Origin of the sequence: Cryobacterium cheniae (genome assembly GCF_004403395.1) — a bacterium.
GTDB classification, from domain to species: Bacteria; Actinomycetota; Actinomycetes; order Actinomycetales; family Microbacteriaceae; genus Cryobacterium; species Cryobacterium cheniae.
In genome coordinates, this window is sequence record NZ_SOGN01000044.1 from 225636 (window position 1) to 283306 (window position 57671).

A 57671-nucleotide genomic window follows, 5' to 3' on the forward strand; every position below is an offset into this window, starting at 1 on the left:
TCCCGCAGTGCACCATCTGCCATCAGCGGGCGGTAGACCGGCGCGCTCGCATCCGCGTTGAAATCACCGGTCACGACGATGGCGGCCTCGGGCTCGGCCTCTCGGGCGGCCCCGACGAGGTCCAGGATGAAGCTCGCCGATTCGCGCCTCGACCGCCCCGAGAGGTGGTCGAAATGGGTATTGAAGGCGAGCAGCCGTCCCCCGGTGGCGGTGTCCGTGAAGTCGGCTGACACGACCACACGCTGCGCCAGGTTGCCCCATGATCGGGACCCGGCCTGGTGTGGCGTCGCGGACAGCGCTCGTTGCTGCCAATCGGTCAGTTCCAGCCGCCGCGAGTCGTAGAAGATCGTGCAGCTCTCGTCGCCGCCGGAGGCGCTGCGGCCACGGCCGACCCAGCGGTAGTGCGATCCGAGCGTGTCCGCGACGAAGCCGACCTGGTCGGCCAGGGCCTCCTGCACGCCGAGGAGCGTGGGCAGCTCGGCGGCGATGAGGCGTCGCACGAGATGCTTCCGGGTGCTCCAATGATCGGGACTCCGCGGCCGCATCGGGGGAAAGCGGCGACGGATGTTGTACGTCATCACGTGCAGGTCAGGTGCGGTCACCGGCCCGATCAGGGCGTCATCCGTCATGCCGCACAGGATACGCTCGCCTCAGGAATGCGTCAGTACTCCAGTCGCCCCGCGTGCACGGCCTCCCTCACACTGTGACCAGGGCGCTGAGGCCCTCGAAGGTCTTCTCGCCGATGCCGGTGACATTGCGCAGGTCCTCCACGGTGGTGAACGGCCCGTTGGCATCACGGAAGTCCAGGATGCGCTGCGCCATCGCCGGTCCGATGCGCGGCAGGGTATCGAGGTCCGCCAGCGTTGCCGTGTTGAGGTTGACCAGGGGTGCCGTGCCACCGCCCGAACCGGATGCGCCGGACGCACCCGTGCCGGTGCCCGGCGGCGGTCCCGCGGGGACTTCGCCGAGCTGCGGCAGATACAGCTGCTCGCCGTCGTTGAGCTTCCGCGCGAGATTTGTGCCGGCCGGATCGGCGGTCTCGGTCAGCCCGCCGGCGGCGGCCACGGCATCCATCACCCGGGCGCCGGTGGAGAGTTCGAAGAGTCCCGGACGCCGCACGGCGCCGAGCACGTGCACGAAGATGAGGGCACCGGATGCCGCGGCTGCCCCCGAGGAGCCCGGGGCCGGGACCGCGTCGGCGCCACCGGAAGCCGAACCGGAAGCCGAACCGACGGCCGGCTCCGCCGGGGACACCACCTGGTGCCCGGCCTGTTGCCCGACCATGGACACGACCACTGCGGTGGCCAACGCCGCGATGAGCAGCACGACGGCAGCGCCCACCCCGATGCGCACCCGCGCCGGAGCACGCCCCTGCGCGCTCGGGGCCAAACGGTCGAGCGCCGCGACTACCGGGTCAGACTCCATCCCGGCAGGCTAGGCCGGCGAGTGCAGGTCTCCCGACACTCAGGCGCACCCTGTGGGCGGCACAGCGAGGTGCCGCCCTGGGGAGGCGAGGGAAGCGAGGCTACTGGCCGCGGGTGACGATGCTCACCAGTTTCGGCGCGCGCACGATCACGTTCATGATCTCGCGGTCGCCGATCCGGCGGATGACCTCGGGCGAGGTCCGCGCGAGGCGTTCCAGGTCGTCGCCGGAGATCTTCGGGGACACGTCGATGCGGTCGCGCACCTTGCCGTCGACCTGCACGACGGCGGTGACCGACTCCTCCACGAGCAGAGTTCGGTCGGCCTTGCGCCACTGCACGAGGGCGACGCAGGGCTCGTAGCCGAGGTGCTGCCACATGTCCTCGGCCGCGTACGGCGCGAACAGGTTCAGCGCCATGGCGGTGACCTCCGCGGCCTCGCGCACCGCGGCATCCGCGGCGCCGGCGCCCGTGTCGATCACCTTACGGGTGGCGTTGACGAGCTCCATCAGGCGCGCGACGACCACGTTGAACTTGAACGACTCGACCAGGCCGGGGGCGTCGGCCAGGAACCGGTGCGTGACGCGGCGGAGCCCGGCGTCGCCGTTCTTCCACTCGACGCCGGGCACACTCGTGACGTCACGGGCGACCCGCCAGGCACGCGCCAGGAACTTGGCGGAGCCGACCGGCGAGACATCCGCCCAGTCGATGTCGTCTTCCGGCGGTCCGGCGAACGCCATGGTGAGCCGCACCGCGTCGACGCCGAACCGGTCGACCTCCTCGGTGAAGTAGACCAGGTTGCCCTTGCTCTTGGACATCTTGGCGCCGTCGAGGATGACCATGCCCTGGTTCAACAGGGCCGTGAACGGCTCGGTGAAGCTGACGTAGCCGAGGTCGAAGAGCACCTTGGTCATGAACCGCGCATAGAGCAGGTGCAGGATGGCGTGCTCGACGCCTCCGACGTACTGATCGACGGGCGCCCACTTCTCGGCTTCCTTCGGGTCGAACGCCTTTGTGTCGTCGGTCGGGTTCAGGAAGCGCAGGAAGTACCAGGAGCTGTCAACGAAGGTGTCCATGGTGTCAGCATCGCGGCGGGCCGGGGTGCCGTCGATCGGGTTGGGCACGTTGACCCAGTCGGTCGCGCCGCCCAGCGGCGATGTGCCCTTGGGCTTGAGGTCGAGGCCATCGGTGGGCGGCAGCAGCACGGGCAGCTGGTCTTCCGGCACCGGGATCTCGGCGCCGTCCTGGCCGTGGATGATCGGGATCGGCGTGCCCCAGTAGCGCTGGCGGGAGATGAGCCAGTCGCGCAGCCGGTAGTTCTTGGCAGCCCGGCCGGTACCGTCGGCGGTCAGCTGCTCGATCATACGCTTGACCGCGATGTTCTTGCTGAGGCCGTTGAGCGCGTCCGAGTTGATCAGGCGACCTTCCCCGGTCAATGCGACGCCCGTTCGGGCCGGGTCGAGCGAAGGGAGTTCCTCGGTGCCGTCGATCATGTCCGGCGTGATCACGGGAATCATTCCGGTGACCGGCGCGGTCGTGTCGACGACCACGATCACGGGCAGGTCGAAGCGGCGGGCGAAGTCGAGGTCGCGCTGGTCGTGGGCGGGCACCGCCATCACGGCGCCGTGGCCGTAGTCGGCGAGTACGTAGTCCGCGGCCCAGATCGGCAGGCGTTCGCCGTTGGCCGGGTTGATCGCGTAACGCTCGAGGAACACGCCGGTCTTCTCCCGGTCGGTGGCCTGGCGTTCGATCTCGGTACTGTTCTGAACCTGCACCAGGTAGTCCTGGAACCGTTCCTTGACGGCGGGCGAGGCATCCGCGACCAGCTCGGCGGCGAGGTCCGCGTCGGGGGCGACGACCATGAAGGTTGCGCCGTAGAGCGTGTCGGGACGGGTGGTGAAGACGCTGATGCGCTCCTCGCGGCCCTCGATCACGAAGTCCACGTCGGCGCCGATGGAGCGGCCGATCCAGTTGCGCTGCATGTTCAGCACCTTGGCGGGCCAGGTGCCCTCGAGCTGGTTCAGGTCGTCGAGCAGGCGGTCGGCGTAGTCGGTGATCTTGAAGTACCACTGGGTGAGCTTCTTCTTGACCACTACGGCGCCGCTGCGCTCCGAGGTGCCGTCGGCGAGCACCTGCTCGTTGGCGAGCACGGTCTGGTCGACCGGGTCCCAGTTGACCCAGCTGTCCTTACGGTAGGCCAGGCCCTTCTTGTAGAGCTGCAGGAACAGCCACTGGTTCCACTTGTAGTATTCGGGGTCGCTGGTGTGCAGCTCCCGGGACCAGTCGAAGGATGCCGCGTAGAGCTTCATGCTCTTCTTCTGCTGAGCGATGTTGTCGTAGGTCCAGCCGCGCGGATCGATGCCGCGCTTGATCGCGGCGTTCTCCGCGGGCAGCCCGAAGGAGTCCCAGCCGATCGGGTGCAGCACGTTGAAGCCCTGCTGGCGCCAGTACCGGGCGACGATGTCGCCCAGCGCGTAGACCTCGGCGTGACCCATGTGCAGGTCGCCGGAGGGATACGGGAACATGTCGAGCACGTACTTGCGCGGGCGCTTGTCGCCGGGATCGTTCGTGCGGAAGGGGTCGAGCTCTTCCCAGATCGGCTGCCACTTCGCCTGGATGGCGGCGAAATCGTAGACTTCTTCCTCGCTGTCCTGGCCGGTGCGGGTGCGGTCGTACTCGTGTGCCACGTGACTCTCTTCGTTGCAGTGGGGATTGCGCCAGCAGGCACAGGGCCGCGCGGCGGCGGCGTCCAAGCTCTTAGGTTACTAAACCTGGCCCTGGCCCGTGGCGGTGCCGAGTGGGTGACCACCGAGGACGGCCAGGAGCGCGGCCGCTTTCAGCCGGGTTTCCTCGATCTCCTCGAGCGGATCGGACAGCGCCGTGATGCCGCCGCCCGTGCCGATGGATGCCCCGTCCGGGCTGAGCACGATGCTGCGGATGACCATGGCCAGGTCGACGGCCCCGTTCTGCCCGAGATAGCCGAAGGCACCGGCATAGAGCCCGCGCGGACCGCCCTCGAGCGCGTCGAGAATGGTCATCGCGCTGATCTTGGGTGCGCCGGTCATGGATCCGGCGGGAAAGCAGGACGCCACGGCATCGACCGCGCTCACCCCCGCGGCCAGGCGCGCCTCGACCGTGCTGACCAGCTGGTGCACGTGCGCGTAGCTCTCCACGGCCAGCAGGTTCGTGACCTGCACGCTGCCGAGCTCGGCGATCCGGCCGAGGTCGTTGCGCATCAGGTCGACGATCATCAGGTTCTCGGCGCGTTCCTTGTCGCTTCCCTCGAGCGCGTCGCGGAGCTCGCGGTCCCGGTCGGCGATCCGGGAGCGAGCCCGGGTGCCCTTGATCGGTTTCGTGGTGATCAGGCCGTCCGGGGTCACGGCCAGGAACTGTTCCGGGGAGGAGCTGAGCAGGGCAGTGTCGCCGAAGCGCAGGAGCCCCCCGTGGTGGCTGGGGCTGCCGGCGCGCAGGATCAGGTAGGCGTCGACCGGGTCCGGTCGCACGTCGACCTGGATCTCGTTGGTCAGGCAGAGCTGATAGGCGTCGCCGGCCCGGATGAAGGCCTGGCATTCTGCGATCAGCTCCGCGTAACGGTGCGCGTCGTGCCGCCACCGGGCAGTGCCGGCTTCGGCCTCGACACCGAGGGCAGGCTGCGCGGGCGGAAGGGAAACGGATGCCGCGAGCCGCGGCTTGGACCCCGCGAGAGCCTGAAGCACTGAGTCCACCCACGCCTGCGGGGCATCCGTCGGGTCGCCGGGAGCGCGGCGGGCGAGCGCGGTGACCGTCCGCGCGGCATGGTCGAACACGAGCACCCGGTGTACCTCGAGCAGGGCGGCATCCGGGTAGCGCGAGGTGTGCACGGGCGTGCCGACGGTCTGGGCGCCGAGTTCGTAGCCGAACCAGCCCACCCAGCCCAACCGGAAGCCGCCGGTATCCACGTGGACATCCACGCCGGTGCCGGCGTCGGTGCCGGCATCCGAATCGTCGTCGGAGCCGGTCTGGTCCGCGCGCAGGAGCTCGTCCGCGCGCAGGAATTCGAAGATCGACCCGGGCACGTTCCGCCCGGGCACCGACGGGTTCTCGGCGACAGCGACCGTCACGGTGCCCGCCGGCACCGAGGCGGTCACGAACCGGGACCCGGGAGACGCAGCCCCGAGGTAGCTGAGACCGGTGTCGGCATGGTCCCCCGCATCCAGCCAGAACACGTACGGGCTGTCGCGGTACAGGGTGTCGAAGACGGAGGCCGGTTCCCACCACTCGGGCAGGAGGATGCTCTGAATCGGCCCGGTCACGCTCCCAGCCTAGGTGCCGTGATTCCACCCCGCGTTCGGCCGTCGCCCTCCCCGGCCGTCAGCGACTCGCCGAACCGTGAGTATCGCCCCTTTTCTTCCGATTTTGAGGGGCGATACTCACGGCTCGGCGGGTGGAGAGGGGAGCTTGGGAGCGGCGCGGACGAAGGGGGCGACGGGTCCCAGGGTCCGCTGGGCGGGCGGGCCTAGGCTGTGAGACGTGAACGACATCCTCAGCTGGATCCTCGATACCGTTTCCAGCGTGGACCCGGTGCTGCGCACCCTGCTGGCCGGACTCGGCATGCTGCTGGAGACATCCGTTCTCGTCGGCCTGGTCGTGCCGGGCGATTCCATCGTGATCGTGGCGAGCACGGCGGTGGGCAACGCGGCCGAGTTTCTGGGACTCGTCGTCGCGGTGATCGTCGGAGCACTGATCGGCGAAAGCATCGGCTTCGCCCTTGGCCGCCACTTCGGGCCGTGGATCAGGATGAGCCGCCTCGGGCGCCGCCTCGGGGAGCGCCACTGGGCCCGGGCCGAGATCTATCTGGCCCGACGCGGCGGCATCGCCGTGTTCCTCTCCCGGTTCCTGCCCGTGCTGCACTCGCTGATCCCCCTCACTGTGGGGATGAGCCCGATGCCGTACCGCACCTTCATGAAGTGGACCGTGCCGGCCTGCGTGATCTGGGCGGTCGCCTACGTCTCGATCGGATCGGCCGCCGCCGAGGGCTACCGTGAACTCTCCGACCGGCTCCACTTCGCCGGGTACCTCTTCGTCGCCGCGATCGCCCTCTTCGTGCTGCTCGTCTTCCTGGTCAAACGCTGGCTGCACCGGCGCGAGGAGCGGCACATGGAACAGCCGACGACTCCGGTCGTCTGACCACCGCTGACCGCCGGCTGCGGTGGGGCGTGCCGGTTCAGCTGGCCGGATCAGCTGGCCGGATCACCGGGCCGGGCACGACGACACGGGCGGTGATCAGGTCGTCCGGCACGGGCGTGTGCGAGATCAGCAGCACCGCGCGGCCGTCCTGGCGGGCCGTGACCAGGATGTCCCGCACGAGTCGCTCTCCCTGCGCCTCGTCGACGTTGGCGGTGGGTTCGTCGACGATCAGCACCGGGAAGTCCGCCAGCAGGGCGCGCGCCAGCGCGATCCGCTGCGCCTGCCCGCCGGAGACCAGGGCACCCCGCTCACCGACGCGGGCGTCGAGGCCGCCGCGCTGGGCGGCCCACTCCCCCAGTCCGACCCGGTCGAGCACCGCCAGCAGGTCGCCGTCGGTGGCGGTCTCGCGGGCGAAGAGCAGATTCTGACGGATGCTGTCGTCGAAGAGCCAGGGACGCTGCTCGCACAGCCCAACCCGGCCGCGTACCTCGGCCGGCGCCAGCGTCCGCGCCTCGACGCCGTCGAGCCGGTACGAGCCCGTGTAATCGAGGAAGCGCACCAGGGTCTGGGCCAACGTGGTCTTGCCGGCACCGCTCGGACCGGCCAGGTGCACGCGGTCCCCCGGCGCCAGGCGCAGGGTCACGCCGGACACCGCCAGGGCCCGGGAACCGGGCCAGCGGGCGCCGACGTTCGTGAGTTCAAGCACCGGGCGGGCGCTGAGTGCGGATGTCACGCTTATCCCTGCCTCGGCCGGCTCGACCGGAATCTCGACCGGAACCACGGTCGGTACGGCCGAGGCCACCCGCGCGGCGCTGGAGCGCACCTGGCGCCAGACGCCGAGTGCGAGCGGGATCATGCCGAACACCTCGAACACCGCCATCGGCACGAGCACCACCACGGCAAAGCCCGGTCCGCTGATGCCGACCGGCCCGGAAAGGGCCGGAATGCCGACCCAGAGCGCGCCGACGGTCGCCAAACCGGCGAACAGCGACAGCACGGCTCCCTGCACGCCCACGCCCAGCGACCGGCGCAGCGCGGCCCGGCGCAGCCGGTCGTCGGCGGTGGCGAGACCGGCGAGGCGGGCGTCGAGGGCACCGAAGGCGGTCAGCACGTCGAGGTTCTCCACCACCTCGAGCACCTCGCCGGCGAGGGTGCCGCGGAGCGGCGCGAGCCGGCGCTCCGACCGGGCGGACAGAACGGTGGAGGCGAGCGCGGCGAGCAGGCCGCCGGCCAGGAGCGACAGCGCCAGCGTCAGGCCCGCGGCGGGGAGCACCAGCCAGACCCCGAACACGCTCAGGGTGGCGAGGATCCCCGCTGTGGCCAGCGGCTGCACCACCCGAAGCGGGAAGTCCTGCAGGTCGTCGACGTCACGCACGAGGCGGCTGAGCAGGTCGCCGCGGCTCGTACCGCCGAGGCCGGCCGGGGCGAGCGGCAGGATGCGGGCGAACACGCCCAGACGCAGGTCCGCCAGCTGACGGAACGCGGCGTCGTGGCCGGCCAGTCGCTCGAGGTAGCGGAACGCGGATCGGCCGAGCGCGAACGCGCGCACCCCGACGACAGCCATCGAGAGGAACATGATCGGCGGCTGCTCGGCGGCGCGGGTGATCAACCAGGCCGACGAAGCCAGCAGGGCCACCGCGAAGAGCGCGCTCAGCACGCCCGCGGCCAGGCCGGGGGCGAACCGGCGGACCGGCGGCTGGGCCAGGCGCAGCACGGCGCGCACCTCGGCCGGGTCGGCGGTCGTGTCCGCGGTCGGGTCGGCGGTCGGGTCGCTGCTCGCGTTCACCCGGGGATCAGACATGGGCCACCTCGCTCAGGGCGACGATCTGGTCGGCGGCGTCCCGCAACGCGGGCCGGTGGCTGACCACGATCACGATCCGCCCGCGCGTGGCGAGCCGGTGCAGCCCGGCGACGAGGGTCCCCTCCGCCGCCTCGTCCAACGCCGAACTGGGCTCGTCGAGAACGACCACGGCGCAGTCGTGCGTCTCGGCGCGGTAGAGGGCGCGCGCGGCGGCCACCCGCTGGGCCTGCCCGCCCGAAAGTCCCTCCCCGGCGACACCGAGCATCGTGGCCGGATCGAGATCGTCGGCTCCGGCGCACTCCAGCGACCGCGTCACGGTGCCTCGGTCGACGGATGCGTCGCCGAGTGCCAGGTTGTCGGCGATCGTTCCCTGGAACAGTCCCGGCCGTTGCCCGGCCCAGGCCAGCCACGGGCGCGGTGTGCCCGGGGTCTGCTCGACGCCGTTCAGCAGGATCCTTCCGTCGAAGGGGATGAATCCCTGCAGGGCGGCCACCAGCGTGGATTTTCCGGCGCCGCTCGGGCCCACGACCACGGTGAGTTCGCCGGGGCGGAAGACGGCGCTGAAGTCGTGCACGGGGGCATCCGTGCCGCGACGGATGCTGACGTGCTCGAACCGGAGCGCGCCGGCATCCGCGTGGCCCCGCCCGGCCGGCGCGGCGGCCGGTGTCGAGGCGGCTCGGGGCTCCGCGGGCGCGGCCCCGGTCGCAGTCTCGGTCTCGGTCTCGGTCTCGGTCTCGGTCTCGGTCTCGGTCTCGTCGAGAATGGCGAAGACCTCTTCGGCGGCCGCGAGTCCGTCGGCCGCGGCATGGAACTGGGCGCCGACCTGCCGCACGGGGAGGAAGGCCTCCGGAGCGAGCAGGAGCACGAAGAGCCCCACGCCGAGGGCGAGGCTGCCGTCGACCAGGCGCAGGCCGATGGAGACGGCGACGAGGGCCACCGACAGGCTGGCGACCAGTTCGAGCACGAACCCGCTGAGGAAGGAGACCCGCAGCACCTTCATGGTGCGGGCGCGGTAGTCCTCGGTGATGGTGCGCACCCGGGCGAACTGGCGACGGTCCCGGCCGTAGATCTTGAGGGTGCCGAGCCCGCCGACGAGGTCGAGGAAGCCCGTCGACAATCGCTGCAGGGACTCCCACTGCCGGCGTTGCACGGACTGGGTGGCCTGGCCGATCAGCACCATGAAGACGGGGATGAACGGCAGCACCACGATGACCGTGATGCCGCTGGGCAGGTCCTGCCAGAGCATCACCAGGATCAGCAGGGGCGTGCTGATCCCCGCCAGCAGGAGCTGGGGCAGGTAGCGGGCGAAGTAGTTGTCGAGCGCGTCGAGACCCTGGGTGACCAGGGTGGAGACGCCGGCGCTGGCCCGGATGCTGAGCCAGTCCGGGCCGCGCTCGGAGACCCGCTCGAGCACCTGGCGGCGCAGCTGGCTCTTGACCTGGGCCGCCCCGCGGGTGGCGGCCACCTCGAGCAGCCAGACCAGCGCGGCCCGCACCACGACCACGCCCGCGAGGGCTGCCGTGGTGGAGGCCAGATCGGTCTGCGACGCCCCGGTCACCGCGAGGGTGATGCTCTGGCTCAGCAGCCAGGAGAACGCGATCACGATGACGGTCTGCGCCAGTCCGAGCAGGGCACCCACCGACAGGAACCACCGGGCGGCGGACGCATAGCGGAGAAGCCGAGGATCGAAAGGGCGCATTTCGTTTAGTGTACGGCCGTCTCCACGGTCGTCTCCACGGCGGCCGAGACGGTCGTGCGGCTGACCCGCTGGCGCAGCACCCAGTAGGTCCAGCCCTGGTAGAGGAAGATGACCGGCATGGCGAACAGGGCGGTCCAGCTCATCACCTGCAGGGTGTACGGCGTCGAGGAGGCGTTCTCGATGGTCAGGCTGTTCGCCGCGTCGTTGCTCGCCGGCATCACGTCGGGGAACAGGGACGCGAAAAGCGCCAGGACGGCGAGGGCGATGGTCGCGGCCATCAGCGTGAACGCCCAGCCTTCGGACCCGCGCAGGTTCGCGAGGAACGAGACGATCAGACTGACCGCCGCGCCGGCGGCGAAGAGAGCGGTGGGGAGGCTGCCGAAGGCCAGGGTGGTCCAGAGCAGGAATGTGGCGGCCACGACGATGGTGACGATCCCGGCCTTCACGGCGAGCTTCTGAGCCCGCTGACGGATGTCCCCCTCGGTTTTGAGGGAGATGAAGACCACGCCGTGGGTGAAGAACAGGAGCAACGTGGTGAGCCCGCCGAGCAGCGCGTAGGGGTTGAGCAGGTCGAAGAAGGAACCGGTGTAGTTGTGGCCGGCGTCCAGCTGCACGCCCTGCACGATGTTGGCGAAGGCGACGCCCCAGAGCAGGGCGGGAACCGCGGACCCGATCACGATCATGAGGTCGAAGCGCTTCTTCCACGCCGCTTCCGGGCGCTGGTGCCGGTATTCGAACGACACCCCGCGCAGGATGAGGGCGAGCAGGATCACCAGCAGGGCCAGGTAGAACCCGCTGAACAGGGTGGCGTACCACTCCGGGAACGCCGCGAAGAGTGCCGCACCGGCCACGATCAGCCAGGTTTCGTTGAGGTCCCAGACCGGCCCGATGGTGTTGATGATGACCCGGCGGTCGAGGTCGTCCCTGCCCAGGAAGGGCAGCGACATGCCGACGCCGAAGTCGAAACCGTCGAGGACGAAGTAGCCGATGAAGAGCGCACCGATGATCCAGAACCAAAGAATGTTGAGTTCCATCATGCGCTCCTAGTAGACCGTGACCTGTGGCTTGATCTTGCCGGACACCGGGTCGGGTTCCGCCAGCGGGGCAGGTCCCTTCCGCACGGCCTGCAGGATCAACTTGAATTCGACGACGGCGAGGGCGCCGTAGATCAGCGTGAACGCGATCAGCGAGATCAGGATCTCGACGCCGCTGACATTGGGTGACACGCCGTCCTGGGTGCGCAGCAGGCCGAAGACGAGCCAGGGCTGCCGGCCCATCTCGGTGAAGACCCAGCCGACGCTCATGGCGAGCAGTGAGAACGGGAAGCTCCAGATCGCGATCTTCCAGACCCAGGGTGCCGTCGGGGTGCGACCATTGCGGGTCAGCCAGAGGCCGACGACGGCGACCAGAATGTGCGCGATGCCGAGGCCGATCATCCAGCGGAAGGCCCAATAGGTGATCCAGATGGTCGGCGTGTAGTCGCCGGGGCCGTACAGGGTCACGTACTGCGCCTGCAGGTTGTCGATGCCTTCGACGGTGCCGGTGAAGGTGTGGGTCGACAGGAACGACAACAGGTAGGGGATGCGGATTGAGAAGAGTTCGCTCACGCCGTCCGGGGTGCCGAGGGTGAAGATCGAGAAGGATGCGTCGGCACCCGTCGCGGTCTTGTACATCGCCTCGGCCGCGGCCATCTTCATGGGCTGGGCCGCGGTCATGGCCAGGCTCAGCGAGTCGCCGAAGAAGGTGGTGATCGCCCCGGAGACGACCATCATCCACATTCCCAGCTTGAGCGCGGGCCGCATGGTGTCCTCGTTCTGCTTGCGCAGCAGGTGCCAGGCGGCGACCGAGATGATGAGGCCCGAGGACACCATGAAACAGGCGAAGATCGTGTGCGGGAAGGAGGCCAGGGCGATCGGGTTGGTCAGAAGCTCGCCGATGCTGGTCAGCTCGGCCCGGCCGCGCTCCTCGTTGATGCGGAAGGCGATCGGGTTCTGCATGAACGCGTTCGCCGCGAGGATGAAGTAGGCCGAGGCGATCGAGCCGGCCGTCGTCAGCCAGATGGTGGCCAGGTGCAGGCCGCGGGGCAGCTTGTCCCAGCCGAAGATCCACAGGCCGACGAAGGTGGCCTCCAGGAAGAACGCGATGATCCCCTCGAAGGCGAGCGGGGCGCCGAACACGTCCCCGACGAAGCGGGAGTAGTCGGACCAGTTCATCCCGAACTGGAACTCCTGCACGATTCCGGTGACCACGCCCATGGCGAAGTTGATCAGGAAGATCTTGCCGAAGAAATGGGTCAGCTGCAGGTACTTGGCCTTGTCCGTGCGCACCCAGGCGGTCTGGAACAGCGCGACCGTGAACGCCAGCCCGATCGTGAGCGGCACGAAGAGGAAGTGATACACGGTGGTCAGACCGAATTGCCATCTCGACAGGAGTAACGGGTCCAGCCACTCGTTCATGCGCCCTCCAGCGTCTTCCGGTTTTCTACACTGTGTAGAACATTACTCTTCTACGACGCGTAGAAGTGTGCGAAGGCGCGCACTAGACTCCCCCCTATGGGGAGTTTGGGCGTACTCGAGAGACTGCTGATGGATGTGCTGTGGGACACCACGGAGCCTCTGGCCGCCACCGACCTCCGGGACCGGTTGCTCACCCCGGCGGTCGCCGGAGCACGGCGCAAACCGCTCGCCACCACGACCGTGCTGACGGTGCTCTCCCGTCTCGAGACCAAGGGCTTCGTCAGCCGCGACCGGGAGAGGCGGCCGCACCGCTACCGGGCCGTGTCGACCCGGGCCGAACACACCGCCGAACTGATGCACGAGGTGCTCGGATCCGCTCCCGACCGATCGGCGGCCCTGGCCCGGTTCATCGGCGACGTCACCCCGCAGGAGGCCAACGCCCTGCGCCTGCTCCTCGGCACCGCGCCGCTCGTTCGCGAGTGACCGTCACGGCCGGAGCGCTCCTGATCGTCGCCGTGCTGCTCGCCGGTCCCGTTCCGATCTGGCTCTCCACCGCCGACTGGCCGGCCCGCTCCCCCGCCGTCGCCCTGGTCCTGTGGCAGTCCATCGCCCTGGCGGGCGGACTCTCCATGATCGGCTCACTGCTCAGCTTCGGGTTGCTCCCGTTCGGGGAGAACCTGTTCGACGGCATCCGTTCCCTGGTCGGCCACCTGTTCACCGGAACGTTGCCGCCCGATACGTCGTTCGGCGCCGTGCTCATGCTGGGCGCGGCGCTGATCCTCGGCAGCCATCTGCTGCTCAACCTCGCCGCGACCTTCTCCCGAGCGGAACGCCAGCACCGCCGGCACCGGCACCTGATCGGACTGCTCAGCGAGCCTCTGCCGCACCACGCCGGCACCCGTGTGATCGAGCACGACTCCCCGGTCGCCTATTGCCTGCCCGGCGCGAGCCGGTCGGCGACGGTGCTTTCACGGGGTCTGCTGCGGCTGCTGGATGCGGACCAGCTGCGCGCGGTGATCGCGCACGAGCGCGCGCACCTGTTGCAGCGGCACCACCTCGTGCTGCTCGCCTTCAAGTCATGGAACAGCGCGCTGCCGTGGTTCCCGATCGCCAACCGTGCCGAGAACGCGGTCGCCCTGCTGGTCGAGATGCTCGCCGACGACCAGGCCAGGCGGGTCGTCGACGACCGCACGCTGGCCACGGCGATCGCACTCGTCGGGTCGGCACACCAGGTGGACCCGCGGGGGACGGATGTCGAACTCGCCGACGGCCCGGATCATCCGTTCGACCTGGTGACACCCCGCGTTCGCCGGCTGATCAGCCCGCCGGTGCCGCTGCCGCGTTCCGCCGCGCTGGTCGTCGCGGCGTCGGCAGCAGCACTGCTGCTGCTGCCGACGCTGCTCCTGTCCCTCGCCTGAGCGGCGGGGACGTGCTCTAGAAGAGCTTCGCCTGCTCGAGCCAGGCGGTCGCGATCTTCTCGGCGGAGAGCTGGTCGTTCACGCTCTCCGAGTTCAGGCTGACCAGGTCCTCGGCGGTCAGGGCGGCACTGACGGCGTTGAGCACGTCGGCGGCCTTCTCGTTGACTTTGGCGGAGACGACGGGCACGACGTTGTCCGCGAAGAACAGGCCGTCGGGGTCGTCGAGGGCGACCAGGTTGTCCGTCTTGATGTTCGGGCTGGCCGTGTAGACGTTCGTGATCTGGATGTCGTTGTCGACGAGGGCCTTGATCGTGAGCGGGCCGCCACCATCCTCAATGGGCGTGAAGCCGGCGATGGGGATGCCGTACTTCTCCGTCAGCGTCGTCGGTCCGTACGGGCGGGTCTGAAGTTCGGACGGTCCGCCGACGGTGATCGGCTCGGTGACGTCGGCGAGCGACGCGATGTCGGTCAGGCTGTACTTGTCGGCGAACGACTGCGTGACGGTCCAGGAGTTCTGGTCCGTGGCCGGGGCCATCTCCAGCACGCTCAGCCCGTCGGGCAGCGCCTCCTGCAGCTGCGCGAAGATTTCCTCGGCGGTGCCGCCGGCGGCATCCTTGTTGAGGGCCTGCAGCAGGCTGCCGGTGTACTCGGGGAAGACGTCGATGGAGCCGGATTCGATCTCCGGCAGGTAAACCTCGCGCTGGCCGATCTTGAACTGGCGGTCGACCGTGAAGCCGTTCTCCTCCAGCGCCTGGGCGTAGATCTCGGCGATGATCTCGTTCGAGTAGTAGTCCTGCGAACCGACGACGAGGGTTGCCGAATCATCGCCCGCGTTACTTCCGCTGTCCAGGGGGTCACCGGACGCACACCCTGCAAGGGCTACGACGGCCCCAACCGCGACCGCGGCGACCGCCGCGAGCCGGCCTCTTTTAGCTGTGAACATTAGTGGGTTCCTTTCGTGATGGCGGGTTCCATCCCCGGGTCAGGTCGGGCTGACCTGGCACGGTCGACTGGGGGACGTCCGGACGCGACGCCTCTGGGAATGACAAGACGCTGGCCCAGCGCGAATATTCCCTCGAGAACGAGGGCGAGCAGGATCACCAGCAGCGACCCGCCCAGCATCTCCGCATAGTCGCGGGTTTTCAATCCGGCGAACAGGAACCGGCCGAGACCGATATCCGCGACGTACGCGGCCAGGGTCGCCGTGGCGACGACCTGCAGGGTCGCCGAACGGATGCCCGCGATCAGCAGCGGCATCCCCAGCGGAACCTCGACCGTGCGCACGATCTGGCTCTCCGACATCCCGACCGACCGGGCGGAATCGATGATGGATCGGTCGATGGCCTCGAAGCCGGCGTAGGCGCCCGCGAGGATCGGCGGGATCGCGAGGACCGTGAGCGCCACAAACGGCGCACTGAGTCCGATGCCCACCCAGAGCGCGACCAGGGTCAGCAGGCCGAGGGTCGGAATGGCCCGTAGCCCGCCGGAGGCGGCCACCGCCAGGCTGCGTCCCCGACCCGTGTGCCCGATCAGGAAGCCGACCGGAATCGCGACCAGCGAGGCCATCAGAACCGTCACGACCGTGAACACCAGGTGCTCGACCAGCCGCACCGGGATGCCGCCCGGCCCGGCGTAATTGGCCGGGTCGAGGATCCAGTTCAGAGCGTCCCCGAACAGGTTCATGCGGACACCTCCCCGAGCTGGGCGGCCCGGAGTGCCCGCCGGCTCGTCGTTGCCGGGCGGGTCCAGGGCAGCAGGAGGCGTCCGAGCACCACGAGAGCACCGTCCAGCAGCAGTGCCAGGGCGACGGTCAGCACGATCCCGGCGATGATCTCGGCCTGGATGCCGCGCTGGAAGCCGTCCGTGAACAGGCTGCCGAGGCTCTGCGCGCCGATCACGGCCCCCACCGTGGCGAGGCTGACCGTGCTGACGGCCACGACCCGCAGACCGGCCAGGAGCACCGGTCCGGCCAGCGGCAGCTCAACCTGCCAGAAGATGCTCCAGCCGGAATACCCCACGGCGACGGCGGACTGTCGCACATCCGTGTCCACGGATGCCAGTCCGTCGGCCACCACGCGCACCATCAGTGCGATGCCGTAAATCGTCAGGGCGATGACCAGGTTGAGCGGCGAGCGGAGGCTGGTGCCGACGATGGCCGGGATCACGAAGAACAGCGGCAGCGACGGAATGGCATAGAGCAGGCCGCTGGCCGTCAGGATCACGCCGCGACCGGCCCGGTACCGGTTTGCGAGCCAGCCCAGCGGCACGGCGATCAGGAAGCCGAGAATGATCGGCGGCACGCTGAGGACCAGGTGATCGAGAGTGCGATCCCAGAGCAGGTCGAGATTCGACCAGATCCAGGTCACCGGTCCGCCCGGGCATCCGTCGCCGTCGGTCCCTGCTGCACGAGCACGCCGGCCAGGCGTCCCGCGCTGTCGAGGAGGAGGTCGGAGTCGCCACGGCGTTCGAGATGCAAGGCACGCTTGCCGCGATCCGCGCCGATGAAACTGGCCACGAAATCGTCGGCCGGGTTCGCCAGGATGTCGGCCGGGGCCCCCACCTGGGCGATCCGTCCGCCGTCGCGCAGGATGACGACCTGGTCGCCCAGCAGGAACGCCTCCTCGATGTCGTGGGTGACGAACACGACCGTCTTGCCCAGTTCGCTCTGCAGCCGGATCAGTTCCTGCTGGAGCTCGGCCCGCACGATCGGGTCGACGGCCCCGAACGGTTCGTCCATCAGCAGGATGTTCGGGTTGACCGCGAGCCCGCGCGCCACCCCCACCCGCTGTTGCTGACCGCCGGAAAGCTGGCTCGGGTACCGGTCGGCGAGAGTCTGGTCCAGGCCCACCGTGCCGAGCAGGGCGAGGGCGTCGGCCCGGGCCTTCTTCCTGGGCACCCCGCGCAGCAGCGGCACGGTCGCCACGTTGTCGATCACCGTGCGGTGCGGGAGCAGGCCGGAATTCTGCATCACATAGCCGATGCTGCGCCGAAGCGGCACCGGCTCGAGCCGGGCGATGTCGGCCCCGTCGATCTCGATCGTGCCGCTGCTGGGGTCGACCATCCGGTTGATCATGCGCAGCAGGGTGGTTTTACCCGAGCCGGAGGATCCGACGAGCACCGTCGTCCGGTGCGACGGGAAGGCCAGGCTGAAATCGTCGACGGCGACCGTGCCATCCGGGAACTTCTTGCTCACCGAGCGGAACTCGATCATGGGAGTGGCTCATTTCTCGACCGAAGTCGACAGAACACGGGCGGCAGGTACCCCACCCAATCATCACTCGGGGCCTTGAGCCGACCGGATCGCGGTATTCCTAGCGAACGCTCGGCCCGTAGTATCCGGCGAGGTAGTCATGCGTGACCGCGCGGCACTCCTCGATGAACCGCTCATCGCCCTGCGGGTCGGAACGGAACGCCCGCGACAGGATCGAGTCGCCCATCTCCACGGCGACCTCGAGCCGGAAACTCAGTTCGTCGCCGCCGTGGAGACCGAACGCCTCGACCATCATGCCGGCCACCCGGCGGGCGAAGTATCCCGTGTCGGGGTCTTCGGCGACCGGTACACCCTGGCGGTCACTGAAATGCATGATGCGAAACCCCGGCTCGGACCGGTACAGGTCGACGAATGCGGTGATGGCCACGTCGACGGCCTCCGACCAGTGCTTCGGGGCGCTCGTCTTGAGCTGCTCCGCAAACCGGTTCCGGAACCGCAGCACTGTGCGCTCACGCAGAGCCTGCAACACCGCGACGCGATCGGGATAGTAGCGGTACACGGTTCCGATCGACGCGCCGGCGCGCTCGGCCACCATCGCCGTCGTGATGCGGTCGAAGCCGACCTCGTCCACGACTATGGCGGCGGCGTCGAGCAGTCCCGACAGTCGTGCCGTGCTGCGCTGCTGGATCGGCTCGATGCGGGCCTGCTGGGCCGGCACAAAAGGATCCCCATCGAAAAGGTCACTGAGTGACACTTGTCCTCCTTGAGACTAAGTCACTAATACTAGGCGGCAATCTGCCCCTCTTCGTGCCGTGGCGGCGTGTCTCGCCCCGCGTTACGGAATTGACCGTCAGATGGCCGGGCAACGCGGTTTCGATGCCGGGATGCGGCATCGCCGTGCGAGACTGGTGATGTGCCGACGTATCCTCGAATCCCGCCCACGAGCACGCCAGCGAAGTTGATGCATCGCGCAGCCCGCATCGAGGACTGGCTGCATTTCAAACGCGAACACTCCGCCCGTAAGCGTGGTTACCTGCCCACTGTCATCCCCTATGCCGGCTACGGCTCGACCGAGTGGGTGCGCATTCTGTGCCGGGTGCTCCTGGCCAAGCCGGTCAAACCCGGTTCCTCGCTGGCCCGCCGGCACCGTGGGGCCGACCGCCGCGAGACTGGAATTCGCGGCTGGCGCAGCTTCACGAGCGTTCCGGTCAACGATGTGACGGTCACCATCGAGATCAACGGCTCCCTGCACCGGGTGCAGGCCGACCGCGGTGGCGTGGTCGACACGGTCGTTCCGGTCACGCTCACACCGGGTTGGCACACGGCCAAGTTGCACACGGACGACACCGTTGATCCGGTCGAGGCTCCGATCTTCATTGTGGCCCCGTCGGTGCGCCGGGGAATCATCTCCGACGTCGACGACACGGTCATGGTGACCACCCTCCCCCGCCCGCTGCTCGCGGCCTGGAACACCTTCGTGCTCGACGAACACGCCCGGGTTCCCACGCCGGGCATGGCGGTGTTCCTGGACCGGCTCGCAGCGGAAAACGAGGGCGCCCCGGTGATCTACCTGTCTACCGGGGCTTGGAACGTCGCCCCGACCCTGACCCGGTTCCTGAACCGCAACCTGTACCCGTCGGGGGCGCTCCTGCTCACCGACTGGGGTCCCACCCACGACCGGTGGTTCCGCAGCGGCCAGGACCACAAGAGGGCGAACCTGCGCCGTCTGGCCCTGGAGTTCCCGGACATCCGCTGGATTCTGATCGGCGACGACGGACAGCACGACGAGGCCATTTACGGCGAGTTCCAGCGGGAGTTCCCCGGGAGCGTCGAGGCAGTCGCGATCCGCCAGCTCTCCCCCAGTGAGGCCGTGCTGGCCGGGCGCCTGGCCAAGGATTCCACAGCCGCACCACCCGATCCCCGCTGGGTATACGGGCCGGACGGGTCGGCCCTGGCTCGGCATCTTGCGGAGCACGGCCTGATCTTCTAGGCTCGACGCCCCGAGGTCAGTCCCTCGGGGCGTGCGGGGCGAGGATGCGGTCGAGGCCGCGGTTGATCTGGCGGGCCCAGAGCGGTCCTCGGTAGAGGAAACCGGTGTAGCCCTGCACCAGAGTCGCGCCGGCGGCGAGGCGTTCGGCCACGTGTTCCGCGGTCTCCACGCCGCCGACCGAGATGACACAGAGGTCACCGGGAACGGACTCCCGGATCACGCGCAGCACGGCCAGGGAACGGGCTCGGAGCGGGGCACCGGAGAGACCTCCGGTGCCGGCGGCCTCGACGGTTGCGGCATCCGTTTTCAGTCCGGCGCGGGAAATCGTGGTGTTCGTGGCGATGATGCCGTCCAGACCCAACTCCACGACGAGTTCGGCGATCCGGGTCACTTCCGTATCGGCAAGGTCAGGGGCGATTTTCACCAGCAGGGGCGTGGCGCCGGCCTCGGCCTTGACCGCCCTGAGCAGCGGAGCGAGCTGGTCGAGTTCCTGCAGTCCGCGTAGCCCGGGCGTGTTGGGCGAGCTGACGTTGACGACGAGGTAGTCGGCCAGGGGGGCGAGCAGGGCGGCGCTGATGAGGTAGTCGGCGGTGGCGTCCTCGACGGCGGTGACGCGGCTCTTGCCGATGTTGATGCCCAGGATCGGGCGAGAGGAAACGGAGCGAACCCGCGCGAGGCGCACCCGGGCGGCACGGGCGCCGAAGTTATTGAAGCCCATCCGGTTGACGACCGCACGGTCGGGGATCAGGCGGAACAGTCGCGGCGTGGGGTTGCCGGGCTGTGGGACCGCGGTGATGGTGCCGACCTCCACGTGCCCGAACCCGAGCTGGCCGAGCCCGATGACGGCTTCGCCGTCCTTGTCGAAGCCGGCGGCCAGTCCGAACGGCGACGGGAAGCGCAGGCCCAAGGCGTCGACACCGAGGTCGGTGCGCGGGCGGGTGAAGCGGTGCACGACCCGGCCAATGCCGAGCGTGGGCAGCGCCCGGATCACGCTGAAGGCCAGGTGGTGAGCTCGTTCGGGGTCGAGACGGGCCAGGACGAGCGAGAAGATCAGCGGATACACGGGGTCGCCTAGGACTCGGCCGGGCGGTCGGCGCCCGCGGCAGTGTCGGTGCCGGTGCCGGTGCCGGTGCCGTGCTCGGTACGGGACCCGTGCTCGGTGCGCAGCCGGGCGATCGCCGCCTCGAAGTCCTCGAGCGAATCGAACGCCTGGTAGACACTCGCGAACCGCAGGTAGGCCACCTCGTCGAGTTCGCGCAGCGGCGGAAGGATCGCGAGGCCGACCTCGTTCGCCTTCACCTGCGACGCACCGGTCTGCCGGATGGTCTCCTCCACCCGCTGGGCGAGCATGGCCAGGTCGGAATCCGTCACCGGACGACCCTGGCAGGCCTTGCGCACGCCGGTCACGATCTTGTCCCGGCTGAACGGTTCGACGACTCCGCTGCGCTTGACGATGTTCAGGCTGGCGGTCTCGGTGGTGCTGAACCGTCGCCCGCATTCGGGGCACTGTCTGCGTCGGCGGATGGAAAGCCCGTCGTCACTCGTGCGCGAGTCGATGACTCGGGAGTCCGGGTGGCGGCAGAACGGGCAGAACATCGTGGGGCCAGCCTACAGGCCGGGAGCGAAGCGGGCCGTGACGGCGTCGCCGTGCGCGGGCAGCGCCTCGGCCGTGGAGAGGGCCGCGATGTGGTCGGCGACCTCGCGCAGGGCCTCCCGACTGTACGTGACGACCTGCTGGGGGCGCAGGAAGGTGTAGGCGCCGAGTCCGGAGGAGAACCGGGCCTGGCCGCCGGTGGGCAGCACATGGTTCGAGCCGGCCACGTAGTCGCCGAGGCTCACGGGCGAATGCGGGCCGAGGAAGATGGCGCCGGCGTTCTCGATCAGCGTGAGCACGGCATCCGGGTCGCTCGTTTGGATCTCGAGGTGCTCGGGGCCGAACGCGTTGCTGAACGCGGCCGCGGCGGTCAGGTCGTCCACGAGCACGATCCCCGACTGGCGTCCGTTCAGGGACGCGGTGACCCGGGTGCTGTGGGTCGTGCTCTGCATCAGGTCGGCCAGGTGCAGAGCGACCGCATCGGCCAGCTCCACCGAATCGGTGACGAGCATGGCGGCGGCCAGTTCGTCGTGCTCGGCCTGGCTGACCAGGTCGGCCGCGACGAGACGGGGGTCGGCGGACGCATCCGCGATGACCAGGATGTCGGTCGGGCCGGCCTCGGAGTCGATGCCGGTCACCCCGCGCACGAGGCGCTTGGCGGCGGCCACATAGACGTTGCCGGGGCCGGTGACGAGCTGAACCGGGTCGAGGCCCAGCCCGGGAACGCCGTAGGCGAAGGCGCCGACCGCGCCGGCACCGCCCATGGCGTAGATCTCGTCGATGCCGAGCAGTCCCGCCACCGCGAGGATGGTGGGGTGCACGCGGCCGTCGCAGTCGCTCTGCGGCGGCGACGCCAGCGCGATCGAGGACACGCCGGCGATCTGGGCGGGTACCACGTTCATCACGACGCTCGAGGGGTAGACGGCCTTGCCGCCGGGCACGTACAGGCCGACCCGGTTGATCGGCTGCCAGCGCTGCGTGATCGTGGCGCCGTCGGCGATCGTGGTGGTCACCTGAGGCGGAACCTGGGCTGCGCTGGCGATGCGCACCCGGCGGATGGTTTCCTCGATGGCCGTGCGCACGGCGGGATCGAGCCCGGCCAGCGCCTCGGCGACGTGGGACGCGGGAACGCGCAGATGGGACGGACGCACCCGGTCGAGGCGTTCCGCCTGGTCGAGGAGGGCGTCCTCGCCTCGGGCCCGCACATCGTCGATCAATTCGGCTGCGACGTCGCTGGCGGCGGTCACATCGGTGAGCGCGCGCGGGACGGCTGCAAGCAATTCCGCCGGAGTGGGCCGGGTCCCTCGGAGGTCAATAGTCTGGATCATCGCGTTCCAGCCTAGCCATCAACTCCCACCCACCGGGAATAGGCTGAACGCCGAGGAGATTGATTCAGTCACATGAGCGACACCGAAGCACCCCCGCCCGCCACCGCACCTCTGGTCGAGGACCCCAGAGCACCGCTGGATCTGGCCGCCTTCAAGCACGCGTTTCGGCGTCACGCCGCCGGCGTCGCCGTGATCACCGCGCTGCGACCGGACGGCACCCCGGTGGGCTTCACGGCCACGTCGCTGGCGTCGCTGTCGTCGGTTCCGCCGCTGGCCACGTTCAACATGGCGCGATCGGCCAGCACCTGGCCGGCCATCGCCGAGAGCGACCGAGTCGTCATCCACATCCTCGGGGCGCGCGGCCGGGCCGTCGCCGAGGTGATGTCGGGTCCCGCGGACCAGCGCTTCATCGGCGACCACTGGCAGCCAGGACCTCACGGCCTTCCCGTGCTGACGTGCGTCACCTCGTGGATGGTCGGGCGCGTCATCGAGCGCACGCTGGTGCACAACAGTGCCGTCGTGGTCGTGAAGATCGAGGAAGGCGGCCTGGGCGAGAACGACGAGGCCCTGCTGTACTACGAGCGCACCTACCGCGTGCCCGGCGCCGAAGCCTAGCCCCGGGTATCGGCCGCCCTCGCCTCGTCGCGGAGCCGGCGCCGCTCCGCCTCGGCCACGGCGGCCTCCTCCGGCGTGGGCGCGGTGCCACCCAGGTGGCGCGGCTGCCACCACTGGCCGGCACCGTCCACCGGGTAGGCCTTCTGCAGGCCGTCGACGAGGCCCTGCAGGTTATCGTGGAGGGCCAGCGTCATGGACTGCGTGTCCTCCCCCGCGGCGACCGGGAACGGCTCGCCGACGGCGAAACGGACGGGCACGCCGAAAACCTCGCGCAGGACCGGCTTGTGGTTCTTGGTGAGCACCCGGTGCCCGCCCCACACCGCGATCGGGATCACCGGAACCCCGGCCTCGGCCGCCATCCGGATGGCACCCGACTTCAGCTCGCGCACGGTGAAGGAGGTGTTCACGCCGCCTTCCGGGAACACGCCGAGCAGTTCGCCCGCCCGCAGAGCGGTCACCGCCTGACCGTAGGCCTCCGCTCCGGCCTTCATGTCGACCGAGATGTGCCGCATGCCGCGCAGCAGCACGCCGACGAGCTTCTGGTCGAACGCGCCCTTCTTGGCCATGAAACGGATGTGACGGCGGTTCTTGTGCCACAGCATCCACTCGACCAGGGCGAAGTCCATGTAGCCGAAGTGGGTGATCGCCAGCACCGCTCCCCCGGCGTCCGGCAGATTTTTCAGACCGGTCACCGATGGCTTCAGCCGCAGCAGGCCGAACACGGCCCGCCCGGCCAGAATCGCCGTGGTGTACAGAGGTTCGCGCGTGCCTGTGCTCATACCTCAAGGCTACGACCTGCATGGGGGAATTCGCTCTCAACGCGGCGCTTACCCCAGGCATAAACTCCACTGACACTGGATTCATCGACGACGGCACCGGCCACCAGAGGGAGACACGATGAGCACGGACCCGAGCAGCGCCACAAGCACCCCAGAGCCGAACGTCGCCGACAGCCACGACCGAATCCGCGTGCAGGGCGCGCGCGTGAACAACCTCAGGGACATCAGCCTCGACCTGCCGAAGCGGCGCCTGACGGTGTTCACCGGCGTCTCCGGCTCGGGCAAGAGCTCACTGGTGTTCGGCACGATCGCCGCGGAGTCCCAGCGGCTGATCAACGAGACCTACAGCGCCTTCGTCCAGGGCTTCATGCCGACCCTCGGCCGGCCCGACGTCGACGTGCTGGACGGGCTGACCACGGCCATCATCGTCGACCAGGAGCGGATGGGTGCCAACTCCCGTTCCACGGTCGGCACCGCCACCGACGCCAACGCGATGCTCCGCATCCTCTTCAGCCGGCTCGGGCAGCCACAGGTCGGATCGCCCCAGGCGTTCTCGTTCAACGTCGCCTCGATCAGCGGAGCCGGAGCGGTCACGCTCGAGCGCGCCGGCAAGACCGTGAAGGAGCGGCGCAGCTTCAGCATCACCGGCGGCATGTGCCCGCGCTGCGAGGGCATGGGCACCGTCAACGATATCGACCGCTCCGCGCTGTACGACGAGTCCAAGTCGCTCAACGAGGGCGCGCTCACGATCCCCGGTTACACCATGGAGGGCTGGTACGGCCGCATCTTCCGCGGCTGCGGCTGGTTCGACCCGGACAAGCCGATCGGCCGGTACAGCACGAAAGAACTGGATGACCTGCTCTACATGGAGCCGACGAAGATCAAGGTCGACGGGATCAATCTGACCTACCTCGGCCTCGTCCCGCAGATTCAGAAGTCGTTCCTGTCCAAGGATGTCGCCGCGCTCCAACCCCACATCCGAGCCTTCGTCCAGCGTGCGGTCACCTTCGCACCCTGCCCCGAGTGCGCCGGCACCCGTCTCAGCGAGGCGGCCCGCTCGTCGAAGATCGCGGGGGTCAGCATCGCCGACGCCTGCTCCCAGCAGATCAGCGACCTGGCCGGTTGGGTTCGCGGGCTCGACGACCCGTCGGTGGCCCCGTTGACGCAGGCGCTCCGCCAGATTCTCGACTCGTTCGTGGAGATCGGGCTGGGCTACCTCTCGCTCGACCGGCCGGCCGGCACTCTGTCGGGCGGCGAGGCCCAGCGCACCAAGATGATCCGGCATCTGGGTTCCTCGCTCACCGACGTCACCTACGTCTTCGACGAGCCCACCATCGGGCTGCATCCCCATGACATCGAGCGGATGAACAGGCTGCTGCTGCAGCTGCGGGACAAGGGCAACACCGTGCTCGTCGTGGAGCACAAGCCGGAGGCGATCGTGATCGCCGACCACGTCGTCGACCTCGGCCCGGGAGCCGGTACGGCCGGCGGCACGGTCTGCTTCGAGGGAACAGTGGCGGGGCTCCGCACCAGCGGCACCCTCACCGGCCGCCACTTCGACTACCGGGCGGCGCTCAAGCCTGCGGTGCGCACGCCCACGAGCACGCTGCAGATTCGCGGCGCGACCAAGAACAACCTGAAGGATGTGGACGTCGATATCCCGCTCGGGGTGCTGGTTGTGATCACGGGCGTCGCCGGCTCCGGAAAGAGTTCCCTCGTGCACGGGTCGATCCCCACCGGGGCGGGCGTGGTGTCGGTCGACCAGGGCGGCATCCGCGGTTCCCGACGAAGCAACCCGGCAACGTACACGGGAATGCTCGACCCGATCCGCAAGGCCTTCGCGAAGGCCAACGGAGTAAAGCCGGCCCTGTTCAGTTCCAACTCAGAAGGCGCCTGCCCCAACTGCAACGGCGCCGGGGTCGTCTACACCGACCTGGGCATGATGGCGGGCGTCGCAACCACCTGCGAGGTCTGCGAGGGGAAGCGGTTCGAGGCATCCGTGCTGGACTACCGGCTCGGCGGCCGCGACATCAGTGAGGTGCTCGCGATGTCGGTGCGCGATGCCAGGGAATTCTTCGGCACCGGCGAAGCGCGCACGCCGGCCGCCCACACGATCCTGGGCGGGCTCGTCGACGTCGGGCTCGGCTACCTGAGCCTCGGCCAGCCGCTCACGACGCTGTCGGGAGGCGAGCGCCAGCGTCTCAAACTGGCCACCCACCTGTCCGAGAAGGGCGGCGTCTACGTGCTCGACGAGCCGACCACCGGACTCCACCTCGCCGACGTCGAGCAGCTCCTCGGCCTGCTCGACCGGCTGGTCGACGCCGGCAAGTCGGTCATCGTCGTCGAGCACCACCAGGCGGTCATGGCTCATGCCGACTGGATCATCGACCTTGGTCCCGGCGCCGGCCACGACGGGGGCCGGATCGTCTTCGAGGGCTCACCGGAGGACCTCGTCCTCGAGCGCTCCACCCTCACCGGCCGGCACCTCGCGGCCTACATCGGCCGGCCCTGACGGCGGCGGCTCGCTCCGAACGAATTCGACGGAGATTTTGGCCGTATCGCCCTTGAACAGGTCCGAAAGGCCGATTTTCGACAAGATCTCCGTCGAATTGGTTCACTCACTCGGCTAGGTCAGGCAGTTGGGCCCGAGCAGACTCTTGAGTTCCCCGAACAGGTCGGCGCTGATCTTCACCTGGTGGGGCAGTTCGAACACCCGGGCCGTGTGGCCCTTCACCAGCTTGAGCCGTACCTCGGAGGTGCCGATGTGGCGGGTGATGACCTCGCCCAGCGCCGTCACGGTGTCGGTCGTCGCCCGGGATTCCGCCAGCGTGACGGTCAGCGTGCCGGTGTCGGAGGCCTGGCCGAGCTCGGGCGCGAAGATGCTGTACGCGTGCAGGTTCATCCCGTCGTCGCGCAGGCTCACCCGGCCCCGCACGACCACGACGGAGTCGCTGATCAGGTCCGGCGAGAACTCTTGATAGGCCTTGCCCATGAACATCACGGCGATCTCCCCGCCGAAGTCCTCGACCTGGATGATGCCGTACTGGTTGCCTGACTTCTTCGCGATCCGGTGCTGCACGCTGGTGATCAGTCCGGCGATGGTGACGGTGTCGGCATCCTGGGTCTGCTCGGACCCCACCAGGTCCACGATGGTCGTGCTGGCGTGCTTGGCCAGCGGGATCTCGAGCCCGGCCAGCGGATGGTCGGAGACGTAGAGCCCGAGCATGTCCCGTTCGAGGGCGAGCTTCTCCTTCTTGCTCCATTCGGGACGGTCGGGAACCTGCTCGGTCTCCTGCGGGTCGTCGAAGAGGCTGTCGAAGTCGAAGCCGACCATGCCGTGCTGTTCGTCACGTTTGATCTTGACGGCGGATTCGACCGCGGCCTCGTGGATCTCGAACATGGCCCGGCGGGTCGCGCCGAGGGAGTCGAAGGCGCCGGCCTTGATCAAGGATTCCACAGTGCGTTTGTTGGCCACCGGGATCGGCACCTTGCGCAGGAAGTCGTGGAACGACTCGAACGCGCCCTTCTCCGTGCGGGCCGCGCGGATGGCGTCGACAACGTTGAAGCCAACATTGCGCACCGCGCCGAGGCCGAAACGGATGTCCGTGCCCACGGCGGCGAAGTAGCCGATCGATTCGTTCACGTCGGGCGGCAGAACCTGGATGCCCATCCGGCGGCACTCGTTCAGGTACAGTGCGAGCTTGTCGCGGGAGTCGCCGACGCTGGTCAGGAGCGCGGCCATGTATTCGGCCGGGTATTTAGCCTTGAGGTAGGCGGTCCAGTACGAGAGCACCCCGTAGGCGGCCGAGTGCGCCTTGTTGAAGGCGTAGTCGGAGAACGGCAGGAGAATGTCCCAGACGGTCTTCACCGCCTCCATGGAGTACCCGTTGGCGACCATTCCGCCGGAGAAGCCCTCGAACTGCTTGTCCAGTTCCGACTTCTTCTTCTTGCCCATCGCGCGGCGCAGCAGGTCGGCCTGGCCGAGGGAGAACCCGGCCAGCTTCTGCGCGATCGACATGACCTGCTCCTGGTACACGATCAGGCCGTAGGTGGTGCCGATGACGTCGGCGAGGGCCTCTTCGAGCTCCGGGTGGATCGGGATGATCTCCTGCTGGCCGGTCTTCCGCAGCGCGTAGTTGGTGTGCGAGTTGGCGCCCATCGGGCCGGGCCGGTACAGCGCGATGACGGCCGAGATGTCTTCGAAGTTGTCGGGCTTCATCAGGCGCAGCAGCGACCGCATGGGCCCGCCGTCGAGCTGGAACACCCCGAGCGTGTCGCCGCGGGCGAGCAGCTCGTAGGCGGCCGGGTCCTCGAGGCCGAGCTCCTCGAGCACGGGACGGTGGCCACGGTTCACGGCGATGTTATCGAGGGTGTCGTCGATGATGGTGAGGTTGCGCAACCCCAGGAAGTCCATCTTGATCAGGCCGAGGGCCTCGGAGGCCGGGTAGTCGAACTGCGTGACGACCTGGCCGTCCGCTTCGCGCTTCATGATCGGGATGATGTCGATCAACGGGTCGGAACTCATGATCACGCCGGCGGCGTGCACGCCCCACTGGCGCTTGAGGTTCTCCAGGCCGAGGGCGGTGTCGAAGACGGTGCGGGCCTCGGGGTCGGACTCGATCACGGCGCGGAAGTCGGCGGCCTCGCGGTAGCGCGGGTGGTCCTTGTCGAACATGCCGGTCAGCGGCACGTCCTTGCCCATGATCGCCGGCGGCATGGCCTTGGTGAGCTTGTCGCCCATGCCGAAGGGGAAGCCGAGCACCCGGGACGCGTCTTTCAGCGCCTGCTTCGCCTTGATCGTGCCGTAGGTGACGATTTGGGCGACGCGTTCCTCGCCGTATTTCTCGGTCACGTAGTGGATGACCTCGCCGCGGCGGCGCTCGTCGAAGTCCACGTCGAAGTCCGGCATGGAGACGCGGTCGGGGTTCAGGAACCGTTCGAAGATCAGCCCGTGCACGAGCGGGTCGAGGTCGGTGATGCCCATGGCGTAGGCGACCATCGAGCCGGCGCCCGAGCCGCGGCCGGGACCCACCCGGATCCCCTGCTGCCTGGCCCACATGATGAAGTCGGCAACCACGAGGAAGTAGCCGGGGAAGCCCATTTGGATGATGATGCCGATCTCGTAGTCGGCACGCTTTCGTACGTCCGCCGGGATGCCGTTCGGGTAGCGCCTGGCCAGCCCGATCTCGTTCTCCTTGACGAACCAGCTTTCTTCGTTCTCCCCCTCCGGGCAGGGGAACCGGGGCATGTAGTTGGCCTTGGTGTTGAACTCCACCTGGCAGCGCTCGGCGATCAGCAGCGTGTTGTCGCAGGATTCCGGGTGGTCGCGGAAGAGGTGCCGCATCTGCGCGGCGGTCTTCAGGTAGAACTCGTTCGAGTCGAACTTGAACCGGTTCGGGTCGTCGAGGGTCGACGCCGACTGCACGCAGAGCAGCGCCGCATGCGCGGTCGCGTCGTGGGCGTGGGTGTAGTGCAGGTCGTTGCTGGCCACCAGCGGGAGCTTCAGCTCGCCGGCCAGTTTGAGCAGGTCCGTCATGGTTCGGCGCTCGATGTCGATGCCGTGGTCCATGATCTCGCAGAAGAAGTTTTCCTTGCCGAAGATGTCCTGGAATTCCCCGGCGGCCTTCTTCGCCTCGTCGTACTGTCCGAGCCGCAGGCGGGTCTGCACCTCGCCACCCACGCACCCGGTGGTGCCGATCAGCCCGCCGGAGAATTCGGCGAGCAGTTCCCGGTCCATCCGGGGCTTGAAGTAGTACCCCTCCAGGCTGGCCTTGGACGAGAGCCGGAACAGGTTGTGCATGCCGGCGGTGGTCTCGGACAGCAACGTCATGTGGGTGTACGAACCGGCTCCACCGACGTCGTCGCGGTTCTGGCCGCTGGTGCCCCATCGCACCCGGGTCTTGTCCCGCCGGTTGGTTCCGGGCGTGATGTAGGCCTCGGTGCCGATGATCGGCTTGATGCCGGCCTCGGTGGCGGTGCGCCAGAAATCGAACGCGCCGAACACATTGCCGTGGTCGGTGATGGCGACCGCCGGCATCCCCTGTTCGATGGCCGCGTTGATCAGCGGCTTGACGCGCGCGGCGCCGTCGAGCATCGAGTACTCGCTGTGCACGTGCAGGTGCACGAAGGAATCCTTCGATCCACCCGACTGATTCTGAGAGGACAAAACGTCTCCGAGGTGTTGGAATTGGGCGCTACAGGTCAGAGATCACGCAGCACGTCGAGGGCGTGTGAGAGGTCGGCCGGGTAGTCGGTGGTGAACGTGACCCATTCCCGGGTGTCCGGGTGGTGGAATGCCAGTTGCTTCGCGTGCAGCCATTGCCGGGTCAGGCCGAGGCGCGCCGTGATCGAGGGATCGGCGCCGTACATGGCGTCGCCGACGCACGGATGCCGCTGGGCGGCCATGTGCACCCGGATCTGGTGGGTGCGCCCCGTCTCCAGGTGCACCTCCAGCAGCGACGCCGACGGGAACGCCTCGAGGGTCTCGTAGTGGGTGACGGAATCCTTGCCGCCCGCGATCACCGCGAACTTCCAGTCGGACCGCGGATGGCGGCCGATCGGGGCGTCGATCGTGCCCGTGCTCGGGTCTGGATGGCCCTGCACCACGGAATGGTAGATCTTCTCGACCTCACGGTCGTGGAAGGCCCGCTTGAGCGCCGTGTAGGCGGTCTCCGACTTCGCGACGACCATCAGGCCGCTGGTGCCCGCGTCGAGGCGGTGCACGATCCCGGCCCGCTCGCTCGCCCCGGAGGTCGCGATGCGGTAGCCCGCCGCGGAGAGCGCGCCGACCACCGTGGGACCGGTCCAGCCCACACTCGGATGCGCGGCGACCCCGGACGGCTTGTTGATGACCACGATGCTCTCATCGTCGTGCACGATCGTGAGATCCGGCACGGGGATGGGCACGATCGCCAAGGCCTCCTTGGGCTGCCAGGAGACCTCCAGCCACGCTCCGCCGTGCAGCCGGTCGGATTTGCCGACCACGACCCCGTTCAGGGTGACCCCGCCGGCCTCGCAGACCTCGGCCGCGAAACTGCGCGAGAAGCCGAGGAGCTTGGCGATGCCGGCGTCGACGCGGACTCCGGCGAGTCCGTCCGGCAGGGGAAGGGAGCGTGTTTCCATGGCGAGAATCAGGGTGCTATCTGGGTGGGGGTGGACTCGGACGGGTCCGAGGCGTCGGCGCGCTGGCCATCGAGGCCGATCCCGCGGATGGTCAGGTACATGAAGATGACCATGCTCGACACGATCGCCATGTCGGCAACGTTGTAGATGGCGGGGATCAACCACGGCGTGGAGATGAAGTCGATCACGTGGCCGAGGCCGAAGGACGGCTCCCGCAGCAGGCGGTCGGTGAGATTGCCGAGCACGCCACCGAGCAGGAGCCCGAAGACCACAGACCAGGCCAGCGAACGGATGCGGCCGGCGAACCAGACGATGAGGACCACCACGGCCACGGCGATGATGGAGAAGATCCACGTCATGCCGGCTGCCATCGAAAAAGCAGCGCCCGGGTTCCGGACGAAGTGCATTTGCAGCACGTCACCCAGAACCCGGACGATGTCACCCTCGGCCAGCCTGCTGACGACGAGGTACTTGCTGATCTGATCCAGCGCGTAGATCCCCGCGGCGACGACGGCCAGGAGGATCAACGCACCGGGGCGCTTCTTCGTTCGGACCTTATGCGCCAAAGCTCTGGAAGCTCGGCTTCGCGGCGTTGCTCGACTCGACCGGCGACGTGGCGTCGAGCTCGTGAAGCTGCGTCTCGATGTAGCTCTTCAGCTTCTGGCGGTACTCGCGCTCGAAGGTGCGCAGGTCGTCGATCTTGCCTTCCAGGACGGAACGTTCCTGGTCGAGGATGGTGACCTGAGCGCGCTGCTTGGCCTCAGCCTCGGCAACGAGACGGGCGGCGGTGGCGTGTCCTTCGGCGATGAGGGCATCGCGCTTCTCGGCACCCTCCTTGACGTGCTCCTCGTGCAGGCGGCGGGCCAGCTGGAGAAGGTTGGTCGTGCCGGCGGTCTCGTCGACGGGCTCGGCGACGACCGGGGCGGCAATGGCGACGGGAGCCACGACGGGCTCCGCGACGACCTCGGGTGCCGGTGCGGCCTCGGCTGCGACGGCCGGCTCGCTCGCGCTGCCGGAGCTGACCCGGGCCTTGAGCTCCTCGTTCTCTGCCGTCAGTCGGCGAAGTTCGACGACGACCTCGTCGAGGAAGTCATCGACCTCGTCCTGATCGTATCCTTCACGAAACTTAGTCGACTGGAACCGCTTGTTGACTACATCTTCCGGAGTTAGCGCCATGGCTTTCCACCCTTAAAACTCGAGTTGCGAACAATCTGATTGCGTTCAACCAACGCTATCAAGCTCCGACGCATAGTCGGACCGCGTCAGCCCAGTTCGCCGTCGCACCAGAATACATGCCTGGTGCGGGGCGAGGGGTATCGGTCAGCGCATGAGCCCTGTGATCGACATGCCGACGATGACGCAGAGCATGGTGATGCTCCAGCCGAAGTCGAAGGCGATCGGACCGACACGAAGCGGCGGCAGGAGCCGCCGGAAGAACTTGATCGGCGGGTCGGTCAGGGAGTATGCCAACTCGGTCACGACGAGGAGGAAACCCTGCGGCCGCCAGGACCGGTTGACGCTGCGCACGAGGTCGATGATGAATCGGCCCCACATCACGAAGAAGTAGAGCAGGAGGGCGTAGTAGGCGATCGTACCGATCAGGCTGACGACGAACACGACGCTAGCTACGACTGCGCGAAGAAGGACGCCTCGGCTTCGGAGTCCTCCGCGGCATTGTCGCCGGACACGACAACGTGGGACGGGGAAAGCAGGAAGACCTTGGCCGTGACGCGCTCGATCTTGCCGTACAGACCCTGGGAGAGACCGCTGGCGAAGTCGATCAGGCGGCGCGCGTCGGCGTCGCTCATTTGGGACAGGTTGATGATGACCGGGATTCCATCGCGGAAGGATTCCGCGATCACCTGGGCGTCCTTGTACTGGCGCGGGTGGACGGTGAGGATTTCATTCATGTCTGAGGCAGCCACATTCTTGGGAGCGGAGGTCTTGCGCAGGGGTGTCACCGGTGCGCGACCGGCCGAGGCGGATGCGCCGGCCGAGTGCGACGACGACGCGGTCGACGCGGCGTGCGAAGAATTCGGGGCGGAGTGGGGCGCTGCGGCTTTCGCCGCCGCAGCGGTAGACGCCGTCGAGTGAGGGGCCGTCGACGCGGGCGCAGCAGCGGGCGCCTCGTACTCGAGTTCCTCGTCTGCCAGACCCAGGTAAACCATGGTCTTCTTGAGCGGGTTGGACATCTCGACCTCCGTGTTGGTGACTCTACTTATACAGATTAACCGGGTACCGGGCGATTCCCGGTGATTGCTGTGCCAATTCGAAGGTGTGTCGCCCCTTCGACGATCGCCTCCGCGTAGTCCTCAGACATGCCCATCGACAGGGATGTCGCGGTCGGGGCGAGCCGCTGGATCTGCTCACCCAGATCGCGGACCCGGGCGAAGGCCCGGCGCGGTTCGGCACCGAGAGGAGCCACCGCCATCAGCCCGAGCAACCGCAGTCCGGCCGTGGACAGCACTTGCTCGACGAGCGGGTGCAGGTCCCCCGGTGCCACTCCGCCGCGACCGGGGTCATCCGTCAGATTCACCTGCACGAAGCAGTCGACGACGGATTCCTCCGATCGCAGCGCATCAACCAGCGATCCACGATCCACGGAGTGGATGACATCGGCGTAGGCCCGCACCAGCCTGGCCTTCTTCCCCTGCACCTGGCCCACGAAATGCCAGGTGAGGTCGAGGCCGGCCAGGGCGGAGGCCTTGGCCTGCGCTTCCTGGTGGCGACTTTCCCCGAATTCCCGCACGCCGAGGGCGGCGAGTTCCTCGAGCAGCGAGACGGGCTGGAACTTGGTCACGACGATCGTCGTGAGAAGCGCCGGGTCGCGCCCGGCGGCGACGGCCGCGGCGGCGATCCCGCCCTGAACGGCGGTCAACCGCGCCGCGAGGCCGTCCGGTCCGGGCACGCCCGAAGCGTTCATCTCGCTGCCCTCGGCCATCTCGCTGCTGAGCGCACTACTTGAGGAAGTCCGGGATGTCCAGGTCGTCCGGGTCTTCCTCGAAGGCCGGGTCCGCGACGGCCGCACCGGGCTCAACGCCGGACCAGACCGACGATGCCGGGGAATCCGCGTAGGGAGCAGAGTCGTTCGCGCCGGTCGCCGCGGCGCCCGTCGTGCCCGCTCCGGCCGCGACACCGGCCGCGACGAGGTCCGCTCGGCGCACCTCGACGGCCTTGGCGCCGGGCTCGCCGCCGTCGAATCCGGCAGCGATGACGGTGACCCGCACCTCGTCGCCCAGGGTGTCGTCGATGACGGCACCGAAGATGATGTTGGCTTCCGGGTGAACAGCTTCCTGCACCAGTCGCGCGGCGTCGTTGATCTCGAAGATTCCGAGGTTGGAGCCACCCTGGATCGAGAGCAGCACCCCGTGGGCGCCGTCGATCGACGCCTCGAGCAGCGGGGAAGCGACGGCCAGTTCGGCCGCCTTGATGGCGCGGTCGGCACCGCGGGACGAGCCGATGCCCATCAGCGCGGAGCCGGCGCCCTGCATGACCGACTTGACGTCGGCGAAGTCGAGGTTGATCAAGCCGGGGGTGGTGATCAGGTCGGTGATGCCCTGCACGCCGGCGAGAAGAACCTGGTCTGCCGTGGCGAAGGCCTCCAGCATGCTGATTCCGCGGTCGCTGATCTCCAGCAGACGGTCGTTGGGCACGACGATGAGGGTGTCGACCTCGTTCTTGAGGGAGGCGACGCCGGCCTCGGCCTGAGCCTGGCGACGCTTGCCCTCGAAACCGAAGGGCTTGGTGACGACACCGATGGTGAGCGCGCCGATGGACTTGGCGATGCGGGCGACGACCGGCGCACCGCCGGTGCCCGTTCCACCACCCTCGCCGGCCGTGACGAAGACCATGTCCGCGCCGGCCAGGGCCTCTTCGATTTCTTCGGCGTGGTCCTCGGCGGCGCGGCGGCCGACCTCAGGATCGGCGCCGGCGCCGAGGCCGCGGGTGAGATCGCGGCCCACGTCGAGTTTGACGTCGGCGTCGCTCATGAGCAGCGCCTGGGCATCCGTGTTGATGGCGATGAACTCGACTCCGCGGAGGCCGAGCTCGATCATGCGGTTGACGGCGTTGACACCGCCGCCACCGATTCCAACAACCTTGATGACTGCGAGGTAGTTCTGATTTGTTGTTGACACGTCCGGCCTCCGGTGGAACCCTAAACCTCTTGTCGAAGTTTAAAGTTATGCTGAGTATGCAATTCCTGTTTAGAAAGTTATGCGCCAGTCGATCAGGCTTGGGGAGGCGCGCCCGCGTGTCGCGAAGATCTCAGCGCAGAACGGCACTATCCGGCGACGACACGTCGTATTCGCCGACGCTGCCGACCGGATGGCTGACGATCAGGGCCGCGAGCACGACCGCCTTGAAATCCGACTTCTCCGCGCTCCCCCATACGACGCGCGCCCCGCCCTCGAGCGTGAGGGTGACGTCGTCCGTGGTGGCGGCCGTGACGGTGTCGAGGGCGGAACGGATGTCCGGCGGCAGAGCAGCGATCACAGCGGTCGCCGCCCGGAAACCGGCGCTGCCGACTCCGGCCCGAGCATCGATGGTGGCATAGCCGGCCGGGCGCTCCACGCTGCTCTGGATGACTACCCCGGCGGCGTCGACCAGGTCGAAGCCGGCCGCGGTCACGAGGGCACCGAGGGGCTCACGCTCGACGATGCGCACCACCAGGGTGCTCGGGGGCCGGCTCTCGGTGACGTAGCTCTGGATCAGGGTGAAGGCGGAGAGGTTTTCTTTCACCTCGGCGAAGTCCACCAGCGGCAGCGGCGTGCCCAGCTGGCCGCCGAGGGCGGACTGGATCTGCTCGGCGGGCACCCGGTTCGCCCCGACGACCTCGATCGTGCGCAGCGCCATCAGCGGCGAAAAGGTGCCGACGAGCACGAAGGCCACGAGCGTGGCCAGGATGCCGAGCGCGGCCAGCCAGAGGTTGCGCCGCCGACGGGACCGCCAGGTGAAACGTCGCACTTCCTCGCGTTCGTAGAGCTTGCGGGCTCGACGGGCGGCCCGGAACTTGCGCTTGGCCCCGGCGGGAGTCAGCGGAGCGTCGCCGGGCTCATCGGGCTCGGGAGCGGAGGCCGCGCGCAGGCGGGACACGGGCGCGATCGGGTCGGTGGCTGCCGGTAGCGTGATCGGTTCGGTGCTCGTGTGATCGCTGTGCTCGGTCGGCTTGCGACCGGCGGGCTTGCGACCGGCGGGCTGGTGACCGGTCGCTCTGGCAGGCGCCGTCTTCGCCGTCGGTGCGGGCGCAGTCTTCGCCGGGGTCGTTTTCGGCCCGGAGGCCCGCTCCTCGCCTCCCGCGGGGCGGTCGTAGCCCTCGGGCCGTTTCATGCTCTGCTGCGGGTCATCCGCGCGCCTGCGTGAGCGAGGCGAGCAGCTGGGGAACGATCCGGTAGACGTCACCGCAGCCGAGGGTGACGACGAAGTCGCCTTCCTCGGCGATCGAGGCGACGTAGTCGGCGGCCTCCTGCCAGTCCGGAACGTAGACGACCTTGGCGGTATCGGTGAACCGGTCGGAGACGAGAGCCCCGGTGACGCCGGGCTCGGGGTCTTCGCGGGCGCCGTATACGGCGAGGACGACGGTCTGGTCCGCCTTCTCCTCGAGGGTCTGCGCGAATTCCTGGGCGAACAGTCGGGTGCGGCTGTAGAGGTGCGGCTGGTGCACGGCGATGATCCGGCCGCTGCCGACCACCGTGCGGGCGGCGGACAGCGCCGCGGCCACCTCGGTGGGGTGGTGGGCGTAGTCGTCGTAGACGCTGACCCCGCCCACGATGCCATGCAGTTCGAAGCGGCGCTCGGTGCCGCCGAACTCCGCGATGGCGGTCAAAGACGCCTCCGGGTCGAAGCCGAGACCGACGAGCACCGCGAAGGCGCCGGCGGCGTTGATCGCGTTGTGCCGGCCCGGGATCCGGAGCGTGGCGAAGTAGTCGTGCCCGGCCCAGGCCACGCCGAAGCGCACCGGTCCGTCGGTGACGACCGAGTGCACGCGCACGTCGGCCGCGGCATCCTCCCCGAAGGTGATGACCCGTTTGCCGGTCAGCTTGCCGGTCACGCTGACCGCGCCGGCGTCGTCGGAGGAGATGACCACGAACTCGGTGGCGTTCTGCGCGAACTCGACGAACGCGGACTCGAACGCCTCGAGCGATCCGTAGTGGTCGAGGTGGTCGGGGTCGACGTTGGTGACCAGGGCCACGGCCGTGTTGTAGAGCAGGAACGAGCCGTCCGACTCGTCGGCTTCGACGACGAAGAGGTCGTCGGTGCCCGCGCCCGCCGACACACCGAGCGATTCGATCACGCCGCCGTTGACGAAGCTGGGATGCGTCCCGAGGCCGAGCAGACCGGTCACGATCATCCCGGTCGAGGTGGTCTTGCCGTGAGCACCGGCGACGGCGACAAGACGGTGCTTCTCAATCAGCCAGGCGAGCGCCTGGGAACGGTGCAGCACGGGGAGGCCGCGCTCATTCGCCAGCACGTATTCCGGGTTGTCCTGCCACAGGGCCCCCGTGACGACGAGACTGTCGGCGTCACCGACGTTCTCGGCGGCGTGGCCGATCGAGATGCGCGCTCCCAGCTTGCGCAGGGCGAGCACGTTGTCGGACTCCCGCACATCCGAGCCGGTCACGGTGTGGCCGGCGGCGAGGAACAACCGTGCGATCCCGCTCATCCCGGAGCCGCCGATGCCCACGAAATGCACCGTGCCGAGATCACGGGGAATGGTGAGGTTCAGGTCGGGCTTGATCACGGTTGCTGGCTCTTCTCAGTTGGAGACGAATGCGGGTGTGCGTTCTGGTGCTGGAACAACGTTAGTCGTTGCGGCTACGCGAGGGCGGCGTGGATAAAGTCGGTCATCCGCTCCGAGCCGTCACGTCCGCCGGCGGATGCCGCGGCAACGCCCATCCGGCGCACGCGCTCCCGGTCGGTGAGTACCGGAACGAGCTCGCCCTGTACCCAGGCCGGAAGGAAGTCCGCATCGTCGACGAGGATCCCGCCCCCGGCGCGCACGACATCCGCCGCGTTGAAGCGCTGCTCGCCGTTGCCGACGGGGTACGGCACGTAGACGGCCGGGATGCCGAGGGCGCTCAGTTCGCACACGGTGCCCGCTCCGGCCCGGGACACCGCGAAGTCGGCCGCGGAGAGCGCCAGGTCCATCCGGTCACAGTAGGAGATCAGGCGGTAGTGCGGGAGCCCTGGGTCGGTCACCTCCGACTTCTCGCCCGTGATGTGCAGCACCTGCCAGCCGACCCCGATCAGGGCGGCGGCCGACGCGGCGATGGTGCTGTTCAGGCGCCGCGCGCCCAGCGATCCGCCGGTGACCAGCAGCGTGGGGCGGTCCGCGTCGAGGCCGAAGAACGCCAGGGCGTCCGGGCGCGCCTGCACCCGGTCGAGGTCGGCGATCTCGGGCCGCAGCGGCATCCCGACGACGTGCGGGTGGCGGATCCGGGTGCCGGGAAAGACAACCCCGACGTGACGGGTGAACCAGGCCCCGAGCCGATTGGCCAGTCCGGCCCGAAAATTGGCCTCGTGGATCACGATCGGCACGCCGGCCCGGCGCGCGGCGAAGTAGGCGGGGGTCGAGACGTAGCCGCCGAACCCGACGACAACGTCGACCTGGCGGGACCGGATCAGGGCGGCCAGGTCACCCACGGCCCGGTTCAGCCGTGGTAGGAACGACAGGGCCTGCCGGTTCGGCCGGCGTGGGAACGGCAGGCGGGGAACGAAGACGAGCTCGTAACCGCGGGCGGGCACCAGACGGGCCTCGAGGCCTTCCCGGGTGCCGAGAACGATGACCTTCGCCTCCGGATCCCGGTTCATGATGGTGTCGGCGACGGCCAGCAGGGGGTTGACATGGCCGGCGGTTCCACCGCCGGCCAGCAGATAGGTGGTCACTGTTCGACTCCTGACGTGTCGGTTGACGTCGTGGTGCGCCGCGGCTGGCTCACGTGGTCGCCCCGGGTGAATGAGAGCACGATGCCGATCGCGCCGAGGGTCGTGAGCAGGGCGGTGCCGCCGGCCGATACCAGCGGGAGCGGAACGCCCAGCACCGGGAACACGCCGAGAACCACGCCGATGTTGACGAACGCCTGGCCGATCAGCCAGACCAGCACGGCGGCGGTCGACACGCGGGCCTGCAGACTCGTGCTGCTGCGCATGACCCGCAGGAACGCGAGGGCCAGCAGGATGAACATGAACAGGACGACGATGGCCCCGATCAGTCCGAGTTCCTCGCCGACGATGGCGAAGATGTAGTCGTTGTCGGCCGCCGGCAGCCAGGACCACTTCGCCTTGGAATTGCCGAGTCCAACGCCGAAGATCCCGCCGTTGGCGAGGGCCCAGGTGCCGTGCAGCGGCTGCCAGCAGGGCGCCGAGATGGGGCCGTCGACCTCATCGCAGCCGGCCCCCATGAAGCTCAGGATGCGGGTCATCCGGTTCGAGCTCGTCAACGCCATCAGCCCAGCGAGCAGGAGTCCGGCGGCGAGGGGCACCGCGAGGAGGCGCAGTCGGACGCCGGCGAAAAACAGGGATCCGAACAGGATCCCGGCCATGATCATGACGGTTCCGAGGTCGCCGCCGATGAGAACCAGCATCACGGCGCCGCCGCCCACGCCGAAGACGGGGATGTAGACGTGGCGCCAGTCGTCGAGCCGGTTCTCCTTCTGCGACAGGATCATACCCAGCCAGACCACGAGCGCGAGTTTGATCGCCTCGGAGGGCTGGAACTGGACTCCGCCGATCGACAGCCAGTTGGTGTTGCCGGCCACCTCGATGCCCAACGGTGTGAACACCACCAGGGACTGCATGAGGCAGGCGACGATGAGCATCGGCCAGGCCACGCGCCGCCAGAATTTGAGAGGCAGACGGCTGATTATCAGCATCAGGGGTACCCCGACCAGCGCGAATACGCCCTGGCGCAGCACGGTGCCGAAGAAGCCCGTGTTCTCCAGGTATGAATCGACCGAGGAGGACGAGAGCACCATGACGAGGCCGAATACGACGAGGAACAGGGTCGTGCCGAGAAGCAGGAAATAGCTCGCGGACTCCGCCTTGAACACCCGGCCGAAATGAATCCGGGCGGACGCGACCTGGGCCGCGGCATCAGACCGGGCGGACCGGGCGGGGGCGACGGGCGCGGCCTGCCTAGGCGCCGGGGGCCTGGGCGGAGTCTTCATCCGCCTCACCTCCCAGGTGATCCCGTACGGCCTCTGCGAACAACCGGCCCCGATGGGCGTAGTCGGTGAACTGGTCCATGGATGCCGCGGCCGGGGCCAGCAACACCACGTCGCCGGTTTCGGCGAGACCGGCCGCGAGCCGGACCGCGCCCGGCATCACCTCACCAGTGTCGTCGGCGTCGATCTCGAATACCGGCAGCTCCGGCGCGTGTCGCGCGAATGCGTCCCGCAGCACGGAACGGTCGACGCCGATGATCACGGCCCCGCGCAGGTGGTCGACGTGCCGGGCCACCAGATCGTCGACGTCCACGCCCTTGAGCAGGCCGCCGACCAACCAGACGATGTTCTCGAAGGCCGTGAGCGAGGCATCCGCCGCATGCGGGTTGGTGGCCTTCGAGTCATCGATCCAGCGGATGCCGGCGGACTCGGCCACGATCTCGATCCGGTGCGCGTCGAGGCGGAAGCTCTCGAGGGCGTCGTGGATGACGTCGGGAGCGACGCCGAACGACCGGGCGAGGGCGCTGGCGGCGAGGATGTCGGCCAGCAGGTGCGGCGCGCTGAGCCCGCGCGCCCGGAGTTCCGGGGTGGTCGTGATCTCGATCGCCGTCTCGAACCGGTCCTCGTGGAACGCGCGGTCGCAGAGGATGCCCTCGACGATGCCGAAGTCGCTGGGGCCGGGAACGCCGAGCCCGAAGCCGATCGCCCGGGCGCCTTCCTGCACGTCGGCGTCCTCGACCATCCGAATGGTCGCGGCATCCGCCTTGTTGTAGACGCAGGCCACCTGGGTGTTCGCGTAGACGGTCGCTTTCGCGTCACGGTACGCCTCGGCGGAACCGTGCCAGTCGAGGTGGTCGTCGGCGATGTTGAGGCAGACGCTGGAGAACGGCACGAGGGCGCCGGGACCGGTGCGGGGCAGGTGGTGCAGCTGGTAGCTGGAGAGCTCGACCACGAGGACGTCCCAACCCTGAGGGTCGCGGACAGCGTCGAGCACGGGCACGCCGATGTTGCCGCAGGGAGCGACGCGCAAGCCGGCGGCGGCCAGCATGGTGGCCGTCAGCTGCACGGTCGTGGTCTTGCCGTTCGTCCCGGTGACGAGGATCCACTCGGCCGCGGGCCCGACCTTGTCGCGCAGGCGCCAGGCCAGTTCGATGTCGCCCCAGACCGGCACTCCGGCCTCGGCGGCCCAGACCAGCAGGGCGTGGTCCGGGTGGTAGCCGGGCGAGGCGATCAGAACCTCCGGCCGATGCCGGATCAGTTCGTCCGGCACGACGCCCGGTGCGGCCCGCACCAGTCCGGCGCCGATCACGTCGAGCAGGCGGACGGTGTCGGCGGGGGCGTCCCCCGCCACGACGAGCACCGCGGCACCGAGCTCGGCCAGGGTGTCGGCGGCCGCGAAGCCGGTCACGCCCAGTCCGAGCACGGCCACGCGCAGGCCGGACCAGTCGGAGTGCCAGCTGGTGAGTCCGTCGAGACGCGCGGCGTCGGGCGGGACGGAGCCGGGTTCGCCGGCGTGGCGACCGGCCACTAGCTGGCCAGCCATTCGAGGTAGAAGGTGCCGACGCCGGCGGACACGAGCAGCCCCCCGATGATCCAGAAGCGCACCACCACGGTGACCTCGGCCCAGCCCTTGAGCTCGAAGTGGTGGTGGATCGGGCTCATCAGGAAGATGCGGCGTCCGCGAGTCACCTTGAAGTAGGCCCGCTGCACGATGACGGATCCGGCCTCGATCACGAACAGGCCGCCGATCAGCACGAGCAGCAGTTCGGTGCGGCTGAGGATTGCCAGCGCCGCGAGGGCACCGCCGATGGCCAGCGAACCGGTGTCACCGAGGAAGATCTTCGCCGGGGAGGTGTTCCACCACAGGAAGCCGATCAGTCCGCCGACGATGGCCGCGGAGACGATGGCCAGGTCGAGCGGGTCGCGCACGTCGTAGGACCGGTAGAGGTCGGCCACGTCGGCTCCCCCGTAGCGGGCCTGATTGGACTGCCAGAAGCCGATCACGATGAACGCGCCGATCGAGAGGATCGACGACCCGGTGGCGAGCCCGTCCAGGCCGTCCGTGACATTGACGCCGTTGGACGTGGCCGCCACGATCAGGCAGATCCAGAGCACGAAGAGGGAAATGCCGACGATGCTGCCCAGCTGCATGAAGTCCAGCGGCAGGTCACGCAGGAAAGAGATCTGGGTGGACGCCGGCGTGACGCCGTAGGCGTTCGGGAACTGGATCGCGAGCACGGCGAACGTGCCCGCCACGAGGACCTGGCCGGTGATCTTCGCCCAGCCGCCGAGTCCGAGGCTGCGCTGGTTGCGCGTCTTCAGGAGGTCGTCGACGAAGCCGACCAGGCCGAGACCGACCATCATGAACAGCACCAGGAGCGGCGAAATCGGAATGTGCGTCCCGGTGATCCACATGGCCGAGAAATAACTGACCACGGTCCCGACGATGAGGACGATGCCGCCCATGGTGGCGGTTCCGCGTTTGGCGTGGTGGCTCTGCGGCCCGTCGTCGCGGATGAACTGTCCCCAGCCCAGCTTGTGGAACAGCCGGATGAACAGCGGCGTCAACGTCAGGGTGAAGAGGAGGGAGAAGGCCCCCGCCATCAGAAGTGCTCTCACGAGAACCACTCTCCCAGACGGTCGCCCAAAAAGCGCAGGCCGGCGGAATTGGATGACTTCACGAGCACCGTGTCCCCCGGTCGCACCGTGGCGCAGAGCAGGTCGAAGGCCTCGTCGGGATTCTCGACGAAGACCGACTCACCATCCCATGATCCCTCGTTGATGGTGCTGATGTGCATGCGTCGGGCGCCCCGCCCGACGACGACGAGCTGGGAGATATTGAGGCGCACGGCGAGCAGCCCGACGCGGTCGTGCTCTTCGCCGGCCAGTTCGCCCAGCTCGCTCATCTCGCCGAGCACGGCGATGGTGCGCCGGCCGGGAACATTGATCTGGGCGAGTGTCTTGAGCGCCGCCGTCATGGAGTCCGGGCTGGCGTTGTAGGCGTCGTTGATGACGGTCACCCCGTCGCGGCCGCCCATGACCTGCATGCGCCAGCGTTCGGCGGTCTGCACGGATTCGAGGGCGGAGACGATGTCGTCGATCGGGACCCCGAGGATCTCGGCGGCCGCGGCGGCGGCCAGGGCGTTCATCACATGGTGCTCGCCGAGCACCTGGAATGCCACCGTCCGGGACTCCCCCGACGCCAACTGCAGCGTGAAGGTGGTTCCGGACGCGGACGCGTGCACCGCGGTGGCGCGCACGCCCTCGTCGCCGTGCTGGCCGAACCAGACGATCCGGGCCGAGGTGGAAGCGGCCATGCCGGCGACGCGCGGATCGTCGGCATTCAACACGGCGACATCCGTCGCGAGCAGTTCGGTGACCATTTCGGTTTTCGCGAGGACGGTGGCCTCGATGCCGCCGAATTCGCCGGCGTGGGCGAGACCGACCTTGAGCACGATCCCGATGTCGGGACGGGCCATCTTGATCAGGCGGGCGATTTCGCCGATGGCGCTCGCACCCATCTCGGCCACCAGAAAACGGGTCTCGTGAGTCAGCTCGAGCATCGTCAGCGGGGCGCCGACCTCGTTATTGAAGGATGCGCGGGCCGCGACGGTCGGACCGACGCGTTCGAGCACGGCCCGAAGCAGGTTCTTCGTCGTGGTCTTGCCGTTGGACCCGGTGACGGCGACGATCTTGAGGTTGCCGGCCTCGCGTACGCGTGCCACGACGAAGGTGGCGAGGGCGCCGAGGGCGAGCACCACATCCGGCACCACGATCTGGGCCACGGGGAGGTCGAGGACACGCTCGACGATCAGCAGGGTGGCCCCGCGTTCGACGGCGGCCGGGGCGAAGAGGTGCCCGTCGGTCACCTCACCGGGCTTGGCCACGAAGATGGAGCCGGGCGCGGTGTCGCGCGAGTCGGTGTGCACCATTCCGTCAGTCACGGAGTCGGTGCTCAGGGAGGTTCCGTCGAGGTGGAGCGTACCGTCGACGGCGAGGGCGATCTGGCCGAGGGTCAGGGCGATCATCTACAGCCACCCTGCATCGCGCAGCGCCTGGCGGGAGTCGTCCCGGGCGGAGTAGGGAATCTTCACTCCGGCGACTTCGTGGTAATTTTCGTGGCCTGGTCCCGCGTACAAAATCGCGTCGCCTTCTTTCGCTAGGGAGAGCGCCGTACGGAACGCCGTGCGGGGATCCGGTACCTCATGGAACTCGCCGCCGGGCACGGCCTCTCTGGCGGCGCTGAGCAGGGTGGCACGGATGGCCGCGGGGTCCTCGAACCGAGGGTGGAAGTCGGTGATGACGACGACATCCGCCCCGCGGGCGGCGATCGCGCCCATATCCGCCCGTTTCGTGGCGTCGCGGTCGCCGTCGGCGCCGAAAACCATGATCAGGCGGCCGGGAGTGAATTTGCGGATGGCCGCGAGGGTGTTCAGGAACGCGTCCGGACTGTGGCCGTAGTCGATGTAGACGAGCGGGCCCGTGTCCCCGGAGATGCGCTCGGCGCGCCCGGGGATGTAAACGTCGATTCCGCCGTCACGGTCGAGGGAATGGGCGATCGCCTCGAGGTCGTAGCCGGATTCGACCAGCATCAGGATGGCCAGGGCCGCGTTGGCGGCCATGAACCAGCCGACCAGAGGGACCCTGGTCTGCAGGCGGCGACCTTCCGGTCCCTCGAGCAGGAACTCGGTGTCCAGCGCGCTTTCGGAGACGATGGACATGTGCCAGTCGGCGGCGACGTCCGGGTTACTGCTCAGGGTGGTGACCGGGATGCGGCACTCGTCGACGATCCGGCGGCCCCACTCGGAGTCGACCGTGATGACGCCCCGCCGGGAGCGGTCGGGCTGGAACAGCTCGAGTTTGGCCTGGAAGTACTCGTCGAGGCTCGCGTAATCGTCGAGGTGGTCGTGGCTCAGGTTCGTGAACCCGGCGACGTCGAAGACGAGTCCGTCCACGCGGTGACGGGTCAGCGCCTGCGCCGACACCTCGATGGCGACGGCGCGCACCTCTGCTTCCCGCATGCGGGAGAGGAGGGCGTGCAGCTCGGTTGCCTCCGGGGTCGTCAGCGAGCTCACCACGGCCAGGTCGCCGATGCGGCGCTCGGCCGTCGACGTGAGGCCGGATACGACGCCGAGCTGGTTGAGGAGGGCGAAGAGGAGGTAGACCACACTGGTCTTGCCGTTGGTGCCGGTGACCGCGAAGAGCGTGGCCGGGTTGTCGTCGGTGCGGTAGATCCAGGCGGCGACGGCTCCCAGCGCGGCACGCGCGTCCGGGGTCACCAGGATGGGCAGGCCGCTTCCGGCGGCCAGCAGCGCGCCGGCCTCATCGGTCAGGATCGCGACCGCGCCGGATTCGCGGGCGCCGGCGGCGTAGGACGCGCCATGACTGGCCCGTCCGGGCACGCCGACATAGAGGTCTCCGGGTTGAACGGTTCGGGAGCTCAGGCTCACTCCGGTGACCTCGAGGCCATCGACGTCGCCGATCACATACAGTTCGAATTCATCGGCTAGTCCCGACAACGATCTGGGGACCGGATGCTGAGGACGGAGAGCCGAGGGTGCCACTTCGGTCACGGGGCTCGCTTTCTTACCAGGTACCGGGAAGGGCAGGCGCGGTGGCGCCCGATGGGACCGCCCGGTACTTCTTCAGCACCTGACTCATGACCTCCTGGAAGATCGGAGCAGATGCGGCTGAAGAATTCAGTTTAACAGGATCGGCGAGGCTGACCGACACGACGTATTGCGGATCGTCGGCGGGCGCGAAGCCGGAGACCGATACCAGATACCCCTTGGTGTATCCACCCTGACCGTCGGGCATCTGCGCCGTCCCGGTCTTCGCCGCCACCCGGTAGCCCGGGATTGCCCACGTTTTGGCCAGCCAGGCCTTCTGGTAGACCATCTCGAGGATATCGGCGGTGTCGCGGGCGGCCTTGGCCGACACGACCGGGGTTCCGACGGCGCCCGGCACATCCGTCATGGTGCCGTCAGCGTGGCGACACCCGGCGACCAGCTGCACGGGCATCCGCACGCCGTTGTTGGCCAGGGTCTGGTACATGCTCGAAACCTGCAAAGCCGTCGTGGTCAGCCCCTGGCCGAACATGGTGGCGTACTTGGTCTGGTTGTCCCAGTCTTCATAGGGGCGCAGGGTGCCGGACTCCTCGGCGAGGAATCCCGATTCCGAGGCGGAGCCGACACCGAACCTGGTCATGTAGTCGTACCGCTGCTGGTCGCTGAGCAACTCGCCGAACTTCGACATGCCCGTGTTCGATGATTCGATCATCACGCCCGTCAGCGTGAGGTTCAGGTCGGCGTGGTTGGAGCTGTCGTTGACGTTGGCGCCGTTGGGCGGCAGGTACCGGTATGGCGCGACGACCCTCGACGCCGGGGTGGCCAGCCCGGCGTCGAGAACGGATGCCGTCGTCAGCGCCTTGAACGTCGAACCGGGCTCGAAGGGGGACGTGAAGGCCCGGGATCCGCGGTCGTCCGCCTCGGGGGTGCCATTGACGTTGTTGGGGTCGACGGAGGGGTAGTCCGCGACGGCCACAAGCTTGCCGGTCTTCACCTCCTGCACCACCACGTTGCCCCAGGCCGCGCCCGTGGCGACGGCCTGTTCAGCCAGCACCTGCTGCACGAACCACTGCAGGTCGGCGTCGATGGTCGTGACGATGTCACCGCCATCCTTGGCCTGAGCGGTGGTGACGGTGCTCTGGGGCAGCCGCACGCCGTCCGCGCCCTTTTCGTAGGTCTCGGTTCCGTTGGTGCTCGCGAGGCAGGCGTCCTGGCCGAGTTCGATGCCGGCCTGGGGCTCTCCCCCGGAGGAGACGAATCCGACCAGGTTGCCGGCCACGGCTCCGTCCGGGTAGACCCTGCCCGGGTTCTTCTCCGCGTACATCCATGGGATGTCGAGCTTGTCGATGGCGCGGAACACCGCGACGTCCACGGCCCGCATGACGACGGCGTAGTCGGAGTCCTTATCGGCGGCGAGGGATGCGGCGATGATCTGGAGGATCTCGTCGCCGGTCTGCCCGGTGATGGCGCCCACCTCCGCGGCCGCCTGCGCGACCGTCACGGTCACGTCACCGGTGTCGGTGCTGCGGTCGAATTCCCTGGCGTTCCGCGGGGACAGGGTGATGTTGTAGCGCATCACCGTGCCGGCCAGGACGACCCCGTTCGCGTCGACGATGTCCCCGCGGGATCCGAAGACGGGCTGCTCGACCGACCGGTTGCCCAGCGAATCGGCGCTCAGCGCTTCGGCGCGCACGACCTGGATGTCGATGAGCCTGACCACGAACACGGCAACGAAAACGAACAGGAACAGGATCGTCACGGCAGTGCGCCGCCTGCTGGACCGGGTGCTGAACCGGGTGCTGCTCGCCACCTGCGAATCCTTACTGCGGCCTGGGCCACGGGTTGGGCGCGTTCTGCGAACGAAACTGTTGGGAGGGAGGGCGCAGCGACACCCTTGATCGGGGTGGGCTGCACACGCGCGAGCTAGCGGGTCGTCGGCGTCGGTAAGGCGTTGGACTCCGCGGCCGGGGCGACCGCAGCGGGGCGCTCAGTCGTCGAACCGCCGACGCTGGCTCCCTGACCGGTGTTCTGCGGCAGATCCGTGACCAACGGTACGCCGGCCAGGAGCGAGTTCGGCACCAGACTCGCCGTACCGGCCTGGCTTCCGCTGGCGGAGGCCGGGGCGCCGAGCACGGCGCCGTCGGACAGGCGCAGGTACACCGGGTTGGAGTTGCTGACCATACCGAGCGCTTCCGCGTTCGCGGCCAGGCTCTGCGGGGACGACACCCGCACGAGGTCCTCGGTCACACTCTCCGCCGTGCGCCCGAGTTCGACCTGGCTGGCCTGCAGCCGGGACACCTCATAGGCGGACTGGGAGATCCCGACACTGAGCAGCAGCTGGGCGAGCACGATGGCCGCAACGCCGGTGACGGCCGAGAGGGCGTAGACGATCTTCGGACGCGCGTGTCGCTGGCTGCGCGGCGACACGATCTCGATGTGACGAGGCTCCGCCACCGGGGCGATGTCGGGGGTGGAGTCCCAGTTCGGTCGTAGGACGCGGGCGAGATTGTCACTCATGCGGCTCTCCTCAGTCGCTCGGCGGCGCGAAGGCGAACCGGCGTTGCGCGCGGGTTTTTCGCCTTTTCTTCATCCGAGGCCAGTTCGGCTCCTCGGATCAAAAGCTTGAACAGTGGTTTGTGTTCGGGCAGTTCGATCGGCAGTCCGGCGGGGGCGGTGGAGCCGGATGCCTTCGCCAGGATCTGCTTCACGATCCGGTCCTCGAGGGACTGGTAGGCCATGACGACGATGCGGCCACCGACGGCGACCGAGTCGAGCGCCGCGGGGATGGCGCGCTCGAGCACGGCGAGTTCCTGGTTGACCTCGATGCGCAGCGCCTGGAAGACCCGCTTCGCGGGATGGCCGGCGCGCTGAACGACGACCGGCGTGACGGCCGTGATCACGGCGACCAGCTGGGCCGACCGCACGAACGGGATGGTGTCCCTGGCCTCGACGATTGCCTTGGCGTAGCGGGCCGCCAGCTTCTCCTCGCCGTACTCATGGAAGATCCGGCGCAGTTCCTGCTCGCTGTAGGTGGCGAGGATGCGCTCGGCCGTCAGGTCGCTGGTGTTGTCCATGCGCATGTCCAGTGGAGCATCCTTGGAGTAGGAGAAGCCGCGCTCGACCCGGTCGAGCTGGAGCGAGGACACGCCGAGGTCGAAGAGCACCCCGGCCACCTCGGGGATGCCGAGGCCGGCCAGCGCGTCCTGGATTCCGTCGTAGACGGTGTGCACAAGGTGAACCCGGTCGCGGAACGGCTTCAGCCGCTCCTCGGCGATCGCGAGGGCGTCGAGGTCCCGGTCGAGTCCGACCAGGACCAGCTCGGGGAATCGCTGCAGGAATGCCTCGGCGTGCCCGCCCATGCCGAGCGTGGCGTCGACCAGGACGGCGCCGGGTCGTTCCAGTGCCGGGGCGAGCAGCTCGACGCAGCGGTCCAGCAGAACTGGGGTGTGGATGTCGTTGATGGCCATAGTCCCGGGTGGTTCCTGATTCCTGATCCCCATCCATTCGTCTCTGGCACCGGGGAAGTGTGTCAGGCAGAACGGCTGGGAGTCAGGCGTCAGGAGCTAGATGAGTCCCGGAATCACCTCCTCCGTGATGTTGGCGAATGAATCTTCCTGTTCGGAGAGGTACGCGTCCCACGCGGCGGAGTCCCAGATCTCGACCCGGTTGCCGGCGCCGATCACGGTGAGGTCCCGGTCGAGCCCGGCCCAGGCGCGCAGGTTCGCGGGAATGGTCACCCGGTTCTGCTTGTCGGGCTGCTCGGCGCTCGCGCCGGAGAACATCATCCGGCTGAAGGATCGCCCGCTCTGGTCCGTGAGCGGGGCCTGGGTGATCTTCGCGTAGTACTCCTCGAACTCCCGGGTCGTGAACACGTAGAGGCAGTTCTCCTGGCCCCGGGTCATGACGATTCCGGGAGACAGCTCGTCGCGGAATTTCGCGGGAAGGATGATGCGACCTTTTTCGTCGAGCTTGGGTGCATACGTGCCAAAGAACATTCATCCCCCCCTTCTCATCCGACCATGATCCGAATCATGCTCCACTTTACTCCACTTTGATCCACCAAACAGGGATTCCGCGGGATTTTTGGAGAAATTCTCCACGGTGACCCGCATGATTACGGGGAAGACCCCAGTGGAGGGAAATTCATCGTCAGAGACCGATCCAGGCCGTTTCCGGGCACAAAAAAAGGGCCGATCGAATGATCGGCCCTGTCTGAGTGGAGCGGTGAAACTCTGTAGCTATGCGGAGGAGGTTACTGCTGGCCGTCCTGGCGGCGATCCCAGCGTTCGTTCATGCGATCCATGAACCCGCGCTGCGACGAACGTTGCTGTTGGTTCGGCCGGGAGCGCGGAGCGGCGGCCGACATCCGCCGGGCGGACTTGCTGGGCGTGGTCGCGATCAGGACCCCGGCGAACATGACGATGAAGCCCAGGACACCGAGCCAGAGCTGCTGAATGGCGACGCCGGCGATGAGTCCGGCAATACCGGCGACGGCGGCCAGGACCCCGAGAGAAATCGAGCGGTAGTTGGGGCGGAGATCGCTGCCTCCGACGGTCGCTACGAAGTCGGCGTCATTGTGGTAAAGGCCGCGCTCCATCTCTTCGAGGAGTCGCTGCTCTTGTTCCGAAAGCGGCATCTCATTCCTCCTGTTTGGGATCGAGCTGATTACCGTTCCGAGTCTAACCCCGCCGTCATGGCTAGGCTAGGCAGGTGGCGCAAAGCAATCATCTGATCGAACTGGTTCATTCTCGCATCGACGAGTTCCTCGAAACCCGTCAACCAATTGTGACTTCTGTCAGCCCCGATCTCACGCCACTGCTGGAGTTCTCACGGCAGTTTCTCAGCGGTGGCAAGCGTTTCCGGGCCCTGTTCTGTTACTGGGGCTGGCAGAGCGTCGGCACCGGTGGACCGGTCGGGTCCGGCCCGGATTCTGCCCGCTCCGGAGCCGCGTCGGCGCCGGTCATCTCCGCGGCGGCGGCCCTGGAAATCTTCCATGCGGCGGCCCTCGTCCACGACGACATCATCGACAATTCGGACACCCGGCGCGGCGCGGCTTCCGCCCACAAACTCTTCGAGGGCATGCACGTCCGGAGCGGCTGGGCCGGGAACCAGGTCGAGTTCGGCCGGGCGGCCGGAATCCTCCTCGGCGACCTCCTGCTGGGTTGGAGCGATGAGCTGCTCGACGAGGGGCTCGCCGCAGCCCCCGACGCGGCGGCCGCGGCCAGGGCTCGGATCGAGTTCAACCGGATGCGCACCGAGGTCACCGTGGGCCAGTACCTCGACATTCTCGAGGAACGCGCCTGGCTCACCCAGCCCGAAACGGAGCTCTTCGACCGGGCGCTGCGGGTCATCGTCTTCAAATCGGCCAAGTACAGCGTGCAGGCGCCGCTCGTGATCGGCGCGGCCCTGGCCGGCGCGGACGCGGAGCACCTCGACGCCCTGCGCGCGTTCGGACTGCCGCTCGGCATCGCCTTCCAGCTCCGCGACGACCTGCTCGGGGTGTTCGGCGACGCCTCCGTCACCGGCAAGCCGAGCGGCGACGACCTTCGTGAGGGCAAACGCACCGTGCTGGTCGCGCTGGCACGCGAGAACCTGACGGACACGGCTCGCACGAACCTGGACGGGCTTCTCGGCGACCCGCTGCTGACGGAAACCCAGATCGGGATGCTGCAGCGCACCATCCTGGACAGCGGCGCCGTCGAACGGATCGAGGCCCTCATCCTCGCCAACGTCGCCGAGGCCCTGGCCGCCCTCGAGGGATCACCGATCAGCGGCGCGGTCACGACGCGTTTGACGGAGCTGGCCGAGACGGTGACCCGCCGCGCTTTCTAGGTCAGGCGAGGGCCTGGGCGACCCGGCGCACCTCGGCCTTGCGGCCCGCAAGCAGCGCCTGCACCGGGGGGACGCCCAGGCTGTCGTCCACCTCGATCAGCCAGCGCATCGCCTGCTCATCGCTGAAGCCGTCGTCGGAGAGCACGATCAGCGTGCCGCGCAGCTCGGGCAGCGGCGCCCCGTCCCGGATGAACGCGGCCGGAACCTGCAGCGGACCGTTGTCTCGGCGGATGGCGAGGAGCTGCTTGTCGTCGATCAGCTGACGCACGCGGCTCTGGCTGACGCCGAGCACTCGGACGAGGTCGGGGATGGACAGCCACTCTTGATCTGAAAAAGATTCGGTCACCTGACAAGCCTCCCATGATTCGCGAAGGCGGACAAACTCCCGTAACGGTTTCGTGCGTGGTGTCACCCAGAACAGGGGCCAACCTGATTGACTCGGGAAAGGAACTGTGTCAGCACCGCTGCCGCATGCAATCGACGGGAGCGTAAATGTCGGCACCAGCCAGCAGGAACAGTCCAGCCAGCAGCACCGGCGACATGAACAGTACGGCGCCCGGCGCGGGCCGCCACCGGCAGACGACCGAGCGCCGGGGCCTCGGCATCCTGGTGACCGTCCCGCTCGTGCTGATCAGCACGATCGCGATCAGCTTGAACCTGGCATCGCCGGCGGAAGCCGCCGCCATCGCGAAGAAGCCGCTGAAGAGTAAAAGTCTTCTGCCGGCCGCTGTTCCGTCGGACCTCGGCCGGCAGAGCGTCTCCGCCGCTGCGGCGCCGACGCAGTACCAGGTTGTCGACGGTGACACCGTGAGCAGCGTGGCCGGTCGATTCGGTCTCTCCACCGCATCCGTGCTCGCCCTCAACGGTCTGGGCTGGTCCGCGGTGATCTTCCCGGGACAGATGCTGACCCTGGCCGGCCAGGTGCAACCGTCCCCTCCGGCACCGGCACCGGTCGCCGCCGAGATCACGCGCTACCTGATCCAGAGCGGAGACACCCTCTCCGGTGTCGCCGCCGCCCACGGGCTCTCCCTCGACGCGTTGCTCCGCGCGAACGGACTCGACGCCGGGAGCATCATCTTCCCCGGGCAGGCCGTCGTATTGCCACCGGCAGGCGGTGCGGGGCCGGCACCCGCCCCGAGCGCGCCTGCCACGGCTGCCGCCTCACAGACCACCGCCCGCACGCACACGATCATCGCCGGCGAGACCATCGGAGCCCTCGCAGCCGCGGCGGGCGTCTTGGTGCAGTCCCTGCTCGACGCCAACGGCCTCGGCTGGTCCAGCATCATCTACCCCGGGCAGGTCCTGTCGATCCCTTCCGCCTCGGCCCCCACAACGCTGTCACTCGAACCGGCCATCCTGATCGAGGCGGCCATCACTCCGCCATCCGCCGTCCTCGGCGAGGTCACGCCGCTCAGCGAGGACATGCGCCGACACGCCGAGACCATCATCGCGATCGGGCGCCGGGCGGGCGCCGGCGATGCCGGCATCGTGATCGCACTGGCCGCCGCGGCCCAGGAATCCGGTCTGCGCAACGTGGAGCACGGCGACCGGGATTCCCTCGGCCTCTTCCAACAGCGACCCAGCTCCGGCTGGGGAACCCCCGAGCAGGTGCTGGACCCGGTGCGAGCCAGCCTCGCGTTCTTCGGTGGCCCGGTGAACCCCAACCCCGGCATCACACGCGGGCTGCTGGACATCCCCGGCTGGGAGGCGATGACGGTGACCGAGGCCGCGCAGACCGTGCAGATCTCGGCCTTTCCGAACCACTACGCGAAGTGGGAAACCTCGGCCCGGGCCTGGCTCACCGAACTCGGTTGACCCGCGATTCGCAGCCATTCAACCTCGAAAACTCTGACTTGCGAGTGTTCCAGCGCGAGGAACGGCGTGGGAATCCCTAGACTCGACTAGTGAGCGATACCCCTGCCGATCCCATGGTCGGCCGTCTGATAGACGGTCGCTATCAGGTGCGCTCCCGGATCGCCCGCGGTGGCATGGCCACCGTCTACCTCGCGACGGACCTGCGCCTCGAACGTCGGGTCGCCATCAAGATCATGCACGGGCACCTTGCCGACGACAACACGTTCAAGGCCCGCTTCGTGCAGGAGGCCCGCTCGGCCGCCCGGCTCGCCCATCCGAACGTCGTCAACGTCTACGACCAGGGCCAGGACGCCGACATGGCCTACCTGGTCATGGAATACCTGCCCGGGATCACCCTGCGCGACCTGCTCAAGGACTACGGCCGTCTCACGAGTGAGCAGACGATGGACATCCTCGAGGCCGTGCTCGCCGGGCTCGCCGCCGCGCACAAGGCCGGGATCGTGCACCGCGACCTCAAACCCGAGAACGTTCTCCTGGCCGACGACGGCCGGATCAAGATCGGCGACTTCGGGCTGGCCCGCGCCGTCAACAACAACACGGCCACCGGGCAGGCACTGCTCGGCACCATCGCCTACCTCTCCCCCGAACTCGTCACGCGGGGCATCGCGGATGCCCGCAGCGACATCTATGCGCTCGGCATCATGACCTACGAGATGCTCACCGGCGAGCAGCCCTACGTGGGCGAAGCTCCCATGCAGATCGCTTATCAGCATGCGAACGACACCGTGCCGCAGCCGAGCGCGCGGGTAGCCACGATTCCGCACGAACTCGACGAGCTGGTGCTCTGGGCCACGGCCCGCGACCCTGAACAGCGCCCCAGGGACGCCCGCGTGATGCTTGACCAGCTGCTCGATTTGGATAAGCTCGTGCGCCCGGCTCCTCCGGTGTCCGGGCAGTCCGCGACCATGGTGATGCCCGGCGGCCTGTCCGCGGCTGTGGCCGACGCGGACACCCAGATCCTGGGTGGCGCCCCGCTCGCCGCCGCGGTGGCTGGCGTGGCCACGGCCGCTGCCACCGAACCTCCCGCCTCCACCACCCTCCTGACCAACACGGCCCGCAGACGCAGGCACCGCGGTTACTGGCTGTTCACGCTGGTGCTCATGCTGGCGGCCCTGGCCGGCGGAACCGGCTGGTTCTTCGGCAACGGCCCCGGGTCGGAAGTCCCCATTCCCGCTCTCACCTCGTCATCCCCCGAAGCCGCCACCGCCCAGCTGTCCGAACTCGGACTGGAGGCGGCACTCGGCACCGAGTTCAGCGGCACCGTCCCCGCCGGGCTCGTCTCGAGCACCAACCCCGACTCGGGCACTCGCGTGGCCAAGGGCAGCACGGTAACGCTCCGGGTGTCCCAGGGCCCGCAGCCGATCGTGCTGCCCGTACTGGCCGGGCTGACAGCCGAGGCGGCCACATCCGCCGTGACCGAGCTGAAGGCCGGTATCGGCGCGACCGATTCCATGTTCGACGACACCGTGGAAACCGGCCTCGTCATCTCGGCCGCCCGTGAACTCGACGGAGCAGACGTCTCCCAGGGCGGGGACTATTTCGAGGGTATGAACGTCAACCTGGTGGTCTCCCTCGGCCCAGTGCCGGACGTGTCCGGCGAGTCGGTCGAGGACGCGACCGCGATCCTGGCGGAGAAGGAGCTGCTCGCCGTCACCGGCGATGAGGTCTTCAGCGACTCCATCGGCGAGGGGAACGTCGTGCGTGCAGACCCCGTGAACGAGGGTCCGGTTCGCGTCGGCGACAGCTATTCCCTCACGGTCTCCCGCGGTCCGGAACCCATCGTCATTCCCAATATCGTCGGCATGCCGTGGAACCAGGGCAAGCAGGTGCTCACCGATCTGGGGTTCAAGCTGAGCTACAACCTCGGCGCGGACGCCATCGCGCCGCTGCTGAGCGTCGCATCGACGGATCCCGTCGCCGGCACCGCCGTGCCCCCGAAGAGCACGATCACCCTCAAGCCGACGAACCCGTTCGGCTAGTCAGCCGCGCGCGTCCGGTGCGCGAGCGAGCACGCGAAAGTGCCCGTTCCGGTCGAGAGTGACCGGCGGAACGGGCATTCTCGACCGCACCCCGATGCAGCACACGCCGGTACCTCCCGGCGCAGGATGTGACTTCCAGCGGACGTTCTACCGTGCGCCGAGCTCCACAGGGTGCGCCGCGGGCTAACGCAGCGATTCGCGGCCGCATCGGACGACGGATGCCGGGCGTCACCCCTGACCCTCCGGTCCCCTCGCTCGGCGTGGCGCGCGTGCAGCGCCGTTCCGCGCGTGGCGTGCCACCCGCACAGCGGCGCACCTCCAGCGCAGCCCGGCAGCGGGCGCCGGGCCCTCGTAACACGCGAGAGTGCCCGTTCCGGGGCCGGGTGTCTAGCGCGCGGCGAGCTCCTCGGCGACCAGGAACGCCAGCTCGAGCGACTGCATGTGGTTGAGTCGCGGGTCGCAAAGCGACTCGTAGCGCGTCGCCAGAGCAGCCTCGTCGATGTGCTCGGAACCACCCAGGCATTCCGTGACGTCGTCACCGGTGAGCTCGACGTGAACGCCGCCCGGGTGCGTGCCGACGCCGCGATGCGCTTCGAAGAAACCGCGCACCTCGTCGACGACATCGTCGAAACGACGTGTCTTGTAGCCGGTGGGCGTGGTCACGCCGTTGCCGTGCATCGGGTCCGTGACCCAGAGCGGCTTGGCGTCGCTGGCCTTGATGGCCTCGAGCAGCGGCGGCAGGGCGTCGCGCACCTTGTCGGCACCCATCCGGGTGATGAAGGTGAGACGGCCGGGCTCGCGGTTCGGGTCGAGTTTGTCGACCAGGCGCAGCATGTCGTCGGTGGACGTGCTCGGGCCGAGCTTGACCCCGATCGGGTTGCGCACCCGGGAAAGGAAGTCGACGTGAGCGCCGTCGAGGTCGCGCGTGCGCTCCCCGATCCAGATGAAGTGCGCTGAGGTGTTGTACGGCGTGCCGGTGCGGGAGTCGATCCGGGTCATTGGACGCTCGTAGTCCATCAACAGCCCCTCGTGGCTGGTGTAGAACTCGGTGCGGCGCATGGCCTCGAAGTCGGCGCCGCAGGCGATCATGAACTTGATCGCCCGGTCGATCTCCTTGGCCACCTTCTCGTAGCGCTGGTTGGCCGGGTTCGCGGCGAAACCCTGGTTCCAGCTGTGCACCTGGCGCAGGTCGGCGAAGCCACCCTGGGTGAAAGCGCGAATGAGATTCAGGGTGGAGGCGGCGGTGTGGTAGCCCTTGACCAGGCGGGCCGGGTCGGCCTCGCGCGATTCGGGGTTGAAGTCGTAGCCATTGACGATGTCGCCGCGGTAGGCCGGCAGGGTGACCCCACCCCGGGTCTCGAAGTCGCTGGAGCGGGGCTTGGCGAACTGGCCGGCCATCCGGCCCATCTTGATCACGGGCATCGACGCGCCGTACGTGAGCACGACAGCCATTTGCAGCACGGTCTTGACCCGGTTGCGGATCTGCTCCGCGGTGGCGCCGCTGAAAGTCTCGGCGCAGTCGCCGCCCTGCAGCAGGAAGGCATGACCGCTGGCGGCCTCGGCGAGCCGGTCCCGCAGGATGTCGACTTCGCCGGCGAACACGAGCGGAGGCTGAGTTGACAATTCAGCGGATGCCGAGGCAACCGCATCCGCGTCGGGCCAGGTCGGCTGCTGCTTTATCGGGAGGGTGCGCCAATAGTCCAGGCCGGCAACCACAGCTCGATCTGCGAGGACGACTGGTTCGGTCGGGTCTACCACGGGACTATTCCTTTTTTCTTTGGTCCGACGCGAAAAAACCGCGTGCGTGACTGCGGGGGCAGGGCCTTCCGGCCATTCGGCAACCCCCTGATTCTATCGGGTCAGGTTGGCACGCTTTTCTTTGACGCTGGTCGCGTAGACGTCCACGTACTCCTGCCGGCTCAGAGCCTGCAACTCGTACATCAGCTCGTCGGTCACGGAGCGGAGCACGAAACGGTCCCCCTCCATGCCGTCGAAACGGCTGAAGTCGAGGGGTTCACCGATCACGATGCCGATCCGGCGCACCTTCGGGATGCGGGTGCCCGTCGGCATCGCCTTCTCGGTGTCGATCATGGCCACGGGGATGACCGGGACCTCAGCCTCGAGCACCATGCGTGCCACGCCTGTGCGGCCGCGGTACATTTTGGCGTCGGGACTGCGGGTACCCTCCGGGTAGATCCCGAGCACGCCACCGGCACCCAGGACGCGCAGGCCGGTGTTGAGCGAGTCCTCGGAGGCCTTGCCGCCCGACCGGTCGATCGGCAGCTGGCCGGTGGCCTTGAAGAACTGGCGGGTCGCCCATCCTTTGAGTCCCTTGCCCGTGAAGTACTCGCTCTTGGCCAGGAAGACGACCCGCCGCGGCACAACCAAAGGCAGGAAGACCGAGTCGATGAACGACAGGTGATTGCTCGCGAGGATCACACCGCCCTCTTTGGGGATGTTCTCGAGCCCGACCACCCAGGGCCGGAAGATGGCCAGCAGCAGAGGGCCGATGACAATGTTTTTCATGAGCCAGTAGAACATCGTTGCTCCCTCGGTAACCCGGAAAGCCTACTGCGCTAAGACGTGTTTCCGCGCCAGGTCGGCTGCTCCGACTACTCCGGCGTCGTTGACGAGCTGTGCGATGGCGAATTCGGCCT

Annotated in this window: 51 protein-coding genes (2 of these 51 cut by a window edge); 9 read left to right on the plus strand and 42 right to left on the minus strand. The window is 68.3% G+C overall.

Annotated elements, in window-relative coordinates:
* From E3T23_RS10545 to E3T23_RS10560, 4 genes are all read right to left on the minus strand, one after another.
* A protein-coding gene (locus E3T23_RS10545; RefSeq protein ID WP_134370315.1) for an endonuclease/exonuclease/phosphatase family protein crosses the window boundary here: on the minus strand, positions 1–629 show its 5' portion. It extends 232 nt beyond the left edge of the window; 629 of the gene's 861 nt are visible here — the first part of the coding sequence; its start codon is at positions 627–629; its stop codon lies off the left edge, out of view.
* 67 nt (positions 630–696) lie between these two features.
* Positions 697–1425, minus strand: coding sequence for a helix-hairpin-helix domain-containing protein (locus E3T23_RS10550; protein WP_134370316.1), 729 nt, complete (start codon positions 1423–1425; stop codon positions 697–699).
* Between the two features lie 100 nt (positions 1426–1525).
* Complete coding sequence (gene leuS / locus E3T23_RS10555) at positions 1526–4108, minus strand: leucine--tRNA ligase (protein WP_134370317.1); 2583 nt, start codon at positions 4106–4108, stop codon at positions 1526–1528.
* Between the two features lie 78 nt (positions 4109–4186).
* Positions 4187–5713, minus strand: a complete 1527-nt coding sequence (locus tag E3T23_RS10560; protein ID WP_134370318.1) for an anthranilate synthase component I family protein — start codon at positions 5711–5713, stop codon at positions 4187–4189.
* A gap of 217 nt (positions 5714–5930) precedes the next feature.
* On the opposite strand from E3T23_RS10560, the gene E3T23_RS10565 reads away from it, so the two are divergent.
* Positions 5931–6587, plus strand: coding sequence for a DedA family protein (locus tag E3T23_RS10565; RefSeq protein WP_134370319.1), 657 nt, complete (start codon positions 5931–5933; stop codon positions 6585–6587).
* Between the two features lie 37 nt (positions 6588–6624).
* On the opposite strand, the gene cydC is transcribed toward E3T23_RS10565, so the two are convergent.
* Genes cydC through E3T23_RS10585 form a run of 4 tightly spaced genes read right to left on the minus strand, consistent with a single transcriptional unit; the run spans position 6625 to position 12543 of the window.
* Entirely contained in the window at positions 6625–8388 is a 1764-nt protein-coding gene (cydC, locus tag E3T23_RS10570; RefSeq protein WP_134370320.1) for a thiol reductant ABC exporter subunit CydC, read from the minus strand.
* Positions 8381–10087: a thiol reductant ABC exporter subunit CydD gene (cydD, locus tag E3T23_RS10575; protein ID WP_134370321.1), complete on the minus strand. Its 1707-nt coding sequence runs from the start codon at positions 10085–10087 to the stop codon at positions 8381–8383. The genes cydC and cydD overlap by 8 nt, the downstream gene beginning before the upstream one ends.
* A 5-nt stretch (positions 10088–10092) precedes the next feature.
* Positions 10093–11121 carry a cytochrome d ubiquinol oxidase subunit II gene (cydB, locus tag E3T23_RS10580; protein ID WP_134370322.1) on the minus strand — a complete coding sequence of 343 codons (1029 nt, stop codon included), beginning with the start codon at positions 11119–11121 and terminating at the stop codon, positions 10093–10095.
* Between the two features lie 9 nt (positions 11122–11130).
* Positions 11131–12543: a cytochrome ubiquinol oxidase subunit I gene (locus E3T23_RS10585; protein ID WP_134370323.1), complete on the minus strand. Its 1413-nt coding sequence runs from the start codon at positions 12541–12543 to the stop codon at positions 11131–11133.
* 96 nt (positions 12544–12639) lie between these two features.
* Between E3T23_RS10585 and E3T23_RS10590 the strand changes: the two genes are divergently transcribed.
* Both E3T23_RS10590 and E3T23_RS10595 read left to right on the plus strand, forming a co-directional pair.
* Positions 12640–13026, plus strand: coding sequence for a BlaI/MecI/CopY family transcriptional regulator (locus E3T23_RS10590; protein ID WP_134370324.1), 387 nt, complete (start codon positions 12640–12642; stop codon positions 13024–13026).
* On the plus strand, positions 13023–13961 hold the full coding sequence (locus tag E3T23_RS10595) for a M56 family metallopeptidase (protein WP_134370325.1): 939 nt from the start codon (positions 13023–13025) through the stop codon (positions 13959–13961). Before E3T23_RS10590 ends, E3T23_RS10595 begins: the two co-directional genes overlap by 4 nt.
* 16 nt (positions 13962–13977) lie before the next feature.
* Here the strand turns inward: E3T23_RS10595 and E3T23_RS10600 are convergent, their stop codons facing one another.
* The 5 genes from E3T23_RS10600 to E3T23_RS10620 form a co-directional block, all read right to left on the minus strand.
* The gene (locus E3T23_RS10600) at positions 13978–14904 is read right to left on the minus strand and encodes an ABC transporter substrate-binding protein (protein WP_134370326.1); all 927 of its coding nucleotides are present in this window, start codon (positions 14902–14904) and stop codon (positions 13978–13980) included.
* Positions 14904–15644 carry an ABC transporter permease gene (locus E3T23_RS10605; protein WP_134370327.1) on the minus strand — a complete coding sequence of 247 codons (741 nt, stop codon included), beginning with the start codon at positions 15642–15644 and terminating at the stop codon, positions 14904–14906. Before E3T23_RS10605 ends, E3T23_RS10600 begins: the two co-directional genes overlap by 1 nt.
* Positions 15641–16327 carry an ABC transporter permease gene (locus E3T23_RS10610; RefSeq protein ID WP_134370328.1) on the minus strand — a complete coding sequence of 229 codons (687 nt, stop codon included), beginning with the start codon at positions 16325–16327 and terminating at the stop codon, positions 15641–15643. The genes E3T23_RS10605 and E3T23_RS10610 overlap by 4 nt, the downstream gene beginning before the upstream one ends.
* Positions 16324–17172 (minus strand): ABC transporter ATP-binding protein, encoded by an 849-nt coding sequence (locus E3T23_RS10615; RefSeq protein WP_134370329.1) that lies wholly within the window; start codon positions 17170–17172, stop codon positions 16324–16326. The genes E3T23_RS10610 and E3T23_RS10615 overlap by 4 nt, the downstream gene beginning before the upstream one ends.
* 100 nt (positions 17173–17272) lie before the next feature.
* A complete protein-coding gene (locus tag E3T23_RS10620) occupies positions 17273–17926 on the minus strand; it encodes a TetR/AcrR family transcriptional regulator (RefSeq protein WP_134370330.1) in 654 nt (217 codons plus the stop codon).
* Between the two features lie 207 nt (positions 17927–18133).
* Between E3T23_RS10620 and E3T23_RS10625 the strand changes: the two genes are divergently transcribed.
* Positions 18134–19162: an App1 family protein gene (locus tag E3T23_RS10625; protein ID WP_134370331.1), complete on the plus strand. Its 1029-nt coding sequence runs from the start codon at positions 18134–18136 to the stop codon at positions 19160–19162.
* Positions 19163–19178: 16 nt separating this feature from the next.
* Here E3T23_RS10625 and E3T23_RS10630 read toward each other — a convergent pair whose 3' ends face one another.
* From E3T23_RS10630 to hisD, 3 genes are read right to left on the minus strand one after another with little or no spacing between them, the layout of a single operon-like run.
* The gene (locus tag E3T23_RS10630; protein ID WP_134370332.1) at positions 19179–20225 is read right to left on the minus strand and encodes a quinone-dependent dihydroorotate dehydrogenase; all 1047 of its coding nucleotides are present in this window, start codon (positions 20223–20225) and stop codon (positions 19179–19181) included.
* Positions 20226–20233: 8 nt separating this feature from the next.
* Positions 20234–20758: a transcriptional regulator NrdR gene (nrdR, locus tag E3T23_RS10635; RefSeq protein WP_134370333.1), complete on the minus strand. Its 525-nt coding sequence runs from the start codon at positions 20756–20758 to the stop codon at positions 20234–20236.
* A 12-nt stretch (positions 20759–20770) separates the two neighbouring features.
* Complete coding sequence (gene hisD, locus E3T23_RS10640) at positions 20771–22084, minus strand: histidinol dehydrogenase (RefSeq protein ID WP_134370334.1); 1314 nt, start codon at positions 22082–22084, stop codon at positions 20771–20773.
* A 72-nt stretch (positions 22085–22156) separates the two neighbouring features.
* On the opposite strand from hisD, the gene E3T23_RS10645 reads away from it, so the two are divergent.
* Positions 22157–22699: a flavin reductase family protein gene (locus E3T23_RS10645; RefSeq protein WP_134370335.1), complete on the plus strand. Its 543-nt coding sequence runs from the start codon at positions 22157–22159 to the stop codon at positions 22697–22699.
* Here the strand turns inward: E3T23_RS10645 and E3T23_RS10650 are convergent.
* Positions 22696–23478, minus strand: a complete 783-nt coding sequence (locus E3T23_RS10650; RefSeq protein WP_134370336.1) for a lysophospholipid acyltransferase family protein — start codon at positions 23476–23478, stop codon at positions 22696–22698. The genes E3T23_RS10645 and E3T23_RS10650 overlap by 4 nt on opposite strands.
* Before the next feature lie 118 nt (positions 23479–23596).
* Between E3T23_RS10650 and E3T23_RS10655 the strand changes: the two genes are divergently transcribed.
* Entirely contained in the window at positions 23597–25990 is a 2394-nt protein-coding gene (locus E3T23_RS10655; RefSeq protein ID WP_134370337.1) for an ATP-binding cassette domain-containing protein, read from the plus strand.
* Between the two features lie 114 nt (positions 25991–26104).
* Here E3T23_RS10655 and dnaE read toward each other — a convergent pair whose 3' ends face one another.
* The 21 genes from dnaE to E3T23_RS10760 form a co-directional block, all read right to left on the minus strand.
* Positions 26105–29572 (minus strand): DNA polymerase III subunit alpha, encoded by a 3468-nt coding sequence (gene dnaE, locus E3T23_RS10660; protein WP_134370412.1) that lies wholly within the window; start codon positions 29570–29572, stop codon positions 26105–26107.
* Positions 29573–29679: 107 nt separating this feature from the next.
* Positions 29680–30600: an RluA family pseudouridine synthase gene (locus tag E3T23_RS10665; RefSeq protein ID WP_134370338.1), complete on the minus strand. Its 921-nt coding sequence runs from the start codon at positions 30598–30600 to the stop codon at positions 29680–29682.
* A gap of 8 nt (positions 30601–30608) precedes the next feature.
* Positions 30609–31166 (minus strand): signal peptidase II, encoded by a 558-nt coding sequence (lspA, locus tag E3T23_RS10670; protein WP_241977838.1) that lies wholly within the window; start codon positions 31164–31166, stop codon positions 30609–30611.
* Complete coding sequence (locus E3T23_RS10675) at positions 31156–31776, minus strand: DivIVA domain-containing protein (protein WP_134370339.1); 621 nt, start codon at positions 31774–31776, stop codon at positions 31156–31158. The genes lspA and E3T23_RS10675 overlap by 11 nt, the downstream gene beginning before the upstream one ends.
* 144 nt (positions 31777–31920) lie before the next feature.
* Entirely contained in the window at positions 31921–32217 is a 297-nt protein-coding gene (locus tag E3T23_RS10680; protein ID WP_134370340.1) for a YggT family protein, read from the minus strand.
* Between the two features lie 8 nt (positions 32218–32225).
* Complete coding sequence (locus tag E3T23_RS10685; protein ID WP_134370341.1) at positions 32226–32792, minus strand: cell division protein SepF; 567 nt, start codon at positions 32790–32792, stop codon at positions 32226–32228.
* 35 nt (positions 32793–32827) lie between these two features.
* Positions 32828–33541 (minus strand): YggS family pyridoxal phosphate-dependent enzyme, encoded by a 714-nt coding sequence (locus tag E3T23_RS10690; protein WP_241977840.1) that lies wholly within the window; start codon positions 33539–33541, stop codon positions 32828–32830.
* 16 nt (positions 33542–33557) lie between these two features.
* Positions 33558–34736, minus strand: a complete 1179-nt coding sequence (gene ftsZ / locus E3T23_RS10695) for a cell division protein FtsZ (RefSeq protein ID WP_134370342.1) — start codon at positions 34734–34736, stop codon at positions 33558–33560.
* A gap of 130 nt (positions 34737–34866) precedes the next feature.
* A complete protein-coding gene (locus E3T23_RS10700; protein ID WP_134370343.1) occupies positions 34867–35928 on the minus strand; it encodes a cell division protein FtsQ/DivIB in 1062 nt (353 codons plus the stop codon).
* Positions 35929–35941: 13 nt separating this feature from the next.
* On the minus strand, positions 35942–37339 hold the full coding sequence (gene murC / locus E3T23_RS10705) for a UDP-N-acetylmuramate--L-alanine ligase (RefSeq protein WP_134370344.1): 1398 nt from the start codon (positions 37337–37339) through the stop codon (positions 35942–35944).
* 74 nt (positions 37340–37413) lie between these two features.
* On the minus strand, positions 37414–38484 hold the full coding sequence (locus tag E3T23_RS10710) for a UDP-N-acetylglucosamine--N-acetylmuramyl-(pentapeptide) pyrophosphoryl-undecaprenol N-acetylglucosamine transferase (protein ID WP_134370345.1): 1071 nt from the start codon (positions 38482–38484) through the stop codon (positions 37414–37416).
* Positions 38481–39764, minus strand: a complete 1284-nt coding sequence (gene ftsW / locus E3T23_RS10715) for a putative lipid II flippase FtsW (RefSeq protein WP_134370346.1) — start codon at positions 39762–39764, stop codon at positions 38481–38483. Before ftsW ends, E3T23_RS10710 begins: the two co-directional genes overlap by 4 nt.
* On the minus strand, positions 39733–41304 hold the full coding sequence (murD, locus tag E3T23_RS10720; RefSeq protein WP_134370347.1) for a UDP-N-acetylmuramoyl-L-alanine--D-glutamate ligase: 1572 nt from the start codon (positions 41302–41304) through the stop codon (positions 39733–39735). Before murD ends, ftsW begins: the two co-directional genes overlap by 32 nt.
* Positions 41289–42380 carry a phospho-N-acetylmuramoyl-pentapeptide-transferase gene (mraY, locus tag E3T23_RS10725; RefSeq protein ID WP_134370348.1) on the minus strand — a complete coding sequence of 364 codons (1092 nt, stop codon included), beginning with the start codon at positions 42378–42380 and terminating at the stop codon, positions 41289–41291. The genes murD and mraY overlap by 16 nt, the downstream gene beginning before the upstream one ends.
* Positions 42377–43789 carry a UDP-N-acetylmuramoyl-tripeptide--D-alanyl-D-alanine ligase gene (locus E3T23_RS10730; protein WP_134370349.1) on the minus strand — a complete coding sequence of 471 codons (1413 nt, stop codon included), beginning with the start codon at positions 43787–43789 and terminating at the stop codon, positions 42377–42379. Before E3T23_RS10730 ends, mraY begins: the two co-directional genes overlap by 4 nt.
* Positions 43790–45334, minus strand: a complete 1545-nt coding sequence (locus E3T23_RS10735) for a Mur ligase family protein (RefSeq protein WP_134370350.1) — start codon at positions 45332–45334, stop codon at positions 43790–43792.
* A 13-nt stretch (positions 45335–45347) separates the two neighbouring features.
* The gene (locus E3T23_RS10740; protein ID WP_241977841.1) at positions 45348–47138 is read right to left on the minus strand and encodes a peptidoglycan D,D-transpeptidase FtsI family protein; all 1791 of its coding nucleotides are present in this window, start codon (positions 47136–47138) and stop codon (positions 45348–45350) included.
* Between the two features lie 113 nt (positions 47139–47251).
* Positions 47252–47845, minus strand: a complete 594-nt coding sequence (gene ftsL, locus E3T23_RS10745) for a cell division protein FtsL (RefSeq protein WP_134370351.1) — start codon at positions 47843–47845, stop codon at positions 47252–47254.
* On the minus strand, positions 47842–48795 hold the full coding sequence (gene rsmH, locus E3T23_RS10750) for a 16S rRNA (cytosine(1402)-N(4))-methyltransferase RsmH (RefSeq protein WP_134370352.1): 954 nt from the start codon (positions 48793–48795) through the stop codon (positions 47842–47844). Before rsmH ends, ftsL begins: the two co-directional genes overlap by 4 nt.
* 96 nt (positions 48796–48891) lie before the next feature.
* Positions 48892–49323 (minus strand): division/cell wall cluster transcriptional repressor MraZ, encoded by a 432-nt coding sequence (gene mraZ, locus E3T23_RS10755; RefSeq protein WP_134370353.1) that lies wholly within the window; start codon positions 49321–49323, stop codon positions 48892–48894.
* A gap of 257 nt (positions 49324–49580) precedes the next feature.
* Positions 49581–49964 carry a DUF3040 domain-containing protein gene (locus E3T23_RS10760; protein WP_134370354.1) on the minus strand — a complete coding sequence of 128 codons (384 nt, stop codon included), beginning with the start codon at positions 49962–49964 and terminating at the stop codon, positions 49581–49583.
* 74 nt (positions 49965–50038) lie between these two features.
* Between E3T23_RS10760 and E3T23_RS10765 the strand changes: the two genes are divergently transcribed.
* Complete coding sequence (locus E3T23_RS10765) at positions 50039–51160, plus strand: polyprenyl synthetase family protein (RefSeq protein ID WP_134370355.1); 1122 nt, start codon at positions 50039–50041, stop codon at positions 51158–51160.
* A gap of 1 nt (position 51161) precedes the next feature.
* Here the strand turns inward: E3T23_RS10765 and E3T23_RS10770 are convergent, their stop codons facing one another.
* Entirely contained in the window at positions 51162–51506 is a 345-nt protein-coding gene (locus tag E3T23_RS10770; protein WP_134370356.1) for an Rv2175c family DNA-binding protein, read from the minus strand.
* A gap of 194 nt (positions 51507–51700) precedes the next feature.
* Here E3T23_RS10770 and E3T23_RS10775 point away from each other — a divergent pair, with 194 nt between their 5' ends.
* Positions 51701–52975: a lytic transglycosylase gene (locus tag E3T23_RS10775; RefSeq protein WP_134370416.1), complete on the plus strand. Its 1275-nt coding sequence runs from the start codon at positions 51701–51703 to the stop codon at positions 52973–52975.
* An 89-nt stretch (positions 52976–53064) separates the two neighbouring features.
* A complete protein-coding gene (pknB, locus tag E3T23_RS10780; RefSeq protein ID WP_134370357.1) occupies positions 53065–55014 on the plus strand; it encodes a Stk1 family PASTA domain-containing Ser/Thr kinase in 1950 nt (649 codons plus the stop codon).
* 387 nt (positions 55015–55401) lie between these two features.
* On the opposite strand, the gene E3T23_RS10785 is transcribed toward pknB, so the two are convergent.
* The 3 genes from E3T23_RS10785 to E3T23_RS10795 all read right to left on the minus strand — a co-directional run.
* Positions 55402–56772: a class II 3-deoxy-7-phosphoheptulonate synthase gene (locus E3T23_RS10785; protein WP_420898318.1), complete on the minus strand. Its 1371-nt coding sequence runs from the start codon at positions 56770–56772 to the stop codon at positions 55402–55404.
* A gap of 93 nt (positions 56773–56865) precedes the next feature.
* Positions 56866–57555, minus strand: a complete 690-nt coding sequence (locus E3T23_RS10790) for a lysophospholipid acyltransferase family protein (RefSeq protein WP_134370358.1) — start codon at positions 57553–57555, stop codon at positions 56866–56868.
* A gap of 27 nt (positions 57556–57582) precedes the next feature.
* Positions 57583–57671: the 3' end of an ROK family glucokinase gene (locus tag E3T23_RS10795; protein WP_134370359.1), read on the minus strand. The gene runs 859 nt beyond the window's last position; the window shows 89 of its 948 coding nt (coding positions 860–948); its start codon lies beyond the right edge, outside the window; its stop codon occupies positions 57583–57585.

Coding starts and splice junctions, on each gene's coding strand:
- E3T23_RS10550 (WP_134370316.1), bottom strand. CDS start 1,425: ATGGAGTCTGACCCGGTAGTCGCGGCGCTCGACCGTTTGGCCCCGAGC.
- cydC (WP_134370320.1), bottom strand. CDS start 8,388: ATGTCTGATCCCCGGGTGAACGCGAGCAGCGACCCGACCGCCGACCCG.
- cydD (WP_134370321.1), bottom strand. CDS start 10,087: ATGCGCCCTTTCGATCCTCGGCTTCTCCGCTATGCGTCCGCCGCCCGG.
- cydB (WP_134370322.1), bottom strand. CDS start 11,121: ATGGAACTCAACATTCTTTGGTTCTGGATCATCGGTGCGCTCTTCATC.
- E3T23_RS10585 (WP_134370323.1), bottom strand. CDS start 12,543: ATGAACGAGTGGCTGGACCCGTTACTCCTGTCGAGATGGCAATTCGGT.
- E3T23_RS10590 (WP_134370324.1), top strand. CDS start 12,640: ATGGGGAGTTTGGGCGTACTCGAGAGACTGCTGATGGATGTGCTGTGG.
- E3T23_RS10600 (WP_134370326.1), bottom strand. CDS start 14,904: ATGTTCACAGCTAAAAGAGGCCGGCTCGCGGCGGTCGCCGCGGTCGCG.
- E3T23_RS10605 (WP_134370327.1), bottom strand. CDS start 15,644: ATGAACCTGTTCGGGGACGCTCTGAACTGGATCCTCGACCCGGCCAAT.
- E3T23_RS10615 (WP_134370329.1), bottom strand. CDS start 17,172: ATGATCGAGTTCCGCTCGGTGAGCAAGAAGTTCCCGGATGGCACGGTC.
- E3T23_RS10625 (WP_134370331.1), top strand. CDS start 18,134: ATGCATCGCGCAGCCCGCATCGAGGACTGGCTGCATTTCAAACGCGAA.
- nrdR (WP_134370333.1), bottom strand. CDS start 20,758: ATGTTCTGCCCGTTCTGCCGCCACCCGGACTCCCGAGTCATCGACTCG.
- hisD (WP_134370334.1), bottom strand. CDS start 22,084: ATGATCCAGACTATTGACCTCCGAGGGACCCGGCCCACTCCGGCGGAA.
- E3T23_RS10645 (WP_134370335.1), top strand. CDS start 22,157: ATGAGCGACACCGAAGCACCCCCGCCCGCCACCGCACCTCTGGTCGAG.
- E3T23_RS10650 (WP_134370336.1), bottom strand. CDS start 23,478: ATGAGCACAGGCACGCGCGAACCTCTGTACACCACGGCGATTCTGGCC.
- E3T23_RS10655 (WP_134370337.1), top strand. CDS start 23,597: ATGAGCACGGACCCGAGCAGCGCCACAAGCACCCCAGAGCCGAACGTC.
- dnaE (WP_134370412.1), bottom strand. CDS start 29,572: ATGCTCGACGGCGCCGCGCGCGTCAAGCCGCTGATCAACGCGGCCATC.
- E3T23_RS10665 (WP_134370338.1), bottom strand. CDS start 30,600: ATGGAAACACGCTCCCTTCCCCTGCCGGACGGACTCGCCGGAGTCCGC.
- E3T23_RS10675 (WP_134370339.1), bottom strand. CDS start 31,776: ATGGCGCTAACTCCGGAAGATGTAGTCAACAAGCGGTTCCAGTCGACT.
- E3T23_RS10685 (WP_134370341.1), bottom strand. CDS start 32,792: ATGTCCAACCCGCTCAAGAAGACCATGGTTTACCTGGGTCTGGCAGAC.
- E3T23_RS10690 (WP_241977840.1), bottom strand. CDS start 33,541: ATGGCCGAGGGCAGCGAGATGAACGCTTCGGGCGTGCCCGGACCGGAC.
- E3T23_RS10700 (WP_134370343.1), bottom strand. CDS start 35,928: ATGAAACGGCCCGAGGGCTACGACCGCCCCGCGGGAGGCGAGGAGCGG.
- ftsW (WP_134370346.1), bottom strand. CDS start 39,764: ATGAAGACTCCGCCCAGGCCCCCGGCGCCTAGGCAGGCCGCGCCCGTC.
- murD (WP_134370347.1), bottom strand. CDS start 41,304: ATGGCTGGCCAGCTAGTGGCCGGTCGCCACGCCGGCGAACCCGGCTCC.
- E3T23_RS10730 (WP_134370349.1), bottom strand. CDS start 43,789: ATGATCGCCCTGACCCTCGGCCAGATCGCCCTCGCCGTCGACGGTACG.
- ftsL (WP_134370351.1), bottom strand. CDS start 47,845: ATGAGTGACAATCTCGCCCGCGTCCTACGACCGAACTGGGACTCCACC.
- rsmH (WP_134370352.1), bottom strand. CDS start 48,795: ATGGCCATCAACGACATCCACACCCCAGTTCTGCTGGACCGCTGCGTC.
- mraZ (WP_134370353.1), bottom strand. CDS start 49,323: ATGTTCTTTGGCACGTATGCACCCAAGCTCGACGAAAAAGGTCGCATC.
- E3T23_RS10760 (WP_134370354.1), bottom strand. CDS start 49,964: ATGCCGCTTTCGGAACAAGAGCAGCGACTCCTCGAAGAGATGGAGCGC.
- E3T23_RS10775 (WP_134370416.1), top strand. CDS start 51,701: ATGAACAGTACGGCGCCCGGCGCGGGCCGCCACCGGCAGACGACCGAG.
- E3T23_RS10790 (WP_134370358.1), bottom strand. CDS start 57,555: ATGTTCTACTGGCTCATGAAAAACATTGTCATCGGCCCTCTGCTGCTG.